Consider the following 44,713-nt stretch of genomic DNA (forward strand, 5'->3'; position numbering starts at 1 on the left):
ATGCATCTTACGCCTATTTAAGTAAGTTCATAGCAAACTCGCAATCCGTTATCAAAAGCGGCAATAAACGGGCTACTGCTTTGTTTGCCGACTTTAAAGTACCTATGCCCGCGCATCCGCAGTTAACATCTTCTGATCTGAACGCGTTACTATCTTTTATCAACACCCATAAAAAAGTGGCCGAAGTTTATATAAACACTGCCGATTTAGGCACACCGGTTAAAGACCCAATGCCAACCAAAATTGCAAAAGCAGGCTTAACCTTAAAGTTGGAAGAATGGGCGACCGCCCCAGCAACATCCACCAAAAACCCGCTGACACGTATTAACCAAACCTATGTTTTAAAAACCGATAAGGGCAACCGCCTATTTATGCTGGATATGCGTGGTAAGCTATACGAGATAAAAAACAAACAGTTTAACGTGGTAATGGATATGGCTAAAGAAAAGCCAAAATTGATGCCCGAGCCCGGGTTAGGTTCTGGTTGGGGCACATTTGCTTTTCATCCCGATTTTTTAAAGAACGGGTTAATGTACACCACCCATACCGAAAAGAAAAACTCGGCACCGGCTGATTTTGCTTATGCCGATTCTATACCCGTTGCCTTACAATGGATAGTTACCGAATGGAAGGTTAAGGACCCCACAGCCGCTGTTTTTGAAGCAACCCCGCGCGAACTGTTTAGGTTGAATAATCCATCGGCTATGCATGGTATGCAGCAAATGATATTTGACCCTACACTTAAACCGGGTATGCCAGGCTATGGCTTGCTGTATATTGATCTGGGTGATGGTGGCTCGGGAGAATTGGGCTATCCGTGGCTTTGCAATGGCTCGACAGAGCCGAGGGGTTCGGTACTACGTATAGACCCAATGGGCAGGAACAGCCGCAACGGCAAATATGGCATCCCTGCAAGTAATCCCTGGGCCAAAACCGGCGACCCAACTATTTTGGGCGAGGTTTATGCCCGCGGTTTCCGTAACCCTAATAAAATTACCTGGGCGCCTGATTGCAAAGTACTGGTTTCTGATATTGGTTATACCAAGGTAGAGGAAATTAATATTTTGAAACCCGGCCTTAACTACGGCTGGCCCGCCCGCGAAGGCACGTTTGTATTAAATTTTAACGGTAAGAAGAGCGCAATTTATAACCTGCCTGTGCATGATGATCCAAAGTATACCTATCCGGTTACCGAATATGACCATGACGAAGGCAACTCTATAGCCGGGGGTTTTGTTTATACCGGAGACATCGCCATGCTGAAAGGCAAGTACATTTTTGGCGATATTGTAAGAGGACGGGTATTCTATGTCGAGCTTGCGGACTTGAAATTGGGCAAACAAGCCGTTATTAAAGAATTCGATCTAGAGTTTGGCAACGAGCAATCAACGTTCCTTAAAATGGTTAAAAATGTTAAAGCCGATATGCGTTTTGGCTTGGGCGAAAACAACGCTTTCTACATCTGGGCCAAAACAGATGGTAAAATCTGGCAGATAAAAGATTGTGTCCCTAGCTTATAAATAAAATGGAAAAAGAAACTAAGGCTGATATTTCCCGCAGGGAATTTGTACAAAGCAGTTTGGCATTAGGTGCCGGCGCAATGATACCATCAATGCTGGCAAAAAACGCTTTTGCCGCTCCCATAAAGCCCAAGAACGATATGCTGGTAGGTATACAAGTTGGCGCTATCTCTTTTATAGACGAAGGTGTTAACAAGGTTTTGGATAATATACAGGAAAGCGGGCAGATCAACACCTTGTTCCTGGCTACTTTTACCTATGATAGCGGCATTGCCGGCAGGCAGATCCAGGGTTATCCGTTCCCGGATCATGGCAAATTGGAATACCAGGACCTAAAAGGTGGAAACTACGCTACCCCGCATCCCCAATTTTATAAAAACACTATTTTAAAAGATACCAAAGCTCCGGATCATGGCGATTGGGATATGCTGGCGGCAGTTATCCCCGAAGCAAAAAAACGTGGCTTGAAAACCTATGTTTTTAACCAGGATAGCTTTACCTGGCATAAAGACGTACCCAATATTGCCAAGCTACAGGAAACCGGTATTTACGGCCAGCATGTACAAAGTTGCTGCGACCTGAACCCCGACTACATCAATTTTGTAAGCGGCATGACCAAGGATATTTGCTCAAGCTATGATATTGATGGGTTGATGTGGAGTTCTGAAAGGCAAGGCCCGTTTAATAATGCTATTGCCCCCTTTAAAGGCGAAAAGCCATCAGCAAGGATAACCTGCTTTTGCGAACATCACCGCAAGGCTGCCAAAGCTCGTGGAATTGATGTTGCCCGGGCATTAGAAGGCTATCTTAAACTGGTAGATTTTACTAAAAAATCAACCTTGGGCCAGCGCCCGGTTGATGGTTACTTCGCCGAGTTTTGGCGCGTCATGACCAATTACCCGGAGATATTGGCTTACGAGAAATTATGGACAGATGGCAACCACGCTACTTACGCCAATGTGTACAAATCAGCCAAAGAAGCTAAGCCTTCTATACAGGCGGGTTTTCATATCTGGCACTCTAACAGTTTAAGTCCGTTTACCAAAGCCGAGATGCCTTATGAGCGTTTGGCTTATGCTGATTTTATAAAGCCGGTTATTTATAATATAGTGGGCGGCTCGCGGTACGCGGGTTATATCAACTCCAACGCCTCAACCGTTTTCGGCGACTTGTCAAAAGAGGAATATCTGAAACTGAACAATCGCTTTATGAATTACCAGGACATGGACCTTACCACGTTGGGTAAAGAAGGTATGCCGCAGGATTATGTTGCCAAAGAAACCAAACGCGCGTTAGATAGCGTGCAAGGTAAATGTAAAATATATGCCGGATTAGATATCGATATCCCCAACGCCGCCAAAAATAAACAAACCACGCCCGAAGATGCCTACCGATCAACCATGACAGCTTTAAAAGCCGGAGCCGAGGGTATCATCTTCGCCCGCAAATATTCTGAAATGAAATTGCCTAACATAGCAGGCGGCGGCAAAGCGGTTAAAGATTTTTTTGCAGGGAAGGGGTAGAACGTAAACAGCCCCCGCCAAGTCAACTACCGCGTGTACAGACGTATGATTTATAACCAAAATGCCCGTTAGGGCAAACCTCTTTTATACAAAGGGGTTAACCTTACGGGTTATATTTTATTAATATATACGTTTTCTTATTTCTCATCCTTCGGGAAAGCATTCCAACCCTGTGCCTTCAATGGATGCACATTACCTGATTTAGTGATCAAATTACAACCCGAGGCAGGCTCGGTAATATGGCCAATAATGGTGATATCCATTTTAAACTTTATCTTTTCGTAATCGGCTTGTTTAACGGTGAAAAGTAATTCGTAATCTTCGCCGCCGCTCAGGGCGCAGATGGTTGGGTCCAGGTTAAACTCGCGGGCGGTTTCAAAGGTCATGGGGTCAAGCGGAATTTTTTCTTCGTAAATACTACAGCCTTTTACGCTTTGCTTGCAGATGTGCATAATCTCTGATGCTAAACCGTCTGATACATCAATCATCGCTGTAGGCTTAACATTAATTTCTTTTAACAGGTCAATAATATCTCTTCTTGCTTCTGGTTTTAGTTGGCGCTCTACTATATAATCTTTTCCTTCCAAATCGGGTTGGATGTTTGGGTTTTCCAAATAGATCAATTTTTCACGCTCCAATAATTGTAAGCCGACATAAGCGCCGCCTAAATCGCCGGAAACACATATCAGATCACCTTCCTGCGCACCGTTTCTATAAACCACATCTTCGGCATTTGCATAACCTATTGAAGTTACGCTTAATACTAAACCTTGTTTTGATGATGAAGTATCGCCACCTACCAAATCAACACCATATTTTTCGCAGGCTACGTAAATGCCCTCATATATCTCTTCAACGGCTTCAATCGGGAATTTGCTTGACATACCTATTGACACCGTTACTTGGGTAGCAGTACCATTCATAGCATAAATATCACTCAGGTTAACCTGTATGGCCTTATAGCCCAGGTGCTTTAATGGTGTATAAGCTAAGTCGAAATGTATACCTTCCAACAGCATATCGGTTGACACCAACATTCGCTTTCCTTCAAAATCAAGCACGGCGGCATCATCACCTACGCCTTTAATAGTACTTTTTTGTACCAGCTCAATATTTTTAGTTAAGTGGTTGATAAGGCCGAACTCGCCTAAAGCTTCTATATTCGTTTTCTCTTTATTGTCAAACATATGGTTATGGTTTCACTGATTATTATTGTTATGATTTCATCTATTGCTTTTGGATTACACTGATTGTTGTTATTACATTGATCTGTGAAATCATTCTTAAAATCTGTGAAATCATTTTCGCACAAAAATACGAAAGCTTATATCAAAATAAGGTAAATACTCTTGAAACAACTTTTTAGGTACTTTGTGCGTTAAAAAAGTTGTGCATTATTTGCTTTTATTAAAGCAGAGTTTAAAAAGTTAATGTACAATTAACATTTGATTGCGATATTTAACAAAAAACCATTTATCTATGAAATTTAGAAAACTACTCTTCTATGCAGGCTTAGCATCTGTTATAACAATTGCGGGCTGTAAAAAAAATTCAGGGTCTGTTGATAATCCCGGGACTATAGGCACAACCGGTACCACAGGAACTGTTGCAACCCCCTATACTATTACTGAAGATTTTGAAGCCGGTACAAAGGGTAGTTACGCAGCTGCAAATGTAACACTTAACACTGGCTCATGGAATTTTAATGATGCCTTGCTAGGTAATTTAGCCACAGATGTAAAAGACGGATTAAAATCTGTAAGGTTAAAAACCGGTGATATACATATGAACTTTGATATTAACGGTTTAAAGCAAATAAGCATTAAACATGCTAAATATGGCGCTGATGCAAACTCAACATGGCAATTATTAATGTCAACCGATGGTGGTGCTACCTATACACAAGTAGGTACTGATATTAGTGAAACAAGTACAACTTTAGTAACCGACTCATTCAAGGTTAGCGTTACCGGTAAAGTTAGGTTCGAGATAAAAAAAACAAGTGCAACCATCCGTATAAATATTGACGATATTACATTTAAAGGTAGCGGCGATGCAGGTATAACTGTAGGTATACCGGATACCCCGGGGTCAGATACCACATCAACTACATCGGCAACAACGCCAAGAGGTGTTACTGTTGGATCTGATGCTCCGCCAACAAGTGGAGATAATAGTAATTTATTGTTTGGTAATCCTTCAGGCGCACAGGCTTCTTTAACTACCAGCACTAATTATTTAATTGACCAGGGCTATTATGTAGAATCTTATAATAGTACTAAAGGCGAACCTAACTGGGTAAGCTGGCATTTAGATGTTAGTAATACTACTAATGCTACAGCACGTTTAGATAATTTTGCGGCTTTTAGTGGTTTAGCTACCGGATTTTATGCGGTACAAAGTAATAGTTACAGCGGTTCAGGATTTGACAGAGGACATAATTGTCCGTCTGCAGATCGTACCAGTTCTGTTAATGCAAACTCTGCGACTTTTCTTATGACTAATATGATCCCACAGGCTCCACAAAATAATCAGCAAACCTGGAACAACCTGGAAGGCTATTTACGCCAGCAAGTATCATCAGGCTATGAAGTATATATTATAATGGGCAGTTATGGTACAGGCGGCGTTGGCTCAATCAGTAGTGCTACTGTTAATACAATTAATAGCGGACATGTAAACGTACCAAGTAATGTATGGAAAGTAGCCGTTATTTTACCGGTAGGTAACGGTGATATCAGCCGTGTAACTTCATCTACAAGAGTAATTGCCGTTAACACACCCAATATTAACAGCATAGGCACTGACTGGAAAAATTATATAGTTACCGTACGTGATATAGAAACCGCTACGGGTTATAATTTATTATCAAATTTACCACAGGCTGTACAAGATGCTATTGAGGTTAAAAAGGATGCAGGGCAGTAACCCCTCCGCCACTTAAAGGAGGTACTTTTTTGAAGTAACTATTTAAAAGAAATCCCTTAGTTGTTAGCTAAGGGATTTCTTTTTTATGTGTAGCAATAAATATGCTGATCAACTCCTCTTCAGAGAGTCGGGGTTATAAACCAAGTTTAGCTGATATCTCCAACATTCTTTCAATTGGTACTACCGCTCTTTTAATAATATCCTGCGGAACTTCAATCTCCGGTAGTTCATTTTTAAGGCATAAATAAAGCTTCTCCAGCGTATTTCTTTTCATGTGAGGGCAATCATTACATGCACAATTATTGTTTGGTGGGGCCGGTATAAACACCTTATCAGGGTTATCCTTTTGCATCTGGTGTATTATACCCGGCTCGGTAGCAACAATAAACTCTTTATCCGGATGATTAGTAGCATATTTTAATATCCCGGTGGTAGATCCAATATAATCTGCCATTTCCAATATAACATCCTCACATTCCGGATGGGCTAATAATTTAGCGCCAGGATAGCGTTCTTTTAGTTTGGTAATTTTCTCTCTCGAAAAAATCTCATGTACCATACAGGCACCATTCCATAACACTAAATCTCTTCCTGTTTTTTTAGCAACATAAGCACCTAAATTTTTATCAGGTCCAAATATTATCTTTTGGTCCCTTGGTAAACTTTCAACAATCTGTATCGCATTGCTTGATGTACAAACTATATCGCTTAAAGCTTTTAACTCGGCTGTACAATTAACATACGTAATTACCAGGTGATCAGGGTATTGCTCCTTAAACTTTTTAAACAAATGCGGCGGGCAACTGTCTGCTAATGAGCATCCTGCTTTTGCATCGGGTAATAAAACCTTTTTTGTTGGTGATAAGATCTTTGCTGTTTCGGCCATGAAGTGTACACCGGCAAAAACAATAATATCGGCATCGGTTTTTGCAGCTTGTTGCGATAAGCCCAAACTATCGCCGATATAATCTGCAATATCTTGTATATCCCCATCCTGATAGTAGTGAGCCAATATGACCGCATTTTTCTGTTTTTTAAGTTTTTCTATTTCATCAAAAAGGTCAAGCGTTGGGTCTATATATTCCTCGGCATAGCCTTTCAGTTTTATTTCTTCGAAGATATCCATTTCAACAATTCAATTAATAACAATGATTTTTTTATATAAAAAGAAACTATTGTTATTGGTGTGTTAGTTATGTTTAAAAGTTGTGGTACATTTTTACTAAAATATTGTTTTTAACTATTTACTAACAGTTAATTAATAAATTTTATTATTTATCGTATTGATTATTAAAGTACTGTGATAATCAACTTTTATTTAAAAAACTTATTTGTTAATATTTTATTGCTTTTAATAATGTTAGTTTCGTTGTTAAAGTAGCGCAAAAGTCGCTTAAAAATTGTTACCATTATCACAAAAAAGTAAGGTTATCCACTAATTAATTATTTGTTAGGTTTTTGCTTACACAAAATTAACATCTTTGAAGCCTGTTGTTAACATACTTTATAATTTTACACATCTAACACATATTCTATGTCCAAATCTGTGGATTTTCTGGTTGTTGGTTCTGGTATAGCCGGACTAAGCTTTGCGCTAAAAGCCGCAAAACACGGTAAGGTACTGATAGTTACAAAATCAAACGAAGACGAATCAAACACAAAATATGCCCAGGGTGGTGTCGCAGTAGTTGTTGATAAAAAGGAAGATTCGTTTGATAAACACATTAATGACACCTTAATTGCCGGCGATGGACTATGTGATAAAGAAGTTGTGGAGATTGTTGTAAAGGAAGGACCGGATCGTATTAATGAAATTATTGATTACGGAACCAGTTTTGACAAGACAAACGAGGGCTTATACGACCTGGCAAAAGAAGGTGGACACTCTGAATTTAGGGTACTGCATTATAAAGATATTACCGGTTTTGAAATTGAACGTTCCTTATTAGAACAGATCCATAAAAACCCTAATATTGAAATACTGACCCATTATTTTGCGGTTGATTTAATTACCCAACATCATTTAGGCGAGTTTGTAGATAAATCATCTGATGATATTACCTGTTATGGGATTTATGCTTTAAATACCGTTACTAACCAGGTAGAGAAATTTTTGTCTAAAGTTACGGTAATGGCATCTGGTGGTGCCGGGCATATATATTCGGTTACTACTAATCCTACTATAGCTACCGGTGACGGTGTGGCCATGGTTTATCGTGCTAAAGGAAAAGTTAGAAATATGGAGTTTATCCAATTCCATCCGACAGCTTTATATAATCCGGGCGATTATCCATCATTCCTAATATCAGAAGCAGTACGCGGTTTTGGCGGGATATTAAAGCGGACTAATGGAGAAGAGTTTATGCAGGAATATGACGAACGCAGATCATTAGCCCCGCGTGATATTGTTGCACGAGCCATTGATGCCGAGATAAAAAAATCGGGCGAGGATTATGTTTACCTGGATATCCGTCATCGTAGTAAAAAAGATATTTTGCAGCATTTCCCGAATATATATGCCAAATGTTTAGAGATAGGTATTGATATGACTAAGGACATGATCCCCGTTTCGCCGGCTTGTCATTATATGTGCGGCGGTGTAATGGTCGATCATTATGGGCAATCATCTATTATGCGTTTATATGCCTGCGGCGAATGTTCTTCGACAGGGTTACATGGCGCTAACCGGTTAGCGTCTAATTCCTTATTAGAGGCATTAGTATTTGCTCACCGGATCTATAAAAATGCCATTGATAAATTTGATGCAATTACTATCCCGGATAATATACCCGACTGGGACGAGAAAGGTGTAAAATCATCCAACGAAGATATATTGGTTACACACAACGTACGCGAAATGCAAAAGCTGATGAATGATTATGTAGGTATTGTCCGGTCCGATTTCAGATTGGAAAGGGCCATGCGGCGTTTAGGGTTATTATACGAAGAAACAGAGTCATTCTACAAACAAACCAAGCTATCAGTAAAACTTTGCGAATTGCGTAATTTAATCCAGGTATCTTATATCGTTGTAAAATCTGCCATGATGCGCAAGGAGAGTAGGGGGCTGCATTATACTACAGATTATCCTGAACATCAGGAGGTTTTGGAGGATACGGTATTTTAAGCACGAAGCGAGACTTACGAAGTTTTTAAAACTTCGTAAGTCTAATCTTTGCGACAGAGCGGAAAACGGGATTCGAACCCGCGGCCTTCAGTTTGGGAAACTGATGCTCTACCAACTGAGCTATTTCCGCTTTATTTATATTACTTTACCACCTGTACCACGAATATAGGTAACATTTGGTCAGGTTTAAACTTTACTACGTCTGTTATAATGCTGATGTACTTCTTGCCGGTTTCATTGTCTTTAGCAACGGTTATGGTCTTGATATGGTCAATAACAAACATATTGTTATCAGCCTTATAAGTAAGGGCGCTATCTATATACAAAGGCAAATCTTTGTATGTTTTCTTGATGTTATATTTTTTAAATAACGCATCTTTTGTGAAAGTAGTAACTTCTTTATTTACAGTAATAATGATCACACCATTTTTGCCCTCTCCGTGATATAGGGAATCAGCCTTTTTACCTGATAATACTTCCATTTCCTGAATATCAGCCTGGGGTAATAAACTCATCATAGGCGTGGATAAATGTTTGAAAGTTTGATTCTTAAATTTTATGATGTAAAGAGGCGATTTTGCAAATGCGGATGTATCTTTATTAAGTTTACCTTGTTGTGCCAAACAAGTAATGCTTGTACCAAAAAATAGTAATGTAATGATGATCAGGTTTCTCATGGTAAATAGGTTTAATCAAATATAAAGAATTGTAATTACTAAATTCACTCATTCAATAATTCACTCAATCACTCATTAACACTATGCCCGTAATCCTACCCGTAAAAGATAAAAGCCCAAGCTGGGGTAAAGACTGCTTCATCGCCGAAAACGCTACCATAGTTGGCGATGTTATAATGGGCGATAAATGCTCGGTTTGGTTTAACGCGGTTATACGTGGCGATGTTAATTATATCAGGATAGGCAATAATACCAACATTCAGGATGGAGCTGTTATCCATTGCACCTATAATGGAGCGGCTACTAACATTGGCAATTATGTTTCAATAGGGCATAACGCTTTAGTACATGGGTGTACGCTAAAAGATCATACCCTGGTAGGCATGGGTGCCATTGTAATGGATAATAGCATTGTAGAAGAATATGTAATAATAGGGGCCGGTTCAGTGGTATTAGAAAACACCGTTTGCGAATCGGGCTATCTATATGCCGGTATACCCGCCAAAAAGATCAAACCATTAACAGACGAGCAACGTACCATGCTGAATAAACTGCCGGATAATTACGTAATGTATTCTGGTTGGTTTCAAGGAAAAGAGGGAATTAATCAATAAAAATTGTCATTTCTAACGAGGTACGAGAGAGAACGATTCCTAGAGCGTAGCGAAAAATCTATACATAGATTGGAAACTCTGCTTAACAAAAGTATAGATCTCTCACTATGTTCGAGATGAGAATGCTCATAACTTTTTGTGATAGCGCCGTCAGGTGCTAAAGGTCGGTAGAAAAGATAATATAAAATAAAAGGCGTGCCATCGATACGCAACTTCGCGAAGTTCTGTACCTACGGCACAGTATTTTTAATCTCTTTATGTTTCTACCAACCTTTGACCCCGATGGGGTCATTCTTAACTTAATGACATTGGGGAGCCTCTTAATAGCCCTTCTGTTTAAAAGCGATTTCCTGTGCGGTGGTTTAAGGCGTAATAACCTCTTTTGGTATATCTACAGACTCTTCCGATTCCCAATTTGGGCGTAAGGTAAATGGCTTATCGTATACCCAAATGTTCTCAGGTTGGCGGCCATCCTTTATATTGCCCGAGTCCCATTTGCCATTACGATTATCATCATAAATAACCCGTAGCGTAAATTTGCCCACATAATAATTGTGATAGATCAATGTCGTCTTTTTAGTGATTACATCGGTTTTTAAAGGGATACCCAAGTCATTTAATAATTCAACCACATACATTTTTGAAGTATCGGGCACGGTTAGTTTTAGCGTTAAATTACTAAAGTTTTCAGGCTGATTTAATGTGAATTTTTGAACTTTCCGTTTGTTTTTATCGCCATATATATCTGTAAAAGCACCGGGTTCAAGTGTTAGGGTATAGCCTACTTTTTGTCGCCAGCGGTACTTCATTACAAAGGTTTTTTCGGTTTTGCCGGTATCTTTTGTAAGGGTATAGTTTACCTGGTTAGAATCTTCTTTTAAGGTGATCAATCCAGGATCAAATGTTTCTATCGGCAATGATGAATAAACGCGCAGGTCATTACCCGGCTTTAGTTGGTTTGTTGAACTTATGCCAAACCTAAATGCCAGGTTTCTTTGAAACGCTTCCTTTCGGCCCTTACGTAATGAAGTAGTATCTACAGGTTTGTTATTATCAAAAAACGCGACTCTTACCGAATCAAAATCCATGTTTTTCGAATAAACCATTGCTGTATCACCAGTCCGGGTAAAATCAACAATTTTCTGTTCATCCAATCCGGGCGGATATAATATACGCGCGGATGGTTTGGTAAGCGGTTTATTAAAGGTAAACATCATAGCACCATCGTTTGTAAACTTTCGGTCTACAAATCTTATTTTGGTAGGAGACTGTTTAAATAGTTTTAAATTGATGGTTGATGTGTCGTGCGTAAAATTAATTAGCCTGGTCGAAAAGCCTATCAGCTCGTTGTCGTTGTTATAGATCTTGTCGGGGCTTTGTTCTTTTAGGGCATAGATTTTATAAACGCCCTCTTTCAAATTCTTTAAAGTAAAGTTTCCTAACGAATCTGTGGTGGTATAGATGCTGGGCTTCTTTTTACCAAAAAGCAATGAATCCTGTTTTAAAGTGAAGAGCATAACTGTAATGTCTTTCTCTTTTAAACCGGTTTGCGTATTAATTACTGTTCCGCCCATGCTTAATGAGTCGATGTGATTACCTGTAGAAAAAACGTAAGTAAAATTTTTCAGGATGTTGTTCTCATTAACATCGCCAATGGCTTTGCCAAAATTGATAACGTAGGTGGTGTTTTTTTGCAGCGTATCTTTTAATGTAATGACCAAACTCTTTTGACGGATTTTAAAATCAGGTGCTTTGTCGGGTGCCGGGAAAACGGTAATTTCCTGGAACTGGGAATTTAATTTGAAATACTCATCAAAATCCAGTTTAATTTCTTTTGCGGCAAAGTTGCGTGTCGAATTGGGTGGCGTAGCTTTTAAAAGTTTTGGCGGCTCGCGGTCTCGCGGTCCTCCTTGAGGTCTTTGCTGCACCGCGCAGCCTAAAGCCACCATCGCGATGATCATAAACCATAAATTTCTATAAAAAAACCAGCCCTTTTTATTTAACGTCATTTTTAAGCGAAATAAACCATTTTTTACTTTTCACGATGATTATCATTAAGATTTAAAAATAATGGCTTAAAATTAATAATTTGTAATTAATTGATTAACAGTTGTTTATGCCCTATCTTGATATGTGAACCATCAAAACCGATATATCAGACGGCGATACACCCGAAATCCTGGATGCCTGGCCTAAAGTACGTGGTTTTATCTTCATTAATTTTTCGCGCGCCTCTTTTGATAAAGATTGCATTTGCTGATAATTAAAATCGGGATTAATTTCTTTGTCCTCCATTTTTTTCATTCGCTCAACAATATCCATTTCTTTTTCAAAATAACTCTCATATTTGATTTTTATTTCAGCCTGCTCAATAGTTTCTTTATCATAGGCTGACAAATAATTTTTCAGCGTTGAGTCAACTCCTTTTAAATCATTAATAGAAACCTGCGGACGACTTAATAAATTAAACAGTTTAGTTGTTTGCGATACCGATGATGTGCCCAACTCTTCCAACAAACCATTTACATTGTCCTGCTCTATTGAGCGTGTACGGGTATAGGCAACAATATCGTCAGAGCTTTTTACTTTGGCCTTTACCTTATCTAAACGCTCATCGCTAATCAATCCCAGCTCATGTCCGATAGGACTTAATCTAATGTCAGCATTATCCTGGCGCAATAATAAGCGATGCTCTGCTCGTGAGGTAAACATACGATAAGGCTCTTCAGTGCCTTTAGTTACCAGGTCGTCAATCAATACACCAATGTATGATTCTGATCGCTTCATGATCAGCTCATGCTTATCTTTTAATTTCTGATGCGCGTTTATACCTGCAATAAAACCCTGCGATGCGGCCTCTTCATAACCGGTTGTTCCGTTGATCTGGCCGGCGAAATATAAATTACTTATCAGCTTAGTTTCTAATGTTAGTCCCAATTGGGTAGGCGGGAAGTAGTCGTATTCGATAGCATAACCTGGTCTGAACATTTTGGCTTTCTCAAAGCCCGGTATTTGGGTTAATGCTTTATATTGTACATCCTCTGGTAACGAGGTAGAGAAACCATTTACATAGATCTCGACCGTGTTTAACCCTTCCGGCTCAACAAATATCTGGTGACGTTCGCGCTCTGCAAAGCGGTTGATCTTATCTTCGATAGAAGGACAATAGCGCGGACCTAAGCCTTTAATACGCCCGGTAAACATGGGTGATCTTTCGAAGCCTTCTTTAAGCGTTTCGTGTACTTTGGTATTGGTATAAGTTATCCAGCAACAGCGCTGCTCTTGTATCTGCTCAACATCGGTGTAAGAGAAGCGGCCCCTTTCTCCTTCATCGCCCCATTGCTCTTCCATAACAGCATAGTTAAGGCTGCGGCCATCAACGCGTGGGGGAGTGCCGGTCTTCATTCTGCCCGATTCAAACCCAAGCGTAATTAGCTGCTCGGTGATACCAGTTGTTGCTTTCTCGGCAGCGCGGCCACCGCCAAATTTCTTTTCGCCTATATGTATAACACCATTCATAAAGGTGCCGTTGGTTAACACCACAGCATCGGCCTCTATTTCTATTCCTAAGGATGTACGTACGCCCTTAATAGTGTTGTTTGTTACTAATAATGAGTTAACCGTATCCTGCCAAAAATCAACATTTGGGGTTCTTTCCAGAGCTAATCGCCATTCTTCTGCGAAGCGCATGCGGTCGCTTTGAGCACGTGGGCTCCACATAGCGGGGCCTTTAGACAGATTAAGCATCCTGAATTGGATAGATGTTTTATCCGTTATGATGCCCGAATAGCCGCCCATCGCATCAATCTCCCGTACAATTTGGCCCTTAGCAACACCGCCCATGGCGGGGTTACAGCTCATCTGCGCAATGGTGCCCATGTTCATGGTGACCAATAACACAGACGATCCCAAGTTGGCCGCAGCAGCTGCCGCCTCGCATCCGGCATGACCGGCACCCACTACAATTACATCGTATTTCTTAAACATCTTAACCTCCATGTTCCACGTGGAACATTAAATGTATTCTTTATTCTGCCCATGTTCCACGTGGAACATGTTGTGTTTTTATCTTTTTGTTTTGATGGGGTTAACGCCCCATCAAAACGCAATGTTTTATGTGGAACATTGCGGTTTTTTGTAGTTTGGTGTCAACCCACTACGGCTACAACGCCGTTCAGTGTAAACATTGGCGGGTTTTTACGGGTTTTTAAACCTAATTTACCTTGTTCCACGTGGAACATTGAAGAACGATGCCAATGCAAATCCCGCCCAAATGCCCTCTAAAACCACAAAAGGGTAGAAGCTTATCATGTACGACGATATGCCGCACATAGCCGCGCCTATAAAATTCATGGCTGTATAAAGTCGGCTGTTTGCCGGGGTCCTCTTATATAAATTTAATAAAAAGGCTATTAAAAGTATAATTACACCTAATGATGCTATAACGTCTGATAGTTTCATTTAGGCTTCTTTTAGTTCGGTTAGTTCCAGCCAGCGCAGGCTTTTATCATCAAGGCTGGCTGTCAGGTCGCTTATTTTCTTAGCTGTATCTACAATGGCGCTGTTGTCAATGCCCGAGTTTAGCTTTTTATTCAGTTCTTTTATTTGGTCCTCTAACACTGTAATGTCTTTCTCCAGCGTGTCCATCTCCTTTTGTTGTTTAAAGCTCAGTTTGCTTTTAGGTGTCGAAGATGTAGAAGAGGCAGTACTACCTGATGCCTTATCCGCGCGGTCCTGTTGTTTTTGATCTTCCTGTTCTAATCTGTATGACGAATAATTGCCGTTATAGATACGTACATGGCCCATTTCTTCAACAATAAATAGCTGCTCGGTTAACTTATCTAGCAAGTACCTATCATGCGATACGATCATTAACACACCACCATAGTTAGTTAAGAACTCTTCTAATACATTTAAAGTATCTATATCCAGATCATTTGTAGGCTCATCCAGTATCAGGAAGTTAGGGTTCTTCATGAGGATGCTCATTAATTGCAGCCTTTTTTTCTCGCCACCGCTCAACTTAGCTATAAAGCCATACTGTTTAGCAGGGGGGAACAGGAATAAAGTAAGCAGGGCTGAAGCAGAGATCATCTTGCCGTCAGCCATCGTAATAAACTCGGCAACGTTTTTTACAACGTCAATAACGCGCTCGTCTTCCTTAAACGTTATACCCGACTGGTGAAAATAGCCCAGTACTGTTGTTTCGCCTTTTTCTATATGGCCGCTATCCGGCTTTAACCCACCGGTAATCATATTTAGAAGGGTTGATTTACCACTGCCATTTTTACCCGCTAAACCAATACGATCACCTTTTTTAAATACATAATTAAAGTGATCTACATAAGTATTGCCGTTAAAGGCCTTGCTTATATTATGGATCTCCATGATCTTATTACCCTGGCGTGCGGTTTTAACACTTAACTCGACAGTTAGCTTTGGGCCGCCGTTTTGTGTCTTAGCCTCCAGATCATAAAAAGCGTCTATGCGTGATTTAGATTTGGTGCCACGGGCTTTGGGTTGTCGGCGCATCCACTCCAATTCTTTTCGTAAAAGATTAGAGTTTTTTTGGAATGATGCTTCATCAGAGGCCTCACGCTCTGCCTTTCGCTCTAAGTAATAACCGTAGTTACCTACGTATGGTATGATCTTACCGCGATCAATCTCCAATATCTCATTACACACATTATCCAGGAAATATCTATCATGCGTAACCATTAATATGGTTTTTGTGCCATCTGTCAATAATTTCTCCAGCCACTCAATGGTATCAATATCCAAATGGTTGGTAGGCTCATCTAAAATATACAGGTCGGGGTCCTCAATAAGGAGCTTAGCTAGGGCCAAACGTTTCTTTTGGCCACCCGAAAGGGTAGTTATACTTTGATTTAGATGATGAATATCTAACCGGCCTAAAATGGTTTTGATCTTATATTCATACTCCCAGGCATCCACCTCGCTCAACTCTTCCATCACCTCGTTTAGCGCCTTTGCGTTATCGGGGTCGTTTTCTAAAAGCTCTTCGTATTTACGTATGGCTTGCTGTTGCACATTATCGGCATGGAAAATATAGTCGCTTATGGTAACAGCATCCTTAAAGCCGGGATCCTGCTCCAGATAGCCCATTCTAAGATCTTTTGTTTGTACAACCTTGCCCTCAGTCGGTAAAAACTGACCGGCCAATAATTTTAACAGGGTTGATTTACCAGCACCATTTATACCAACAAGCGCAACACGGCGCCCCCGGTTTATACCAAGCGTAATGTTTTTAAAGAGCCAATTGTCATGAAACTGATGGCCAAGATTTTCTACAGAAATATAAGTACTCACGCTTTTTGTTTTATAATATCAGATGTATAAGTAAATACACCCGATGTGTGTTTTAATGATTGTTTATACATGGCTTTTGCCACATCTATTGCCTTTATGGCTCTATATTTTTTTAGCCTGCCTTGTAATAACGGGCTTATTATTTTCATTATCACGATTGCTATACGCTCAAAGGGCCTTGACCTTTTACGATACCCTATTAATAGGGATGGCTCATAAATATGCAGGTTTTTTAACCCTACTTTTTTAATATCATCTTCGGTATCGCCTTTCATTTTGGTATAAAAGTTTGACGACCTCGAATTGGCTCCCAATGCCGAAACCAAGTGATACTGGCCTATGCCTTTTTTTAGAGCAATCTCCGCAAGCTGCAATGGGTAATCATGGTCTATTTTTCTATACTCGGCCAGATCCGGGGTAACTTTTTTAGTTGTACCCAGGCAACAAAAAATAACATCGCCTGTTATACTTGGTGCATAGTGGTCTAAATGTTCAAACTCTACTACTATTAGCTGTGTTATTTTGGTGTTTTTTATTTTATTTTTTTTTCTGCCGATTATTAATACTTCTGCATAATCTGGTTGCGCTAATAAAATATCCAGTAATTTACTGCCAATTAGTCCGCTTGCACCCACAATTATTGCTTTCTTTGTCATTAATCGACTTAAAATTTGCGCAAAAATACACATTATTAATTATTGGAATAAATATTGTGTGTTTAAACATGTAAATATTAGCAATATGAAAAGTATATTTTATCCTGCCAATGAGCGGGGAACAAGCGATCACGGATGGTTAAAAGCCAATTTCTCATTTAGTTTTGCGGGTTATTATCACCCGGATAAGGTTCATTTTGGTGCCTTACGGGTACTAAACGATGATATTATAGCCGGAGGTATGGGCTTTGGTACCCACCCGCATGATAATATGGAAATTATTACTATTCCATTACATGGCGCGCTGGAACATAAGGACAGCATGGGCAATATCGGTGTAATTCATTCGGGCGAAGTACAGGTAATGTCTGCCGGAACAGGTGTTGAGCACTCGGAGTATAACCACTCGAAAACCGAATCGGCTAATACTTTGCAGATCTGGTTGTTTCCTAAGTTCAAAAACATTGAGCCAAGGTATGATCAACGTGATTTTAAAGACGCGTTTAAATTAAACGAATTTACCACATTGGTAACTGGCGATAAAAATGTTGATGCCCTATGGATAAACCAGGATGCGACATTCTCGATGGGTGGATTTGAAGCAGACAAGACCATCAATTACGACATAAAAAACGCCGGCAATGGCGCGTACATATTTGTTTTAGAGGGTTCTGTAAAAATAAACGGCCAGGTTCTAAACAAAAAAGACGCATTGGGTGTTGTTGATATCAGTTCGATAACTATTGATACCCTGGCAACTACCCGACTACTCATCATAGAAGTGCCGATGCTGCAATAAAAGCCAACTGCCATGGGTCTGGTTTATTGAATGTAAAAACAATTAAGCAAAACTTTGTTGTTAGTACGTTAATAGCATAACCATGGCAGAAGAAATTACTATACCCGGCTGGAAAAAGTGGCTGGAAGACATTGGCGAACAAGTATCATTTTTTATCCGTTTCATCAAAAACATATTTGTTGGCGGGTTTGAATGGTCTGAGTTTGTGCGCCAATGTTATGAAATAGGATACCGATCAATGATGCTGGTTGGTATTACCTCCTTTATAATGGGTGTGGTTTTAATTTTACAATTAAGGCCCACCCTTGTGGAGTTTGGCGCAGCAAGCATGTTGCCCAAAACCCTCTCCGTATCCTTCGTTCGTGAAATTGGCCCTGTAATTATTGCCATAATATGTGCAGGTAAAATTGCCTCAAGTATTGGTGCCGAGTTAGGCAGTATGAAAGTTACCGAGCAATTGGACGCCATGGATGTATCGGGTGCCAATCCGCTGCAGTACCTTGTTGTAACGCGCATATTGGCTACAACTATAATGGTGCCCTTCTTATCTGTAATAGGCGATGTAATAGGCTTGTTTGGTGGTTTCCTTGCTTTAAACCTGCGCGATCATATCAGCCTATCGCTTTATGCCACCAAGGTACTGGCATCTTTAGATTATACCGACTTTTTACCCGCTTTTATTAAAACCATATTTTTTGGCCTGGCCATTGGCTTTGTAGGGTGCTATAAAGGCTTTCATTCAAGCAAGGGTACAGAGAGCGTGGGGCTTGCTGCTAATTCAGCCGTAGTAACTGCCTCGCTATGGATATTTGTTATTGATGCCATTGCTGTACAGATAACCAGCTTATTATTTTATAAATAGATCATGGAAGAGAAAGAAGCAGTAGCCGAACCCAAAGAAAAGAAAACCCATGATAAGAATGAAGTGGTTATTGAGATCATACACCTCAAAAAATCATTTGGAAGCAAGGATGTTTTAAAAGACATTAACCTTACCGTACATAGCGGCGAAAACGTGGTGGTTTTGGGCCGATCAGGCCAGGGAAAATCTGTTACCATACAATGTATAGTAGGGATGCTGATACCTGATGGCGGGACATTAAAAGTGTTTGGAGAAGAAGTTGCCGATTTGAATGATAAGGAGCTAAAAGAACTGCGCATGAAAATAGGATTCCTGTTTCAAAGCGGCGCCTTATACGACTCTATGACCGTTAGAGAAAACATGGAATTTCCACTTACCAGAGTGCTAAAATTGGAAGATCAGGGCGAAATAGATAAACGTGTTGAAGAGGTATTAGAGGCTGTTGGATTGGCCGAAGCTATTGATAAAATGCCGTCTGATCTGTCTGGAGGCATGCGTAAAAGAGCGGGCCTTGCTCGTACATTGATTATTAAACCAGAGATCATGCTTTATGATGAGCCTACTACCGGCCTTGACCCCATAACATCGCGCGAAATAAGCCAGCTTATCCTGGATATGCAAAAAAGATATAAAACTACCTCCATCATTATTACACATGATATGGAATGTGCGCGTATAACCGCAGATCGTGTTGTGATCATGGACGATGGCGAATACATAGCCCAAGGCTCATTTGACGAGCTGCATAAATCAAAAAACAAACTTGTACAATCATTTTTTAAAGATATATCATGAAAACAACCCCCTCACAAAAAATAAGAATAGGCCTTTTTACTTTTATTGGACTGTTGGTGCTTATAGCGGCGATATTTTTTATAGGCAATCAAAAAAGCCTGTTTAGCGCAACTTTTAAATTAAGCGGAAGGTTTAATAATGTAAACGGCCTGCAGGTTGGCAACAATGTGCGTTTTGCCGGTATTAATGTTGGCGTTGTTGATGATATCAATATTATTAATGATACATCCGTACAAGTGGTGCTTAGCATTAATGATGATGTAAAAAAATTCGTTAAAAAAGATGCGAAAATGAGCATTGGCAGTGATGGTTTAATGGGCGATAAACTGGTTGTACTGATGCCGGGCGGCGCTAATACAACCGACATGGTGAATGATGGCGACAAAATAGGTTCTGTTAATCCGGCTGATGTGGATAAGATCATTGCCAAGTTTACCAAAATGGCCGATAATGCGGGGACACTTATTGACGGCTTGTCGCAAATAGTTGCTAAAGTAAATAGTGGCAAGGGCAGTATTGGGCGCTTGTTAAATAATGATAAAATGGCTCGTGAAATGGAAAAAACAGTAACCCAGGCAAAAAACACTATGCAAAATGTCCATAAAACAACCACCACATTAAACGAAGATTTAAAAGCCGCGCAAAGCAATTTCTTACTAAAGGGATTCTTTAACAAGAAAAAGAAAGCAGCCAAAGCCAAACAAGATTCGATTAAAAAGGGCCAGGACAAAGCACTTAAAAACGCAGACAAACAATAAAAAATATTTTACTGATAATTTTTAAACATCAAGTTAATTTTATATATATTTATAGACTAATTAGTCTATAACCAATTGAATAAGCAAGAACAAATTCAGGCAACCGCACTACGCTTATTTGTGGCGGATGGTTTTCATGGGACACCTACGGCTAAAATAGCCGCAGAAGCCGGGGTAGCAAACGGTACTTTGTTTTATCATTATAAAACTAAGGAGGATCTGGTTGTTGCGCTTTATAATCGCATTAAAGATGAGCATGCCGATAACTTGCAAGCCATCATAAGCCGGGATGATTTTATTACCACCAAGTTTAAAAACATCTTTATCCACTCGGTTAACTGGGCGCTAAACAATCGTGATAAGTTTTATTATATACAACAATTCAACTCATCGCCGCATTTGGCCCAGGTATCGGCAGAAACATTAGAGCAGCATACCATTGGCTACGCAGGCTTTATTGCAGAAGGGGTTAAGAAGAAGTTACTTAAACAGCAACCTGTTGGATTAATCATAGCCATATTTAATGGCCATGTATATGGTTTGTATCAATACTTAACCTCGGCCAAGTTTGAACCGGAAGAGCAAGAGAAGATAATTAATGAGGCATATGAGATGCTTTGGGATACGATGAAATACATGTAGAAACCTAGAGCAACCAGTCGGTAAAAAAATCATGATAAACAAAAAAGCCACCCAAACTAGGTGGCTTTTTTGTTTATCGGTAAATCCGATTATAGATTAGCTGTAATAGCAGGGTCCATTGGTGTTACCTTAGAACGGAAGCGGTGGATTAACTTTCCGTTTTCGTCTAACAAAAATTTCTCAAAGTTCCATTTGATCTCACCTGTAAAATCAGGATTTTCAGTTTCGGTTAAGTATTTAAATAAAGGCGCAATATCATCGCCTTTAACACTAACTTTGGTGCTCATCGGGAAAGTAACTTTGTAAAGGTCTGAGCAAAAAGTTTTAATTTCCGCATCGCTACCGGGCTCTTGTCCGCCAAAGTTGTTTGCGGGGAAGCCAACGATAACCAACTTATCTTTATAGGTTTCGGCCAGTTGCTCTAACTCTTTATACTGTGGTGTAAAGCCGCATTTTGAAGCGGTATTAACCACTAATATTTTTTTGCCTTTGTACTTGGCTAAAGAAAAATCTTTGCCTTCAATGGTTTTCAGTTTAAAATCATAAACCGAAGCTGGTGCACTTACAAAAAGCAGTGCGAAAAAAATTGCTAATATTTTCATGTCGTTAAAAATTGGTTACGTGTTTGAATATTAATAAAGTAAAATTAGCTAATAAAACTTCGTTTAGCTAAATACTGATCTTCTTTTTGTGTCATATTTTTGTTATCCAACGGTGTTTTGTCTTTGTAGCCTAATAAGTGCAAGGCGCCATGTATAATTACACGGTGCAACTCATCAGTTTCTGATACTTTAAACAAGGCCGCATTCTCTTGTATACGGGGGATAGAAATAAAAATGTCACCGGTTATTTCGCCCTCATACTCAGAGTTATCAAAAGTGATGATATCTGTATAGGTGTCATGATCCAAATATTGCTGATTGATCTGTAGCAAATAAGCGTCCGAACAAAAAATATAGGTAAGCTCCTGTAATTTAAAACCCTCGGCAATAATAGTATCGGTTATCCATTGCCGTACTTTTAGTTTGTTTTTTAGCTTGTAGGTTATATCTTCTTCAAAAAAATGGATAGCGGGCATTATAATTTAAATAGCAGTTCAACCTCGTTGCCTTTGGTATTAAATACGCATTGGTCTGCAAGGTGTTTAATTATAAAAACGCCACGACCGGTTAAACTCTCCAGGTTTTCCTCGGCAGTTGGATCTGGCAGGTGGTTATAATCAAAACCCTCGCCCTCATCGGTAACGGTCCAGGTAGCGCGTTTGGCATCAACCTCAACATTTACAATAACAATTTTATTAGCGTCTAATTTATTGCCATGTACAATAGCGTTGGTAACAACTTCATTAAGGCAAGTCATCATATTGGCAAAAATATCATCAGCCACACGGTATTTATCGGCAATTTCTTCTATTAAATTTTCCAATAAATTTATGCTCTCCAGGTTTGATGGTAGTTGTAATGTATATAAGTCTGTAACTGGAATTGGTGCCTGATCCATATTATTTGGCATTAAGTTGGTCAAAATACGATTTTATTTTTTGCTTGTAATACAAATTAAGGGCCGGGGGCACCGTTTTAATTTGTTCAATTTGTTTTTCTTTTATTTGCTGGTAGTCTTGTAGTGCTTTAATGTAGCCAGGCGGCACATCTTTTCCCACATGGCTTTCTCGTTGCTTATCTTGTTCTCTTTCCTGCTCTGCTTTTTCGGCCTCTAATAAACGTACGTGTATTTCCTTCTGTCTCTTCAGCGCATCATCTGTTATCTTCCTGTTTACGATATCCTTCTCAGTTTGTTCCATTTGTTGGGATATTTTATCAGCATCCTTAACACCCGCGCCACCATCTTTACTTTGCTCGTTGTTTAAGTCCTGTAAAGCCTGTCTTATCATTTGCTGCTCGCGTGCCATTTTAGCTAACTGCTCGCTCATCTGCCCGCGCTGATCATTTCCTTGTCCGTTTTGGCCCTTACCTTGCCCTTGTTGTCCCTGCTGACCCGGTTGGGGCTTGTTGCCTTCTTTTTGCATTTGGTCGCGCATTTTTTGCATGTTTTGGCTTAGCTTCTCCTCCATCTGCCTCAATTGCGACACCGACATCTGCTTACCTTTACCCTTGCCGCTTTTAGAGCTCATTTTATTTTGCAATTGCGACAACGCATCGGCCAGCATCAAAGCCAGGTTGTTCATTGATGTCATGGCATATTGCTGGCTGCGATTTGCTTCGGCGGTTCTGCGTTCGCCCAGGCTTTCTAACGAATTATCTATCTGTGTATTAATAGTGCTTATTTCTCGGTTTACGGTTGATTGTATCTGCGGGATGCGTTTACTCAGCGAAAATAAACTATCCTCGGCAGTTTTTAAATTATCCTTTATGTTTTTTTGCGATTGTGCTAAAGTAACATAATTTGGATCGGACGGGCTTATGCTTCTTAACGATTCCATCACCTTTTCCTGGCTAAATGAGCTATTAACCAAACTTTTCAATAACTCGCGCAATTGTCTTGCATCCACCTCAATTTGTTTGGCTTCTTCTTCTTGCTGGTCCTGCTCCATTTGTTGAGCCATTTGCTGCATTTGTTGTGCCGACTCCTGTTGAGATTGCGATGCTTTTTGCTTGTTGTTCTTCGCTAAATGGTCAGAGCTTTCCTGCATTTTATTCTGAATGCTGTTTTCTTCTTTCTGCGGATTTTTAAAATCCTGTTTGTTTTCAGCATTGTCCAACTCTTTTAAAGATTTTTTAATATCCTCAAACTCCTTGTTTAAATTTTGCTGTTGTTGTTGCAGCCGGTCAGCTTGGTCTTTATCGGTTTTGTTATCATCGCCGGCTTTTTGTTGTTTGTCATCAGCTTTTTTATCGTCACCGGCTTTCTGTTGTTTATCGTCAGCCTGTTTTTGCTGATCGTTGGCTTGCTTGTTATTAGCGCCTGGTTTTTGCTGATTATCGGCCTGCTTGGTTTCCTCGGCTAGTTTCTGCTGTTTGTCGGCCAGTTTTTTTAACTGGTTAATATTTTGATTTAGCTTTTGATCAAACTCCAGTTTTTTATACAGCGCCAGCATACGGTCGAGCTCTTTCTTTAATGATTTATTGTCCATCTGCATTTTAGACAATTCATTACGCGTACCATCCTTTTGCTCTTGCTGCATTAATTGTTGTAAACGTTGCAACAATTCTTTTGTTTTTGGGTCGAGCACATTATTAAGCAGATTCTCAATTTGCTTTTGCTCTTCCAATAGATCTTTGCTTTGCTGATCGTTTTCGCGGCGGTTATATAAGTTCTTTTTGTTTTCGTCCTGTATTTGTTTTACCAGGTCGTCCAGCTCTTTCCTTTTTTGCAACAGATCCTCTACCTGTTTCTTTTCATCGAACGATAGTGTGTTTTTATTCAATAAAAGCTGATCCAGTTTTTTCGAGTCACGCTCTATCTGGTCGGCCAGCTTAATAGCCGATTGCATTTTTTGCTTTACACCTGTCGTGCCTGCGTTTAATTCATCACGAAGCTGATTTTCATCGGACATGTGCAGGGTGCGCTCGGTACTCCGTGCTTTCTTAGGGCCGTTAACATTATCATTATCAGCCACCTCGAAAAAGTACGTTACCTGGTCGCCGGGCTTTATGCCCAGCTCTTTCAGGTTCCAGAAATAAAAGAAATCAGCCAATGATTGGTTCAGATCGGCTTTAACCGATTTAATAATATCGTTACCCTTATCGCCCGGAGCACCTGTTTTATAATGGAACGTTAATGACGAAAAGCCATGATCGTCCTGGATCTTACCATTAAAATAAAATGCCTGGCGACTAACAGAATCCGGCTTTTCATCTACGTTAATAGATGGCGGTTCATCAGCAATGGTATTGATGCGGTACGATGCCGAATCACTTTGCTTTACAAAAGCGTTCTGCGGGTTTAATTTATAGATGGATGGTTTGTTAACCCGCTCGGTATGCTCAAACAGATCGGCACTAACCGGGCTTAATCCATGCAATTGCTCATTCATTTCGAACGAAAGCGCCGTAGTATTTTGGGTATGGAACAGCCATTTAACCGTTGTGCCGGCAGGTATGGTCAAATCGCCGGCATTGGCCAGGCTCTCATTTTTTTTATGCAAATAAGCTGGATATTGCAACTCGACATCAAAATGTAATAAGGACGGGCGCAGGTTAACCTTTATTTCATAGGGCTTAGACGTAAAGCCATTACCCACCAACCTGAATGTGGTGTTTTGCTGCAGGTTTGTAAACAGATAGTGAAATTTGCTTATATTTTCTTTATCCAGCTTAAAGGTATTGCTGGCGGTTTCCACATAAACATCGGCAGGGAGTTGGTTGCCCTGCAGTTTTAGGTCGAGTTTTAGATCCTCGCCCTGCACGGCGTTTAAATTTTCATTTAGGACCACAAATTGAAACGGTGCTACAGGCGCAAAGTACTCGTTATGGCGTATTATCTTTTTAGTGCTTTCGGTTAAAATAGATGGTGCCGCTAAACCAATAATTATTATAATCGCCACGGGCGTTAATATCCATTTCAAGTACCGGGTATTATCTTTTATGTTTACTGCTGATGGAAAACGAACCGGCTTTAAATTTTCAATTTTTTGATCGATGCTGGCTTCAATTAAAGCCCGGTGGCGCACATCCTCGCCGGCCAGTTTTTTAAGCTGAAGGGTGTTAAGCAATTTATCATTAACATCACTAAAGTGTTTGCCTATAATTTCGGCAGCTTCATCGTGGGTTATGGTATGCCCTAATTTAAGATAAGCCATTAGTGATGGGATAACCAGCCAGCCTATCAATCCCACGTTAAGCAGGATGAACCCATAAAAAAGTACGCCCCGAAAAAGCGAATTAAAATTGCCGAAATACTCGCTCAGCGTAATAACTACATACGCCGAAAACAAACCCGCGCCCAAAAATATCAGCCCGCGCAGCAGGTTGTTCAGGTAATACTTTTTAATAAAAGTATTGATCTTGGTAATCAGTATGTCGTAGTTTTCAGTCGAATGCATATTTCGTTACTAAAATACTGGTATTAAATCTTTAAACTGCAAAAAGCACAGTAAATTATATATTATTAAAATTTAAACCGGGAAACTAAGATAAGTAAAAATAAAGAGCTAATAAATAGCAAATTAGGGTAAGATGTTTACATTTATTGTATAACCAATTACCATGAACCGCTTCCTTACCTATTTGTTTGCTTTTATAGTATGCTGTACTTCAGCATTTTCACAACAATTAGCTCTAACTAAAGTAAAAAGGATACCACCCGATGGTGTTGAACTAGGCGACAATGACCGCGAGGAGTTAGGCACCTACTTGCGCGAACTAGGTAAAAATATAGAAACACTAAAACAAAAGAAGGACCCATCTATAACCGCATTGCTGCCCGATGTAATGATCTATTATAAAGCGGTAGATTATGCCTTAAAATACAATGAGTTTTTCTCAGCACGAGATATAGTATCCGGCAAAAAATTATTACAGGAAGGCTTAGCAAGGGCAAAGGAGCTGAGCGACAAAAAAGCACCCTGGACGACCCAGAAAGGCGAAGTTGTGCGTGGCTACATCTCTAAAATAGATGGATCTGTACAACCTTATGGGGTTATGGTGCCTGATAATTATTCGGCAAGCGGACCGGCGTTTGATCTATCATTGTGGTTTCATGGACGTGGTGAAACATTGGGCGAAGTAAGCTTTATTGCCGGGGGCAAAGGTTTTACAGGATCAATGCCTGCCATGAAAAATACCATCATGCTTTATCCCTATGGCCGATATTGCAACGCTTTTAAAATGGCTGGCGAGGTTGATGTGCTGGAGGCTATGGCCGATGTAAAAAAGAAATATAAGATAAATGATAACGGGTTGTTTGATCGCGGTTTCTCTATGGGCGGCGCGGCGGCCTGGCATTTCGCGGTACATTACCCGGATATGTGGCTGGCGGCAAACCCCGGTGCCGGTTTCTCTGAAACGGTTGATTTTATGGACAAATTTGGTCACGAAAAATTGCACCCTACCTGGTACGAGCAAAAGCTTTGGCATTTATATGATTGTACCGACTACGCCAGCAACCTAGCTAACCTACCGCTACACGCCTATAACGGCGACAAAGATCCACAACAACAAGCTGCCGATGTAATGGAAGTAGCCATGAGGAACGAGGTTTAAAACTGAACCGAATTTGGGGGCTTAACATGGGCCACGGATATACCAAGCAGGCTGCTAAAACGGTTGATAGCTTGTTGGCGATTGACCAGGCAAAAGGTAAAAACCCACCGCCGGCTGAAATTAATTTTACCACCTATACTTTGAAATATAACAGCATGTATTGGTTGCAGGTTGACGGGTTATACAAGCAATGGGAAAAAACAAGCTTAAAAGGAAAAATTTTTGAAAACACTCTGGTGCTGGAAGCGCATAACGTTATATCATTTAGCATAAGGTTAAATCAATTGCCGGAAAAATTTAAAGCAGGAGATAATTTAAATATCTCTATTAATAAGGAGGTACACCAAGCCAAAATACATTCATTGAATGATACTTTGCGCTTTCATTTAGCCTATACAAGTGAACTCAAAAATGGAAAAGGGTCGTGGGCGGAAGGGCCTGAAAAGCCCTTTTGGGTTAATAAAAAGCACAACTTACAGGGTCCAATTGATGATGCATTTACTTCGGCTTTTATCGTAGTAAAGCCATCCGGCGTTAGTAAAAATACTATGTTTGATCAATGGAGCAAAGCCGAAATGAACCGCTTTATAGAACAATGGCGCATGCAGTTTCGCGGCGACCCGGTTGTTAAATTGGATAATGAAATTACAGATGCTGATATGTCGGCAAACTTAATAGCCTTTGGCGATGCTCAAAGCAATAAGCTGATAGCTAAAATAAAAGATAAATTACCCATAAAATGGTCGGCAGATAATATTAGCGTTAGAAACGTAGCTTATCCAGCTAAAGATCACGCACTAATCATGATCTACCCTAATCCACTAAACCAAAAACATTACATCGTATTAAACAGCGGGTTTACTTTTAGGGAGGATGCGTACCAGAACAATTCCAAACAAATACCCATGCTGCCGGATTGGGCCGTGGTTGATTTGAAAACCCCACCGGATTTTGTACACCCGGGGAAGATTGAGAACGCGGGGTTTTTTAGTGACCAGTGGCGGCTGAATTATTTGGATAATGAGTAAGTTTAAAGAGGCGTAGCCTCGGCCAATATTATAGCAACGGGTTTTAACCCGTTGAACATTTACAGAAAACAAAACGGAGTGCCGTAGGCACGGTGCATATTATATGAATCGTGCCTATGGCACTTAATCAAAAGATCTATTTAATTCACCGGGTTTTAACCCGGTGAATTAAATATTTGTCGAGCCGATGGCTCTTAAACTGTTACATTTAGTTATTATGGCAAAAGCAGATAATACCGAACTCTTACTATTCCTGCGCCCTTTCTCTCCCCAAATGCAGGACCTGGCCCTATGGCTGCGCGACTTTATCTGGGATCAGTACCCGGATTGTAATGAGCTGATCTATGACAATTATAACGCGCTGGCATTTGGCTGGTCGTTATCTCATAAACTGGGTGATACCTTTTGCTCTGTCGCGGTTTATGGCGATGAGTCGGCACATTTTGGATTTTACTGGGGCGCAAAAATTGATGATCCACAGAAAATATTATTGGGCAATGGCAGCCAGTACCGCTACATCAAGATTAAAGAAAAGTCGGACCTGCCGCAAGACTATATTAAACTATTGATGGCTAATGCCCACGCTTATGTTTTAGACAAGGCAAAGGATATAGACAAGGCACCAAAGGGCACAACGGTTACCAAATCTATTTCGCCTGTTAAGAAAAGGCCGGGGATGGTTGTTGCGAAGAAGAACCCTAAGATTTGACAACTTTTTAAAAGTTGTCAAATCTATTTACTTCCACATGATAAAGCATTTTCAATTCTACCCTATCTTTGTAAGACAAACTTATTAGTTTTACTTACTATAATGGATAAGAACCTTGAATTTGTATCAGACCTACGCACCGTTGTTGGCCGGTTGATCAAAAAATTACGCAAAGAATCGGTAACCGGACAGCAACTGTCACTGACTGAACGCTCTACACTTTCTTTGCTTTATCAACACAAAGCAATGTTACCCAGCAAACTGGCGGCAATGGAAAAGATCACCAATCAATCCATGTCTACCATCTTGAATCACCTGCTCCAATTGGGTTGTATTACCCGAACGGCATCCAAAACAGATAAGCGCAAAGTAAACATTAGCCTGACTGTCGAGGGCGAACGCCTACTATTGCAAATGCGTAATGAGCGCGACCAATGGCTGTCCAAAGCCATAACTCAAACCTGCAGCGAGCACGAGCAGGAGTTATTAAAACAAGTATTAATACCGTTAACCAAAATTGTTGATTTTGAGTAACGCCTTTTTAGGGAGAGGGACAAGAGGAGACATTAATGAACATCAATACTTTCAGAGCATTTAAAAGCCGTAACTACCGGCTATACTTTATAGGGCAATCCGTATCGTTAATCGGTACGTGGATGCAAAAAACTGCGGTAAGCTGGGTTATTTATACGCTTACACACTCTACATTTATGTTGGGGGTAACATTATTCGCCAGCCAGTTCCCATCATTTTTATTTTCGCTGATAGGCGGCGTAGTGTCTGATCGGTATAACCGTTACCGTGTATTGCTGACTACGCAAGTAGCCTCCATGCTACAAGCGGGGTTGCTGGCGATTTTAATATTATTAAAACAGTATGAAGTTTGGGAGATATTGTCGTTAAGCGTAATGCTGGGTATTATTAACGCATTTGATGTCCCGGCAAGGCAATCGTTGGTTTATGAAATGATCGAAGATAAAAACGATTTGCCAAACGCGCTGGCGTTAAATTCGTCAATGGTTAATTTGTCCCGACTGATTGGTCCGGCAATAGCGGGGTTGATATTAGAAGCCTGGGGCGATGGTGCCTGTTTTGTTGGCAACACCATAAGTTTTATAGCTGTTATAGGGTCGTTGTTAATGATGCGTTTGCCGAAATATATAAATAAGCCTCATCCCAAAAATGTATTTGGCGAATTGCGCGAAGGGTTATCCTACATTAAACGGACACCATCTATCTTATTTGTATTGGTTATGCTGGCGTTGATTAGCCTTTTGGTACTGCCGTTTAGTACCTTAATACCCTATTATGCCCGCGATGTTTTTAAAGGCACTGCTACCACCTTTGGCATTATAGATAGTTTTATTGGCCTGGGTGCATTTTCCGGCGCTATATTCCTGGCATCGCAAAAACCGGGGGCCAATTTAAAGAAGATCTTATTCATCAGCACCCTTGTGTTTGGCGCGGGGTTGGTATTGTTCTCGCACCAGCAAAGCTACCCATTGGCGCTATTGTTTGTTACTATAGCCGGTTTCGGTATGATGTCGCAGATCACGGTAAGCAACACTTTGATACAAACTACCGTTGCCCAAAACATGCGCGGCCGGGTAATTAGTTTTTATGCTATGGCGTTCTTCGGGATGCAGCCATTGGGTGGTTTGCTGGTTGGTGCCATATCTAAATGGGTTGGCACAACAGACACGCTAATGGGCGAGGGCATCGCCGCATTATTGATAGGCCTGCTGCACTGGCGTTACCTGCGCCGCGAAAAACTAAAGGCGTTGCGTAAGAAGCAAATGGTTGAGCCGGTGGTTGTTGCAGCGGTTTAACCGGTGGAAGGGCATGGTACAAGAGATAAGGATCACAATAAAAAACTTAGGTATAAACAAACAGACCGCCTTTTTATGGGCGGCCTGCTTCATTATATAGTATTTAAAAAGGGGCAAATTTAGTTTATCACGATTCCCGGAGGGTTTAAAAAGGGCCGAAAAACTCTCGCAGTACTTCGACCCTACATCTACCTATGAAAAACAACCCTTTTGGGAGGGTTATCACCATATAGACAAAAGAAATGCCAACTGTAATACGGGGGTTACACACGGCTAAAAAGCAGTGTTTTAATAGAATTGGGGAATCGCTGATAAAGAAATAATTCCCCCAATCAGGGCATGTTTTGCACAAATTGTCCCATTGATGTTGTTTTTATAAGTAATGGCAGATCTTTATTTAACGTGTTTACAAACAACATAAAATTATCACCCAATAAATAAAAACCTGAAACTATACACGATAAGTGTTGTTTAAAAAACATGGAGTACAATGTATATCTATTAGCAACCGATCCAAATGACCCATGCAGAGACATCATTCATTCAAGAGATACCGGCTTGAAAATAAGGGTGTATTGTCTTAATGAGGATAGGTTTGAGCCTAACGCAAACGAAATACAGCTGTTTGGTTACGCCAATAATAAACTATATGCTTTTGAAACTATTGACATCTCTGCCGAGGATGCCCTGGATGTGGTAGGTGCCATACAATGGTATGCAGAGTATATTGAATTCCCCGAGATGGAAATATTGCCCGAGGACCCACGCCCCGGGCATAGTGTGGCTATGTAAAACTAAACGTCTAGCTTATTAAGATATTCCATGTTTATCTTCATACTGGCCAAAGGCGATCCTGCAGGATACTCCTCTTGCTCGATAAAGAAATATTTCATACCAGCTTCTTTACTCTGTTTAAGCAGGCCGGTAATATCAAGGGTGCCTTTACCAAACTCTACACTATTTTTACCTTTCATGTCTTTTAAGTGCCATAGCGGGAAACGGCCCTCATAATCTTTAAAATATTTTAACGGATCCTTGCCGGCAGCAACCACCCAACCCAAATCCATTTCCATGTATACCAATTCGGGATCAGTGTTTACCAATAATACATCATATAATACTAAACCACCATCTTCTTTAAATTCGTAATCGTGGTTGTGGTAGCCAAATTTTATACCTGCTTTTCTGCATTCTTCTCCGGCTGTGTTAAAGCGATCTGCTATACGTTGATAGTTAGATTGTGTAGCGCCTGCATAAGGAATGGTAGAACAAACTAAATACTCCTGTCCTGATTCTGCGGCCTGATCAATAGTTTTTTGCCAGTTGGCATCAATACCACAATGGGCGCTGCGCAAGGTAAGGCCAAGGTCTCTACAGGTTTGTTTCATTTCGGTTGGTGTTAAACCATAAAACAAACCTTTAGCGCTTGCCGCCGATTCTACTTGTTTAATACCCAGGTCGGCAATTATTTTTAAGGTGCCTTTAGGGTCTGCCAGCATTTCCTGGCGGAAAGTATATAACTGTATACCTGCGTCTTTAACCCTTTTAGGGGCATACTTATAGGACGACAACAATACCGATCCAACGGTTAATGCGCCCATGTTTTTCAAAAAGTCTCTGCGGTTTTTCATGCGTGTAATGTTAAAAGTTACTCGCCCATAGCTAAGTTTAATTTGCGTTTGGGCGTAATGGGGTTCGTTAAAAACAACATATAGGTCGCTTATTCCTAATGTTCCCACAATATAACCTTAATAATTTCCCAACAAGAAAATTCCGCTAAATGTACCTAAGATGTTACCTTAACACGCCCATTTATGTATCAAAATGGCGACACTTGGGCATTATTCCTGCCAAAACCTAAAAATTCAAGCGGTTTAATGATCAAATTTATAATTATTCGCCACCACTAAACTTAATTGCGTTCAGACGTAACGGGGTTCCGTTAAAAACAACATATAGGTCATTTATACCAAATGTTCCCGACAATACAACTTTAATATTTTTTGATGCGAAATTTCCGCTGAATGTACCTAAGATGTTACCCTTTGGCGAACCTTGATGCACCTCAATGGTGCCATTCGTGGCATTATTCCTACCTGGGCCTATAAACTCCAGTTCTTTAATGCCGCTAAGGTCTATCTTATTAAATTTTAACCAGGCACCATCTGCTTTTACAATAGCGATTGTGCTATCGCCGCTAAATGTTACATCTCTTGCCTCGCTGGACAGTTTTACCGGTAAAGTGGGCGTGTGTAGAACAAGTGTTTGCTCACCCGTTTGCGCGCCGATAGTTTTGTTACCCCGGTCTGTATAGGCCGCCCTTAAAATAAAGCTGCCGTTAGGGTTTGAGCCCTGGGGGACAATTGTAGTATAAGTACCCGTAACCGGCAATGATTTCGCTGTATGCGGATAAGCCAAACTTAATATATAAGTCACAATCGCTTTAGCGTCACCATCGGCAAGGGTTGGGTGCGCAGGCATCATGGCATCGCCCCAATTACCAGACCCGCCGGATATGATCTTTTTAGCCAAACGGTCGGGCGCCCCAGGGTCACCTTTGTATTTAATGGCAACCTGGGTAAATGCCGGGCCTAAAACTTTCTCGGTAACAGAATGGCATGATTTGCAATCGTTTTTGGCGATAAGCGCAACAGCGCCGGCGTATTGCGCACCCGCATCAACACTGCCTTGTTTGGAGGCAATAGCCGTCATGTTATATCCCTCTGAAAGATAATTAGCGCTTATCGATACCCTGGAAGGTAAAATACGTTTGTTTGACAAACTGCCATCTTCTTTATCAACCACGCTAACGTTATACGTAATGGTTTTGCCGGGATAGAAAAAACTTGAATTGCCGGATGTAATGTTAAAATTGACAATAGGGGGTTCATTACCCACATTAACCACGACAGATTTACTGTTTTTAGCGCCTTTCAGATCAGTAACAGTAAGCAATGCTTTGTATACGCCCGGTGCGGTAAATGTTACCGATGGGTCTGCTTGCGCGATGATTTTAAACGGCGCGCCATTGCGGGTTATTTTCCACGAATAGCTTAATTTGTCGCCCTCATCTGCATCTTTTGTTCCTGCTGATGAAAGGTTAACTTTTAATGGTACTGCACCGGCAGTTTTATCTACAGAAGCCTGTACCTGCGGTTTGCGGTTACCGCCATTATATTCAATGCGGATCAGCTCCGCCTCGGGGTTATCTTTAAAATAGCCGTTGCCATATTCTAATACATACAGGTCACCACTTGGGCCAAACTTCATATCAATAGGGCCATGCAACTTCTGGTTGGGCAGGAAACGCTCCATACCCGCGTAGTTGCCCTGATCGTCAATACTCACTACGTTTATCCAGCCGCGTACCCAATCGGTAATAAACCATTTACCCTCATAATAGCTCGGGAAAAGACGAGCAGCACCTGTAAAATCAGACGCGTGGAAAATCGGGCCGCCAACCGCGCTGTCGCCCCCGCTCTCAACTAATGGGAACTTGGCACTTGGTTGTTTTGAATAATAGATAAATGCCGGTGTTGCCGGTGGAAGATCTGTCATGCCGGTATTGTTTGGCGATGTATTAACCGGGTGCGCTGCATCAAAAACAGGCCCCGACTCTTTAGTTGCAAAGTTATAATGATGATAAGCCAGGTTATCGGCCACAAAATATGGCCAACCGTAATTACCCGCTTTTTTAGCCTGGTTAAACTCATCGTATGATTGCGGGCCTCGATGCTCAAAATCGTCCGTACTGCCATCCGGGCCAACTTCGCCCCAATATAACCAGCCTGTTTTGCTGTCGATAGTTAAGCGCCATGGGTTACGGTTGCCCATGGTATAAATTTCGGGGCGTGTTTTAGGTGTGCCCGGTTTAAATAAATTTCCTTTCGGTATGGTATAAGTGCCATCAGCCTCGGGGTGTATGCGTAATATTTTTCCGCGCAGGTCATTGGTGTTTGACGAGCCTTTTTGCGAATCTTCGGGAGACATGCCAGGGCGTTCATCCAATGGCGAAAAACCGTCAGACGCGCGGGAGAAGGTATTATCGCCGGTACTTAAATAAAGATTCTTGTTTTTATCAAACACCATACCCCCGCCAACGTGGCAGCACTCAAAGCGTTGTACCACTACATCCATTATGTGCTTGCGCGATGCCGCATTTATCGGCCCATTACCGTCCCATGTATAGCGCTCTAATGTGTTTTTGGGGTCATTGCCGGCTGGTGCATAATAAACATATATCCAATGGTTCTTGTAAAAATCAGGGTCGAGTATTGCGCCCTGCAAACCATCTTCGGCCTCGCTTACCTCGCCGGTTTTACTTACGTATTTAGTGCTTACCGCAAACTCATGTATAACGCTTACCTTGTTGGTTACAGGATTGTATAGCTTTAGCTTTCCTTTACGCTCGGCGTAAAGCACCTTTCCGTCTTTTAATATCTGGAATTGCATAGGCTCTTCAATGCGCTGCGCCAATACTACTTTGGTAAAGCGGCTATCATCAGGCTTAACTGCCGTTTGTGCCGAGGCGTTAAAAAACAGGGAGGCTATTAGTAAGCCTGATAAAAGAGAACGTTTATGCATGACATGTAAATAGAAACAGGAAATAATTAAACAGAGTATTATTGGGGTTTATTGTTCAATATTAATGCTTTTTACTTGATTTATGAATAGTTATGATGTTTTTATGCAGTAGCGGGAAATATAGCACTTTGAGGCGTTTTTATTGGCGGGGACTTAACTATTTTATACATTAGCACAACCACCCAATTATTCCATCCCGATGAAACTATTTAAGAACCCGCTTTGGCTTGTTTTGATCTTTGTTGCGCAACCTCTTTTTGCGCAGAAAAACGTAGCGTTAAAATCGCCGGATGGCAATATCAGGGTCTCGTTAATGCAAGTAAAGGGCAAGCCCGTGTACCAGGTTATCTACAAAAACAAACTATTGATACAAAACTCGGGTCTCGGGTTGGCCTTTAAAGACAGCGGCGATTTCTCTGCCAACTTTAAAATGCAGAAGCCCACCTACAAAACAGCAATCGAGCAATACGACCTGGTGGTGGGTAAAACCAAGCATGTAGTGAGCAATTATCAGCAGGCGATTATCCCGTTTGTAGAAAACGCGGAGGCTAAAAGAACCATTAATATAGTGGTCAGAGTGTTTAACGATGGCGTTGCTTTTAGATATGAATTTCCCGAACAAAAAAACTGGGCCGCTTATACACTGACGGATGAGAACAGTGAATTTAATATAGTCGGCGACCCCAAGTTGCGGGTTTTGCTGTTTAATAACTATACCAGCAGCCACGAGGGCTTGTATCAAAAAATGCCATTAAGCGAGTTAAAAGAAACTTCGCTGGTGGATATGCCGGCATTGTTTGAGTTCCCCGGTAAGATCTATATGGCCATTACCGAGGCTAACCTGCGCGATTATGCAGGCATGTATCTGGGCAAACATAACGGCGGGTTGATTAGCAAATTATCACCATTGCCAGGTCAACAGGCAATTAAGGTTAAAGCCATTATCCCGCACCATACCCCATGGCGGGTGATGATGATCAGTGACCGGGCAGGGGCTTTGATCGAATCCAACATCCTGACCAACCTGAACGAGCCATCAACAATAAAAGATGTATCGTGGATAAAGCCAGGTAAAACGTCCTTCCATTGGTGGAACGGTGATGTAATGCCCGACACATCGATAATGCCCGGCGCAAATTTTGAGTTTAATAAATATTACATTGATTTTTGCGCCCGTAACCATATCGAATATCACTCGGTAATTGGCTATGGGGGATTTGCCTGGTACAGCAACAACTGGCCGGGATATGGGCAGCCGGGCACCTACTCGGACGTTACCAAACCCATTGCTTCGTTAGACATGCAAAAGATCTGCGATTACGCTAAACAAAAAGGAGTAGGCATACACGTGTGGGTAAACTGGCACGCGCTATACCCGCAACTGGAGGATGCCTTTACCCAATTTGAAAAATGGGGCATAAAAGGCATGATGGTTGATTTTTTGGATCGTGATGACCAGCTGATGGTGAAAATACAGGAAGAGATATTACAGAAAGCCGCACAACACCATTTGTTTATACAATTTCACGGGGCTTATAAGCCAACGGGGCTAAGCCGCACTTACCCTAATGAATTTACCCGCGAGGGCAGCTATAATTACGAAAACAACAAATGGCTAAAAGCGGGCTTAACGCCGGAGCATGATCTGGACATTGCCTATACCCGCCTGCTGGCCGGGCCAACCGACTACCACCTGGGCGGATTTAGGGCCGTTCCGTCATCAGAATTTAAAACACAATTTATAAAACCCCTGATGATAGGTACCCGCTGCCACATGCTGGGCATGTATGTGGTAATGGAAAGCTACTTGCACATGGTTGCCGATTATCCGCAAGCTTATGAGGGACAGCCGGGGTTTGATTTTGTAAGAAACGTACCTACCGTTTGGGATGAAACCAAAGTGTTAAACGGCGAACCCGGCGAGTTTTTAACCATCGTCCGCCGTCATGGGGATGATTGGTACGTTGGCACTATTAACAACAGCCAGGCACGCACGTTAAAAATTAACCTAGACTTTTTGCCTGCCGGAACCTACAAAGTCGAACTATACCGGGATGCGCCCGATGTTGCCAAAACCCCCGACCATTTAACAAAAACAACCCAAAGCATTAATAATAAGGCTGTAATAGATGTATCAATAGCTGCCGGCGGCGGGCAGGTTATGCGATTGGTTAAAGAATAAATGATAATTAGGAGACAACAGCTTTATTTAGCGGCTATCTGATTGACGTAATCAACGGCAGCTTTTACATCTTGCATGTTATTATCCATAATATCAATAAACAAATGAGACTCTCGAATATATGCCTAACCTCATCGCTGTCCGAAGTTTGCAATTCGGACTATTATCCCCGCTGGCTTTATTTGCCGTTTATTTTTTTAGTAAACTGATCCTGCAAGTCTTTTAGTTGCGTATCATACCCGTTCCTATCTATAAAAGCTGCCGGATTATATGCAGCGCCAGGCTTGTGCTTACCATAAAGCCCAAACTGGCTGGCATGTGATGCCAACCAAATATCGAATGTCAATTTTTTCATTGTTGCCAAAGTATAGGCATAGTCCCTGGCAATATTAGGATAGGCAGGGATCTCCGAGAATTTCTTGTCGGTAATTATAGTAGGCAGGTTTGCTATTAACACCCTGTATTTTCGTTTTTTATCTTTCACATCAAACAAATAACTGCATGAGCCCTTGGTATGCCCCGGATGATGAAGCATAACTAACGCCATGCCGCCTAGTTTTACAGTATCGCCATTATGTAATAGCTGGTCCGCCTTTACAGGTGCATAAGGGCTTACATTGCCGTCTAAAGCATAATCAGAGCGGCCGCCATCGGCAACTACAGCGGCATCGCCTTCGTCCACCATCAGTTTGGCACCGGTAATTTTCTTTATGGCCGCCATTGCACCCATATGGTCGTAATGTGCCTGTGTAGTTAAAAGAATTTTGGTATCGGTAAATTTAAACCCCAATGTTTCAATACTTGCTTTGATAATAGGTGCCGATGACGCCAGCCCGGTATTGATCAATATATTACCTTTCGGGGTCACGATCAGGTAACAAGCGAGATCATAAGTCCCCACATAATAAAGGTTGCCTGCAATTTGAAAAGGCGGGTAAGGTTTGGACCATTCAGGGCGTGCGGTTGTAGAAGGTTCGGTTACTTTTTGGGCTAAGGCTAAATAGTGAATAGCTAACAGGGTGATGAGGAATAGGTGTTTTTTCATGGGATGCAAATTAAATATTGATAATAGGGGCTAAATAACTCCTCGCTATTTACAAAGCAAATATATCACCGCCACACGTAGTTACAAGCTTCGGATAGCGAGTAAATTTCTGATTTTCAATAAGCTATTTGCTATTGTCAAATTAAGTAGATAGATTTAATAATTAAACTTTATCAAAAAAATGGGAATTGCATTCATTTGGCTATTTATGGCGATAATATGCGCTGTTATAGGATCTAATCGTAAAATAGGGGGTGTTGCCGGGTTTTTCTTAGGCTTATTTCTATCTGTAATAGGCCTCGTCATTGTATTATGTTCCAAAAGCCTTGATGATGAAAAACGAGATATGGCTATGTTACGGGCAATGTCTCAAAAGCCAACACCTTCAACTCAGATCAATACTTCTACTGCTGATGAATTACAGAAGTTGGCTTCTTTGCGTGCCAGTAATGCCATCAGCAATGAGGAATACGAGCGGTTGAAGCAGAAGTTAATATGATCAGGAACTTTTGTTGATACTAAATAAAGAACATCATGCAACCAAAAAGGACCGAAAGAACTCCTGGGCCTTTTCAATTGTTGTAAGTTTTAATATTATTCCACTCCGTCCGAAGTTTGCAACTAAATCCATCCCTTGCCCCTTTCCCCAAATTTTCGTATCTTTGAGTAAACCCGCCGCTTGCTGTTTACCCGTAAATCAGCACAAATATTTCAAATACATTTTTTGCTTAGTTCTTTGAAGGCTTTTATTTATAATATTGATTATCAATTATATAGATTAAAATACTACTACCAGTATAGCGCCATATACCCGATAAATGCCACTTTTTACTACCGGCATAACGTCTGATACCCGAAAAGAGGCTTTTTTTACTACCGGCAAAAGGGTTGATACCCGAAAAATGGTGTTTTTTACTACCGGCAATTAGCTTTATACCCGTGTTAAATTAATTGCCATCGCCAAACACAAAAAAGGCCCGGGAAATATCCCAGGCCTTTTCAATTGTTGTAAGTTTAAAATCTCGTTATTCGCCGCCGCCACTATGGTCATGCACTTTTTCTTCGCGGAAAAGTTTGGCGCTGAAGAAATCGTTATTCATGCGTGATATATTGGTCAGCGTAATTTCTTTGGGGCATTCTGCTTCGCAGGCGCCAGTATTGGTACAGCTACCAAAGCCTTCTTCATCCATTTGGGCAACCATGCTTTGCACACGGCTCCAACGCTCGGGCTGGCCCTGCGGCAACATACCCAACTGCGATACCTTAGCCGATACAAACAGCATAGCTGAAGCATTTTTACATGCTGCCACGCAAGCCCCGCAACCTATACAGGTGGCCGAGTTGAAAGCCTCGTCAGCAATTACTTTAGGGATAGGGATAATATTAGCATCGGGCACGCCACCGGTATTTACCGATACGTAACCACCGGCCTGCTGGATCCTGTCGAACGCCGAGCGGTCGACAGTCAGATCTTTTATAACAGGGAAAGATGCCGCGCGCCATGGCTCTATGGTAATAGTTTCGCCATCATGGAAGCTACGCATGTGCAGCTGGCAGGTGGTAATGGCACGTTTTGGCCCATGCGGACGGCCATTAATATATAACGAACACATACCGCAAATACCCTCGCGGCAATCGTGATCGAAATATATAGGCTCATCCCCTTTAAGGGTAAGGCTCTCATTCACCACATCCAGCATCTCTAAAAATGACATATCCGGCGAGATATTCTCGGCCTTGTAAGTCACCATTTTGCCGGTTGAATTGGCATCTTTTTGTCTCCACACCTTTAGTGTCAAGTTCATCGCTCCGCTCATTATTTGTAGCTCCTTTGTGTTAGGTGAACAAATTCAAAATCTAATGTTTCTTTATGTAATTCTTCCGGCTGGTTATCGCCTTTGTACTGCCATGCACCTACGAATGCAAACACATCGTCATTTCGTAAAGCTTCACCTTCTTCGGTTTGTGATTCTAAACGGAAGTGGCCGCCGCATGATTCTTTACGCATCAGGGCATCATCAACCATTAGCTCGCCAAGTTCCAGGAAATCGGCTACACGACCTGCTCTTTCAAGCGAGGCGTTTACTTCATCACCTGCGCCAACAATCAGCGCGTTTTTCCAGAAATCGGCACGTAGGGCCTGTATCAATCCTTTGGCTTTGGTTAGTCCCTCTTCGGTACGGGCCATGCCGCAGTATTCCCACATAATATGGCCCAGGTCGCGGTGATATTCGTTTACCGTTTTGGTGCCTTTTAGGGCTAATAAAGTGTTTATACGATCGACAACATCCTGTTTGGTTTTTGCGAAAGCAGGGTGGCTGGCATCAACCGGTTTTGGGCCGATAGAAGCCAGGTAATCGCCTAAAGTATACGGAATAACAAAATAACCATCGGCCAATCCCTGCATTAATGCCGAGGCACCTAAACGGTTTGCACCGTGATCGCTAAAGTTACACTCGCCAAGGGCATATAGGCCCGGTACGTTAGTGCTTAAATTATAATCAACCCAAAGGCCGCCCATGGTGTAATGCACGGCAGGGTAAATACGCATAGGTTGTTTGTAAGGGTCTTCATCAGTAATTTGATAGTACATATCAAACAGGTTGCCGTATTTGGCAGCAACAGCTTCCTGGCCTAACCGATTAATCGCATCGGCAAAATCAAGGAAAACCGCAAAGCCCGAACCGCCTACACCACGGCCATCGTCAACCATTTCTTTGGCGTTACGTGAGGCCACATCGCGCGGAACGAGGTTACCGAATGAGGGGTATTTACGTTCCAGGAAATAATCGCGGTCTTCTTCGGCTACTTGTGCCGCAGTGATTTCTTTTTTGCGAAGTTTCTCAGCAGTCTCAACTGTTTTTGGCGCCCAAACACGTCCATCATTACGTAACGACTCCGACATCAACGTTAGCTTACTCTGATGATCGCCGGTAACGGGGATACAAGTTGGGTGTATTTGTGTATAGCAAGGATTGGCAAAAAACGCGCCGCGTTTATGCGCGCGCCACGCCGCCGTAACGTTTGACCCGATAGCGTTAGTCGACAAGTAGAACACGTTACCATAACCGCCGGTACATAATAGCACTGCGTGGCCGGTGTGGGTGTCTATCTCACCTGTAACTAAATTGCGGGTAATAATACCTTTGGCCTGGCCATCAACAGTAACCACATCCAGCATTTCGCTGCGCGTGTACATTTTAACTTTACCTTTATGGATCTGGCGGTTTAAAGCCGAGTAAGCCCCTAATAATAATTGTTGCCCTGTTTGGCCTCTCGCGTAAAACGTACGCGATACCTGCGAACCACCAAACGAACGGTTATCCAGCAAGCCCCCGTACTCGCGGGCAAATGGTACGCCTTGTGCAACACACTGATCTATGATGTTTACCGATACTTCGGCTAAACGATAAACGTTGCCTTCGCGGGCCCGGTAATCGCCGCCCTTAATGGTATCGTAAAACAAGCGGTAAACGCTGTCGCCATCGTTCTGATAATTTTTGGCAGCGTTTATACCACCTTGTGCAGCAATAGAGTGCGCACGGCGCGGGCTATCCTGGAAACAAAATGCTTTTACATTATAACCCAACTCGGCCAGCGATGCTGCTGCTGACGCACCCGCTAAACCGGTACCTACAACTATTACGTCGTATTTACGCTTGTTGGCAGGATTAACCAGCTTTAAGTTAAATTTATGCTTGCTCCATTTTTCGGCTAATGGGCCCTGCGGAATTTTAGCATCTAAACTCATGTTTTGTTATTTAGAGGCAAGAATCAAGAGACAAGAATCAAGATGTTTTGATGATGTTCTTTTCGTCTTTCCTTTTTGCGTTTGTTTAACTTTTAATTCTTTCAAATCTAAATACCGTGCGTCTTGGTTCTTGACTCTTGTATCCTGATCCTATCTAATTATTTAAAAAAATAATATACTATCGGCATCAATGCAAATCCGGCAGGTATAATTATCGCGAAGAACCAGGTACCAATAAACCTGACCACGGGGGTATACTTTCGATGCGTCCACCCCAGCGTTTGGAACGCGCTCTGAAAACCATGCAGCAAGTGAAACGCCAACGTACCCATTGCAATAACATATAGTATCAGGTACCAGATGTTATGAAAGCTGGTTGATACCAAAGTGTGTATGTCCTTAACACGTACTATCTCTACATCATTAACCGTAGTTGATGAGTGTTCGAATGTTGGGTCGGCAGGGACGAAATCGGTAACGGTGGTTTGGTTGGTTAGCACGTTTGTGCGATATTCTTTGTAGCCAACACTATGGGTAAATTTGTATTTGTACCAAAAATCGCCCATGTGTACCACGATGAAAAAAAACAGGATAGCACCCAATAACCCCATGTTTTTTGACGACCATGATGCCGGCGATTTGGTTTGTACTGCGTAAGCCACCGGGCGAGCCTTACGATTTTTTAGCGTTAGTACCAATCCGTAAAGCGCGTGTACCAATATAGATGCGTACAGCAAATAGGCTACAACTTCTATCGGCGGGAAATGTGTAAGGAAGTTGGCATATACGTTAAACCCGTACCCCTGATCATCTTTAAATAAAAACAGGTTACCGCCCAAATGCACTATAATAAAGGTGCATAAAAACAAGCCTGTTAAAGCCATAATAAGCTTTTTGCCCAGCGATGAGTTAAAGGTTTGTTTAATTTCGCTCATTAGTTTATTGTAAATGAATATTTAGGCAAAAGTATTTATTAAAAGCCAAAAGATATAAATGGTTTCTATTAATTATAAGGCAATTGACTATTTAGAAACAATCTAAAAGAAGTGTATTTTTTCTGTTAATATTCAACCTGCTTTTGCGGCTAAATTTAAATAATTGTACTTTAGGGGCATCCTAATACTAATTTCGCTATGAAGTATATCAGCTTTATCCTATTGTTATTTTTGTTTGCCTCTTGTAAACGCACGCAGGGCGATATAGACATTACGGGCACAGCACCCGGCGTAACATACGGTAACATTATTATCAGGGACCAAGCAAAGGCCACCCTGTTAAAAACCGATGTAGAAAACGGGAAGTTTGCCATCAAGTACTATTTGCAGGATCCGGGATATTACAAAATGCTTTATTCATCAAAAGCGACCAAAAGCGGCTCGCGCGAGATCGAGGTTTATCTGGAGGCCGGCACATACAAAATAAATATCGATCAGGATAAAATAAATGATTACCCGGCCATTACTTCATCCTCAGAAATACAGACACAGCTATCTGCCTATAACGCCGTTAGGGATTCATTAAGGCACGAAGCCCGCCAAAAAGCAATCACCATAAACAATAAAATGCAGGGTGTAAATAAAGACGACACCAACATAAGGTCAAGTACCGACATAGATACCATTAGTAAACTGCAAACAGAGGAGCTGAAAGCCAACCAGGTTGATGAGATGAATGTTTTTAACGCGTTTATGGCTAAATATCCTGATAATGAAATAGCCGCCCACCTGCTTAAAGCGCTTGATTATCAAAATGACCCGGTGGGTTATTATAAATTGTTCCAAAAATTTAGCCCGGCCGCCCAAAACAGCGCTGACGGTAAAGAGCTGGAAGCTAAATTAAAAGACTTAAGCAAACTGGCGCCCGGCAGCCCGGCGCCCGAGATAGCCGGCACCACTCCCGATGGTAAAGAACTTGATATTAAGGCGTTAAAGAAAAAGCTGATTCTGCTTGATTTTTGGCGCTCAAGCAATGGATCAAGCCGTGATAACCATCAGCAAATAAAAACGCAGCTGCTGCAATTAAGAACTAAAGGGTTTGACGTGGTGAGCGTTTCTTTTGATACTGATAAAGAGAGATGGCAGGCAGCAATTAACATGGATAAAACAGACTGGACCCAGATCTCAGATCTTAAAGGTGACGATTCGCCAAACGGCGCGACGTGGGGCATTAAAAGTATCCCGGCTTATTTTCTGT

General features: G+C 41.3%; 37 protein-coding genes and 1 tRNA gene (1 of these 38 running past the window's edge). 19 read left to right on the plus strand and 19 right to left on the minus strand.

Annotated elements, in window-relative coordinates:
• Positions 1-1,520 carry the 3' portion of a PQQ-dependent sugar dehydrogenase gene (locus JWQ34_RS09400; protein ID WP_299356838.1) on the plus strand. It extends 202 nt beyond the left edge of the window, so only the last 1,520 of its 1,722 coding nucleotides appear in the window; its start codon lies beyond the left edge, outside the window; its stop codon occupies positions 1,518-1,520.
• A gap of 5 nt (positions 1,521-1,525) precedes the next feature.
• Positions 1,526-3,043, plus strand: coding sequence for a hypothetical protein (locus JWQ34_RS09405; RefSeq protein WP_299356840.1), 1,518 nt, complete (start codon positions 1,526-1,528; stop codon positions 3,041-3,043).
• Between the two features lie 137 nt (positions 3,044-3,180).
• Here JWQ34_RS09405 and thiL read toward each other — a convergent pair whose 3' ends face one another.
• Positions 3,181-4,230: a thiamine-phosphate kinase gene (thiL, locus tag JWQ34_RS09410; protein ID WP_299356842.1), complete on the minus strand. Its 1,050-nt coding sequence runs from the start codon at positions 4,228-4,230 to the stop codon at positions 3,181-3,183.
• Positions 4,231-4,522: 292 nt separating this feature from the next.
• On the opposite strand from thiL, the gene JWQ34_RS09415 reads away from it, so the two are divergent.
• On the plus strand, positions 4,523-5,971 hold the full coding sequence (locus JWQ34_RS09415; protein ID WP_299356844.1) for a DNA/RNA non-specific endonuclease: 1,449 nt from the start codon (positions 4,523-4,525) through the stop codon (positions 5,969-5,971).
• Between the two features lie 133 nt (positions 5,972-6,104).
• On the opposite strand, the gene nadA is transcribed toward JWQ34_RS09415, so the two are convergent.
• A complete protein-coding gene (gene nadA / locus JWQ34_RS09420) occupies positions 6,105-7,097 on the minus strand; it encodes a quinolinate synthase NadA (protein ID WP_299356846.1) in 993 nt (330 codons plus the stop codon).
• Positions 7,098-7,505: 408 nt separating this feature from the next.
• On the opposite strand from nadA, the gene nadB reads away from it, so the two are divergent.
• Entirely contained in the window at positions 7,506-9,098 is a 1,593-nt protein-coding gene (gene nadB / locus JWQ34_RS09425; RefSeq protein WP_299356848.1) for an L-aspartate oxidase, read from the plus strand.
• A gap of 57 nt (positions 9,099-9,155) precedes the next feature.
• Here nadB and JWQ34_RS09430 read toward each other — a convergent pair.
• Both JWQ34_RS09430 and JWQ34_RS09435 read right to left on the minus strand, forming a co-directional pair.
• Positions 9,156-9,228: transfer RNA gene (locus JWQ34_RS09430), tRNA-Gly, on the minus strand.
• A gap of 10 nt (positions 9,229-9,238) precedes the next feature.
• Positions 9,239-9,775, minus strand: a complete 537-nt coding sequence (locus JWQ34_RS09435) for a hypothetical protein (RefSeq protein WP_299356850.1) — start codon at positions 9,773-9,775, stop codon at positions 9,239-9,241.
• Between the two features lie 83 nt (positions 9,776-9,858).
• Here JWQ34_RS09435 and JWQ34_RS09440 point away from each other — a divergent pair, with 83 nt between their 5' ends.
• On the plus strand, positions 9,859-10,389 hold the full coding sequence (locus JWQ34_RS09440; protein ID WP_299356852.1) for a gamma carbonic anhydrase family protein: 531 nt from the start codon (positions 9,859-9,861) through the stop codon (positions 10,387-10,389).
• A 362-nt stretch (positions 10,390-10,751) separates the two neighbouring features.
• Here the strand turns inward: JWQ34_RS09440 and JWQ34_RS09445 are convergent, their stop codons facing one another.
• The 5 genes from JWQ34_RS09445 to JWQ34_RS09465 form a co-directional block, all read right to left on the minus strand.
• Positions 10,752-12,398, minus strand: coding sequence for an Ig-like domain-containing protein (locus tag JWQ34_RS09445; protein ID WP_299356854.1), 1,647 nt, complete (start codon positions 12,396-12,398; stop codon positions 10,752-10,754).
• Positions 12,399-12,510: 112 nt separating this feature from the next.
• The gene (mnmG, locus tag JWQ34_RS09450) at positions 12,511-14,376 is read right to left on the minus strand and encodes a tRNA uridine-5-carboxymethylaminomethyl(34) synthesis enzyme MnmG (RefSeq protein ID WP_299356856.1); all 1,866 of its coding nucleotides are present in this window, start codon (positions 14,374-14,376) and stop codon (positions 12,511-12,513) included.
• Positions 14,377-14,607: 231 nt separating this feature from the next.
• A complete protein-coding gene (locus JWQ34_RS09455) occupies positions 14,608-14,850 on the minus strand; it encodes a hypothetical protein (protein WP_299356858.1) in 243 nt (80 codons plus the stop codon).
• On the minus strand, positions 14,851-16,719 hold the full coding sequence (locus JWQ34_RS09460) for an ABC-F family ATP-binding cassette domain-containing protein (protein WP_299356860.1): 1,869 nt from the start codon (positions 16,717-16,719) through the stop codon (positions 14,851-14,853).
• Positions 16,716-17,375 carry an NAD(P)H-binding protein gene (locus tag JWQ34_RS09465; protein ID WP_299356862.1) on the minus strand — a complete coding sequence of 220 codons (660 nt, stop codon included), beginning with the start codon at positions 17,373-17,375 and terminating at the stop codon, positions 16,716-16,718. Before JWQ34_RS09465 ends, JWQ34_RS09460 begins: the two co-directional genes overlap by 4 nt.
• 85 nt (positions 17,376-17,460) lie before the next feature.
• Between JWQ34_RS09465 and JWQ34_RS09470 the strand changes: the two genes are divergently transcribed.
• From JWQ34_RS09470 to JWQ34_RS09490, 5 genes are all read left to right on the plus strand, one after another.
• A complete protein-coding gene (locus JWQ34_RS09470; RefSeq protein WP_299356864.1) occupies positions 17,461-18,174 on the plus strand; it encodes a pirin family protein in 714 nt (237 codons plus the stop codon).
• A gap of 82 nt (positions 18,175-18,256) precedes the next feature.
• Positions 18,257-19,036, plus strand: coding sequence for an ABC transporter permease (locus tag JWQ34_RS09475; protein WP_299356866.1), 780 nt, complete (start codon positions 18,257-18,259; stop codon positions 19,034-19,036).
• A 3-nt stretch (positions 19,037-19,039) separates the two neighbouring features.
• A complete protein-coding gene (locus JWQ34_RS09480; RefSeq protein WP_299356868.1) occupies positions 19,040-19,831 on the plus strand; it encodes an ABC transporter ATP-binding protein in 792 nt (263 codons plus the stop codon).
• A complete protein-coding gene (locus JWQ34_RS09485) occupies positions 19,828-20,589 on the plus strand; it encodes an MlaD family protein (protein WP_299356870.1) in 762 nt (253 codons plus the stop codon). The genes JWQ34_RS09480 and JWQ34_RS09485 overlap by 4 nt, the downstream gene beginning before the upstream one ends.
• A 75-nt stretch (positions 20,590-20,664) precedes the next feature.
• A complete protein-coding gene (locus tag JWQ34_RS09490) occupies positions 20,665-21,231 on the plus strand; it encodes a TetR/AcrR family transcriptional regulator (RefSeq protein ID WP_299356872.1) in 567 nt (188 codons plus the stop codon).
• A gap of 89 nt (positions 21,232-21,320) precedes the next feature.
• Here the strand turns inward: JWQ34_RS09490 and JWQ34_RS09495 are convergent, their stop codons facing one another.
• Genes JWQ34_RS09495 through JWQ34_RS09510 form a run of 4 tightly spaced genes read right to left on the minus strand, consistent with a single transcriptional unit; the run spans position 21,321 to position 26,233 of the window.
• Positions 21,321-21,833 carry a glutathione peroxidase gene (locus JWQ34_RS09495; protein ID WP_299356874.1) on the minus strand — a complete coding sequence of 171 codons (513 nt, stop codon included), beginning with the start codon at positions 21,831-21,833 and terminating at the stop codon, positions 21,321-21,323.
• A 44-nt stretch (positions 21,834-21,877) separates the two neighbouring features.
• Positions 21,878-22,309: an rRNA maturation RNase YbeY gene (ybeY, locus tag JWQ34_RS09500; protein WP_299356876.1), complete on the minus strand. Its 432-nt coding sequence runs from the start codon at positions 22,307-22,309 to the stop codon at positions 21,878-21,880.
• Positions 22,309-22,731 carry an ATP-binding protein gene (locus tag JWQ34_RS09505; RefSeq protein ID WP_299356878.1) on the minus strand — a complete coding sequence of 141 codons (423 nt, stop codon included), beginning with the start codon at positions 22,729-22,731 and terminating at the stop codon, positions 22,309-22,311. The genes ybeY and JWQ34_RS09505 overlap by 1 nt, the downstream gene beginning before the upstream one ends.
• Before the next feature lies 1 nt (position 22,732).
• Positions 22,733-26,233, minus strand: coding sequence for a DUF4175 family protein (locus tag JWQ34_RS09510; protein ID WP_299356880.1), 3,501 nt, complete (start codon positions 26,231-26,233; stop codon positions 22,733-22,735).
• Positions 26,234-26,396: 163 nt separating this feature from the next.
• On the opposite strand from JWQ34_RS09510, the gene JWQ34_RS09515 reads away from it, so the two are divergent.
• From JWQ34_RS09515 to JWQ34_RS09540, 6 genes are all read left to right on the plus strand, one after another.
• Positions 26,397-27,392: a hypothetical protein gene (locus tag JWQ34_RS09515; protein ID WP_299356882.1), complete on the plus strand. Its 996-nt coding sequence runs from the start codon at positions 26,397-26,399 to the stop codon at positions 27,390-27,392.
• Between the two features lie 26 nt (positions 27,393-27,418).
• The gene (locus JWQ34_RS09520) at positions 27,419-28,420 is read left to right on the plus strand and encodes a hypothetical protein (RefSeq protein WP_299356884.1); all 1,002 of its coding nucleotides are present in this window, start codon (positions 27,419-27,421) and stop codon (positions 28,418-28,420) included.
• Positions 28,421-28,637: 217 nt separating this feature from the next.
• The gene (locus JWQ34_RS09525; protein WP_299356886.1) at positions 28,638-29,129 is read left to right on the plus strand and encodes a DUF1801 domain-containing protein; all 492 of its coding nucleotides are present in this window, start codon (positions 28,638-28,640) and stop codon (positions 29,127-29,129) included.
• 102 nt (positions 29,130-29,231) lie between these two features.
• Positions 29,232-29,663, plus strand: coding sequence for a MarR family transcriptional regulator (locus JWQ34_RS09530; protein WP_299356888.1), 432 nt, complete (start codon positions 29,232-29,234; stop codon positions 29,661-29,663).
• A gap of 35 nt (positions 29,664-29,698) precedes the next feature.
• Positions 29,699-30,958 carry an MFS transporter gene (locus JWQ34_RS09535; protein WP_299356890.1) on the plus strand — a complete coding sequence of 420 codons (1,260 nt, stop codon included), beginning with the start codon at positions 29,699-29,701 and terminating at the stop codon, positions 30,956-30,958.
• A 480-nt stretch (positions 30,959-31,438) separates the two neighbouring features.
• The gene (locus JWQ34_RS09540; protein WP_299356892.1) at positions 31,439-31,750 is read left to right on the plus strand and encodes a hypothetical protein; all 312 of its coding nucleotides are present in this window, start codon (positions 31,439-31,441) and stop codon (positions 31,748-31,750) included.
• 2 nt (positions 31,751-31,752) lie between these two features.
• On the opposite strand, the gene JWQ34_RS09545 is transcribed toward JWQ34_RS09540, so the two are convergent.
• Complete coding sequence (locus JWQ34_RS09545) at positions 31,753-32,589, minus strand: sugar phosphate isomerase/epimerase (RefSeq protein WP_299356894.1); 837 nt, start codon at positions 32,587-32,589, stop codon at positions 31,753-31,755.
• A 262-nt stretch (positions 32,590-32,851) separates the two neighbouring features.
• A complete protein-coding gene (locus JWQ34_RS09550; RefSeq protein ID WP_299356896.1) occupies positions 32,852-35,542 on the minus strand; it encodes a PQQ-dependent sugar dehydrogenase in 2,691 nt (896 codons plus the stop codon).
• Positions 35,543-35,741: 199 nt separating this feature from the next.
• Between JWQ34_RS09550 and JWQ34_RS09555 the strand changes: the two genes are divergently transcribed.
• Positions 35,742-37,724, plus strand: a complete 1,983-nt coding sequence (locus tag JWQ34_RS09555; protein WP_299356898.1) for a glycoside hydrolase family 97 protein — start codon at positions 35,742-35,744, stop codon at positions 37,722-37,724.
• 178 nt (positions 37,725-37,902) lie between these two features.
• Here JWQ34_RS09555 and bla read toward each other — a convergent pair whose 3' ends face one another.
• Positions 37,903-38,769, minus strand: a complete 867-nt coding sequence (gene bla, locus JWQ34_RS09560) for a subclass B3 metallo-beta-lactamase (RefSeq protein WP_299356900.1) — start codon at positions 38,767-38,769, stop codon at positions 37,903-37,905.
• A gap of 181 nt (positions 38,770-38,950) precedes the next feature.
• Between bla and JWQ34_RS09565 the strand changes: the two genes are divergently transcribed.
• On the plus strand, positions 38,951-39,268 hold the full coding sequence (locus JWQ34_RS09565) for an SHOCT domain-containing protein (protein ID WP_299356902.1): 318 nt from the start codon (positions 38,951-38,953) through the stop codon (positions 39,266-39,268).
• A gap of 526 nt (positions 39,269-39,794) precedes the next feature.
• On the opposite strand, the gene JWQ34_RS09570 is transcribed toward JWQ34_RS09565, so the two are convergent.
• The 3 genes from JWQ34_RS09570 to JWQ34_RS09580 form a co-directional block, all read right to left on the minus strand.
• The gene (locus JWQ34_RS09570; protein WP_299356904.1) at positions 39,795-40,574 is read right to left on the minus strand and encodes a succinate dehydrogenase/fumarate reductase iron-sulfur subunit; all 780 of its coding nucleotides are present in this window, start codon (positions 40,572-40,574) and stop codon (positions 39,795-39,797) included.
• A gap of 11 nt (positions 40,575-40,585) precedes the next feature.
• The gene (locus JWQ34_RS09575; RefSeq protein WP_299356906.1) at positions 40,586-42,520 is read right to left on the minus strand and encodes a fumarate reductase/succinate dehydrogenase flavoprotein subunit; all 1,935 of its coding nucleotides are present in this window, start codon (positions 42,518-42,520) and stop codon (positions 40,586-40,588) included.
• Positions 42,521-42,678: 158 nt separating this feature from the next.
• Positions 42,679-43,455, minus strand: coding sequence for a succinate dehydrogenase cytochrome b subunit (locus tag JWQ34_RS09580; protein WP_299356908.1), 777 nt, complete (start codon positions 43,453-43,455; stop codon positions 42,679-42,681).
• A 198-nt stretch (positions 43,456-43,653) separates the two neighbouring features.
• On the opposite strand from JWQ34_RS09580, the gene JWQ34_RS09585 reads away from it, so the two are divergent.
• Positions 43,654-44,713: thioredoxin-like domain-containing protein (locus JWQ34_RS09585; RefSeq protein ID WP_299356910.1), on the plus strand; the 1,060-nt coding region annotated here is incomplete at its 3' end.

Source organism: Mucilaginibacter sp. (assembly GCF_028288185.1).
Lineage (GTDB): Bacteria > Bacteroidota > Bacteroidia > Sphingobacteriales > Sphingobacteriaceae > Mucilaginibacter.

What these genes read in the sequence shown, in the direction of transcription:
- JWQ34_RS09570 (WP_299356904.1), bottom strand. Translation starts at nt 40,574, where the DNA reads ATGAACTTGACACTAAAGGTGTGGAGACAAAAAGATGCCAATTCAACC.
- JWQ34_RS09555 (WP_299356898.1), top strand. Translation starts at nt 35,742, where the DNA reads ATGAAACTATTTAAGAACCCGCTTTGGCTTGTTTTGATCTTTGTTGCG.
- bla (WP_299356900.1), bottom strand. Translation starts at nt 38,769, where the DNA reads ATGAAAAAACACCTATTCCTCATCACCCTGTTAGCTATTCACTATTTA.
- JWQ34_RS09445 (WP_299356854.1), bottom strand. Translation starts at nt 12,398, where the DNA reads ATGACGTTAAATAAAAAGGGCTGGTTTTTTTATAGAAATTTATGGTTT.
- JWQ34_RS09530 (WP_299356888.1), top strand. Translation starts at nt 29,232, where the DNA reads ATGGATAAGAACCTTGAATTTGTATCAGACCTACGCACCGTTGTTGGC.
- ybeY (WP_299356876.1), bottom strand. Translation starts at nt 22,309, where the DNA reads ATGCCCGCTATCCATTTTTTTGAAGAAGATATAACCTACAAGCTAAAA.
- thiL (WP_299356842.1), bottom strand. Translation starts at nt 4,230, where the DNA reads ATGTTTGACAATAAAGAGAAAACGAATATAGAAGCTTTAGGCGAGTTC.
- JWQ34_RS09510 (WP_299356880.1), bottom strand. Translation starts at nt 26,233, where the DNA reads ATGCATTCGACTGAAAACTACGACATACTGATTACCAAGATCAATACT.
- JWQ34_RS09440 (WP_299356852.1), top strand. Translation starts at nt 9,859, where the DNA reads ATGCCCGTAATCCTACCCGTAAAAGATAAAAGCCCAAGCTGGGGTAAA.
- JWQ34_RS09470 (WP_299356864.1), top strand. Translation starts at nt 17,461, where the DNA reads ATGAAAAGTATATTTTATCCTGCCAATGAGCGGGGAACAAGCGATCAC.
- mnmG (WP_299356856.1), bottom strand. Translation starts at nt 14,376, where the DNA reads ATGTTTAAGAAATACGATGTAATTGTAGTGGGTGCCGGTCATGCCGGA.
- JWQ34_RS09480 (WP_299356868.1), top strand. Translation starts at nt 19,040, where the DNA reads ATGGAAGAGAAAGAAGCAGTAGCCGAACCCAAAGAAAAGAAAACCCAT.
- JWQ34_RS09505 (WP_299356878.1), bottom strand. Translation starts at nt 22,731, where the DNA reads ATGGATCAGGCACCAATTCCAGTTACAGACTTATATACATTACAACTA.
- JWQ34_RS09435 (WP_299356850.1), bottom strand. Translation starts at nt 9,775, where the DNA reads ATGAGAAACCTGATCATCATTACATTACTATTTTTTGGTACAAGCATT.
- JWQ34_RS09580 (WP_299356908.1), bottom strand. Translation starts at nt 43,455, where the DNA reads ATGAGCGAAATTAAACAAACCTTTAACTCATCGCTGGGCAAAAAGCTT.
- JWQ34_RS09475 (WP_299356866.1), top strand. Translation starts at nt 18,257, where the DNA reads ATGGCAGAAGAAATTACTATACCCGGCTGGAAAAAGTGGCTGGAAGAC.
- JWQ34_RS09520 (WP_299356884.1), top strand. Translation starts at nt 27,419, where the DNA reads ATGGGCCACGGATATACCAAGCAGGCTGCTAAAACGGTTGATAGCTTG.
- JWQ34_RS09540 (WP_299356892.1), top strand. Translation starts at nt 31,439, where the DNA reads ATGGAGTACAATGTATATCTATTAGCAACCGATCCAAATGACCCATGC.
- JWQ34_RS09465 (WP_299356862.1), bottom strand. Translation starts at nt 17,375, where the DNA reads ATGACAAAGAAAGCAATAATTGTGGGTGCAAGCGGACTAATTGGCAGT.
- JWQ34_RS09485 (WP_299356870.1), top strand. Translation starts at nt 19,828, where the DNA reads ATGAAAACAACCCCCTCACAAAAAATAAGAATAGGCCTTTTTACTTTT.
- JWQ34_RS09575 (WP_299356906.1), bottom strand. Translation starts at nt 42,520, where the DNA reads ATGAGTTTAGATGCTAAAATTCCGCAGGGCCCATTAGCCGAAAAATGG.
- JWQ34_RS09550 (WP_299356896.1), bottom strand. Translation starts at nt 35,542, where the DNA reads ATGCATAAACGTTCTCTTTTATCAGGCTTACTAATAGCCTCCCTGTTT.
- nadB (WP_299356848.1), top strand. Translation starts at nt 7,506, where the DNA reads ATGTCCAAATCTGTGGATTTTCTGGTTGTTGGTTCTGGTATAGCCGGA.
- JWQ34_RS09525 (WP_299356886.1), top strand. Translation starts at nt 28,638, where the DNA reads ATGGCAAAAGCAGATAATACCGAACTCTTACTATTCCTGCGCCCTTTC.
- JWQ34_RS09565 (WP_299356902.1), top strand. Translation starts at nt 38,951, where the DNA reads ATGGGAATTGCATTCATTTGGCTATTTATGGCGATAATATGCGCTGTT.
- JWQ34_RS09415 (WP_299356844.1), top strand. Translation starts at nt 4,523, where the DNA reads ATGAAATTTAGAAAACTACTCTTCTATGCAGGCTTAGCATCTGTTATA.
- JWQ34_RS09495 (WP_299356874.1), bottom strand. Translation starts at nt 21,833, where the DNA reads ATGAAAATATTAGCAATTTTTTTCGCACTGCTTTTTGTAAGTGCACCA.
- JWQ34_RS09515 (WP_299356882.1), top strand. Translation starts at nt 26,397, where the DNA reads ATGAACCGCTTCCTTACCTATTTGTTTGCTTTTATAGTATGCTGTACT.
- JWQ34_RS09545 (WP_299356894.1), bottom strand. Translation starts at nt 32,589, where the DNA reads ATGAAAAACCGCAGAGACTTTTTGAAAAACATGGGCGCATTAACCGTT.
- JWQ34_RS09405 (WP_299356840.1), top strand. Translation starts at nt 1,526, where the DNA reads ATGGAAAAAGAAACTAAGGCTGATATTTCCCGCAGGGAATTTGTACAA.
- nadA (WP_299356846.1), bottom strand. Translation starts at nt 7,097, where the DNA reads ATGGATATCTTCGAAGAAATAAAACTGAAAGGCTATGCCGAGGAATAT.
- JWQ34_RS09535 (WP_299356890.1), top strand. Translation starts at nt 29,699, where the DNA reads ATGAACATCAATACTTTCAGAGCATTTAAAAGCCGTAACTACCGGCTA.
- JWQ34_RS09455 (WP_299356858.1), bottom strand. Translation starts at nt 14,850, where the DNA reads ATGAAACTATCAGACGTTATAGCATCATTAGGTGTAATTATACTTTTA.